This window comes from Pseudomonas sp. WS 5532 (genome assembly GCF_012985445.1).
GTDB classification, from domain to species: Bacteria; Pseudomonadota; Gammaproteobacteria; order Pseudomonadales; family Pseudomonadaceae; genus Aquipseudomonas; species Aquipseudomonas edaphica.
In genome coordinates, this window is sequence record NZ_JAAQWK010000031.1 from 1 (window position 1) to 57,671 (window position 57,671).

Genomic DNA, 57,671 nt, shown 5'->3' on the forward strand with positions numbered 1-57,671 from the left:
GACCATAGAGCATTGGAACCACCTGATCCCATCCCGAACTCAGTAGTGAAACGATGCATCGCCGATGGTAGTGTGGGGTTTCCCCATGTGAGAGTAGGTCATCGTCAAGATTAAATTCCGAAACCCCTGATTGCTAACGCAATCAGGGGTTTTGTTTTGGGCGGTCGAAAAGAGTCCCGCAAGCCATCCCGCGAAAAAGCCACCGTCAATGCGCACTAACGGGTGCACAGCACGCGTCAAAACGCCTCCAGGCGCTCGCCTCCTTGCCATTCCAGAAGACTGGCTCACTGGTTATCTCTACATGAATGCTGACACTCTGCTGTCTCCCAGGCTCATCAGATCGTGAAAGGTCGTTATATGGGTCGAGGGCGGTAGGATAATCGCAACGCTCCGACGGCCTCTGAAGGCGCTCACGAGGTTTTGAAAGGGCTTATGGTCATAGGGCTTGTTCTTTCATGATTTTGCCTTCTGGGCGCCATTGCGGCGGCCAGCGCTGGAATCTCACTTTTCTACAGACGAAAAAAAAGACCTTGAAATTCAAGGTCTTTCTTTAAGATGGTGCCCCGAGGGAGACTCGAACTCCCACTCCTTTCGAAAACGGATTTTGAATCCGCCGCGTCTACCAATTCCGCCATCAGGGCTCAATGGCGGCGAAGTATAGAGATGAGATTACCGTTGGTCAATCACGTTTCATGGTCTATTTTCACTATTTCCGCTAGACTCCCCGGCCCTGCTAGACGAACCCTATCATGCGCGTTGCTGACTTTACTTTTGAGCTCCCTGATTCGCTGATCGCTCGCCACCCTTTGGCCGAGCGTCGCGCCAGTCGACTGCTGACCCTGGACGGGGTGAGTGGTGCCCTCGCACACCGCCAATTCACTGATTTGCTTGAGCATTTGCGCCCAGGCGATTTGATGGTGTTTAACAATACCCGGGTGATTCCGGCACGGCTGTTTGGCCAGAAAGCGTCCGGCGGCAAGCTGGAAATTCTGGTGGAGCGGGTGCTGGACAGCCATCGCGTGCTGGCCCATGTGCGCTCCAGCAAGTCGCCGAAACCCGGCTCGAGCATCCTCATTGATGGCGGTGGCGAAGCCGAGATGGTTGCGCGGCATGACGCGTTGTTCGAACTCAAGTTCGCCGAAGAGGTGTTGCCGCTGCTGGAGCGCGTCGGCCATATGCCGCTGCCTCCTTATATCGACCGCCCCGACGAAGACTCGGACCGCGAGCGCTACCAGACGGTGTACTCGCAGCGCCTCGGTGCTGTCGCCGCACCTACAGCCGGGCTGCATTTTGACCAGCCGCTGCTGGATGCGATTGCTGCCAAAGGCGTCGAAAGCGCTTATGTGACCCTGCACGTGGGGGCCGGCACGTTTCAGCCGGTGCGTGTGGATAACATCGAAGACCACCATATGCACAGCGAATGGCTGGAAGTCAGCCAGGAAGTCGTGGATGCGGTGGCGGCATGCAAGGCGCGCGGTGGTCGCGTGGTTGCAGTGGGCACCACCAGCGTGCGCTCGCTGGAGAGTGCCGCGCGTGATGGTGTGCTCAAGCCGTTCAGTGGCGACACCGATATCTTTATTTTCCCGGGCCGGCCGTTCCATGTGGTCGATTGCCTGGTGACCAATTTCCATTTGCCGGAATCCACGCTGCTGATGCTGGTGTCGGCCTTCGCGGGTTATCCAGAAACAATGGCGGCGTATAAAGCTGCCATCGATAATGGATACCGTTTTTTCAGCTACGGTGATGCGATGTTTATCACCCGTAACCCTGCGCCGACTGCTCCTAAAGAAGCGGGCCTTGAGGAGCAACTATGAGTCGTATGTCGTTTGAATTGTTGGCCACGGATGGCAAGGCTCGTCGTGGTCGCCTCACGTTCCCGCGTGGCACCGTCGAAACCCCGGCGTTCATGCCAGTGGGCACTTACGGCACTGTAAAAGGCATGCTGCCGCGTGACATCGTCGCGACCGGCGCCGAGATCATCCTGGGCAACACCTTCCACCTGTGGCTGCGCCCGGGCACGGAAGTGATCAAGAAGCATGGCGACCTGCATGACTTCATGAAGTGGCAAGGCCCGATCCTCACCGACTCCGGTGGTTTCCAGGTATTCAGCCTGGGTGCCATGCGCAAGATCAAGGAAGAGGGCGTGACTTTCGCCTCGCCGGTGGACGGTTCCAAAGTGTTCATGGGCCCTGAAGAGTCGATGCAGGTGCAGCGCGACCTGGGCTCCGACATCGTGATGATTTTTGACGAGTGCACGCCTTATCCCGCGGATGAAGATGTCGCGCGTATCTCCATGGAACTGTCGTTGCGTTGGGCTCAGCGCTCGAAAAACGCCCACGGCGATAACACTGCTGCGCTGTTCGGTATCGTCCAGGGCGGCATGCACGAAAGCCTGCGCAAGCGCTCGCTCGAAGGCCTCGACAAAATCGGCTTTGACGGCCTGGCTATCGGCGGTCTGTCGGTAGGTGAGCCCAAGCACGAGATGATCAAGGTGCTGGATTACCTGCCGGGCCTGATGCCCGCTGACAAACCTCGTTACCTTATGGGCGTTGGCAAACCGGAAGATCTCGTAGAGGGTGTGCGCCGCGGTGTGGACATGTTCGATTGCGTGATGCCAACCCGTAATGCCCGCAATGGGCATCTGTTCATCGATACAGGCGTGCTGAAGATCCGTAACGCGTTCCATCGCCATGATGATTCGCCGCTGGATCCCACCTGTGACTGCTACACCTGCCAGAACTTCTCGCGTGCTTATCTGCACCATCTGGACAAGTGCGGGGAAATGCTGGGTAGCATGTTGAATACCATCCACAATTTGCGTCACTACCAAGTCCTGATGGCTGGTTTGCGTGAGGCTATTCAACAGGGTACATTGGCCGCCTTCGTCGATGCCTTCTATGCCAAGCGCGGGCTCCCTGTGCCGCCCTTGGACTGAGTTTTCCGACCCTAAGATTCACTATTTGCAACTGGAGTGCTAAATGAGCTTTTTTATCTCTAATGCCATGGCTGACGCCGCTGCGCCTGCCGCCGCCGGCCCTATGGGTGGTGGTTTCGAGTGGATTTTCCTGGTCGGCTTCCTGGTCATCTTCTACCTGATGATCTGGCGCCCACAGGCCAAGCGCGCCAAAGAGCAGAAAAACCTGCTGGGCAGCCTGCAGAAAGGCGACGAAGTTGTGACTACTGGCGGCATCGCCGGCAAGATCACCAAGGTTTCCGATGCTTTCGTGGTTCTGGAAGTCTCCGACACCGTAGAAATGAAGTTCCAGAAGGGCGCCATCGCCGCCACGCTGCCAAAAGGCACGCTCAAAGCGATCTGAGTAACAACCTTTACCAATCGACGGGGCGCGCAAGGCGCCCCGCGTTATAAGCGGGCGGCGTGATGCTGAACAAATACCCTCTGTGGAAATACGTACTGATCCTGGCGGTGCTGGCGATCGGTTTTATTTATTCCGCTCCCAATCTTTATCCTGATGACCCTGCGATCCAGATCACTGGCGCCAGCACTACGCTGCAGGTCAATCAGGCTGACCTGGACCGTGCGAGCAAAGCGCTCACCGACGCCGGTATCCAGGTAAAAGCGGCAACCTTGGCGTCTGATGCGAAAGGCGGTTTGTTGCGCCTGACCAAGGCCGAAGACCAGTTGCCGGCCAAAGACGTCGTGCGCAAGGCCATGGGTGATGACTACGTTGTCGCGCTCAACCTCGCACAGACCACGCCAAAATGGCTGCGCAGCATTGGCGCGCACCCGATGAAGCTGGGTCTGGACTTGTCCGGTGGTGTGCACTTCCTGCTGGAAGTCGACATGGACAAAGCCCTCGACGCGCGTCTGAAAGTTTACGAAGGCGACGTGAAGAGCCTGCTGCGCAAAGAGAAGGTGCGTTATCGCAGCCTGCCGCAGCTCAACGGTGCCATCCAGCTGGGCTTCTCTGATGAAGCGACCCGCGAACAGGCCCGTGCCCTGGTGCGCAAGAACTTCAATGATTTCGACATCGTACCGGCTGACCTGAATGGTCAGGCTGTGCTGCGTCTGGCGATGACCCCGGCCAAGATCGCGGAAATCCGCGAATACTCCATCAAGCAGAACTTGACCACGGTACGTAACCGCGTCAACGAGCTGGGTGTGGCTGAGCCGATCGTGCAGCGTCAAGGCGCCAACCGCATCGTGGTTGAACTGCCAGGCGTACAAGATACCGCTGAAGCCAAGCGTATCCTGGGTAAAACCGCCAACCTGGAATTCCGTCTGGCGGCTGAGCCGGGTGCGACTCGCGCGACTGCCGAAGAATTCGAGTTCCGTGAAGGCAACCGTCCTCCAGCGCTGATCGAGCGTGGCTTGATCATCACCGGTGATCAGGTGACTGACGCCAAGGCGGGTTTCGATTCGCAGCACGGTACTCCGGAAGTGAACATCCGTCTGGATGGCCATGGCGGTGACCTGATGAGCCGCGCCACGCGCAGTAACGTCGGTCGCAGCATGGCGGTGATCTTCATCGAGCAACGCCCGGTCACCACCTACACCAAACAAATGGTCGACGGTGTCGAGAAAGACGTGCCGGTGCAGACCTTCAAGGAAGAGAAGAAAATCATCAGCCTGGCGACCATCCAGTCGCCGCTGGGTGCTCAATTCCGCATTACCGGCCTGAATGGCCAGGGCGAATCTTCCGAGCTGGCACTGCTGCTGCGTGCGGGTGGCCTGGCGGCGCCGATGTACTTCGCTGAAGAGCGCACCATTGGCCCGAGCCTGGGTGCCGACAACATCACCAAGGGTATCGATGCGGCCTTGTGGGGCATGCTGTTTGTGTCCTTGTTCATCATCGCCATCTACCGCTTCTTCGGCGTCATCGCCACCGTGGCCCTGGCGGGCAACATGGTGATGCTGCTGGCACTGATGTCGCTGCTGGGCGCAACACTGACCCTGCCAGGTATCGCCGGTATCGTACTCACCATGGGTATGGCCGTAGATGCCAACGTACTGATCTTCTCGCGTATTCGTGAAGAGATCGCGGCGGGCATGACCGTACAACGTGCAATCAACGAAGGCTTCGGCCGGGCATTTACCGCGATTCTCGACTCCAACCTGACCACTCTGCTGGTCGGCGGGATTCTCTTTGCCATGGGCACCGGCCCGGTCAAAGGTTTTGCGGTGACCATGTCCCTCGGTATCTTTACCTCGATGTTCACGGCCATCATGGTGACCCGCGCAATGGTCAACCTGATCTTTGGCGGACGTGACTTCAAGAAGTTGTGGATTTAAGGGGCTGCCATGTTACGTACAATCAACTTCATGGGCGTTCGCAACATTGCGTTCGGCGCCACAGTGCTCCTTACCGTTCTGGCGTTGTTCAGCTGGTTCCATAAGGGCCTGAACTACGGTCTGGACTTTACCGGCGGTACGCTCATCGAGCTGACCTACGAGAAGCCGGCCGACGTCACCCTGGTGCGCAGCGAGCTGGTCAAGGCCGGCTATCACGAAGCCATCGTGCAGAGCTTTGGTGCTACCACCGACCTGCTGGTACGTATGCCGGGCGAAGATCCGCAGTTGGGTCATCAGGTAGCCGAAGCCTTGCAGAAGGTCGGCGGTGACAACCCGGCGTCGGTCAAGCGCGTCGAGTTCGTAGGCCCGCAAGTGGGTGAAGAGCTGCGCGACCAGGGCGGTCTCGGCATGCTGATGGCGCTGGCCGGCATCATGGTCTACCTGGCGTTCCGCTTTCAGTGGAAATTCGGCGTCGGCGCCATTGTGTCGCTGATCCACGACGTAATCGTCACCGTGGGTATCCTGGCGTACTTCCAGATCACCTTCGACCTGACGGTGCTGGCGGCGGTGTTGGCGATCATTGGTTACTCGCTCAACGACACCATCGTGGTATTCGACCGGGTTCGTGAGAACTTCCGTGTACTGCGCAAGGCTACTCTGGTCGAGAACATCAACATCTCCACCACCCAGACCTTGCTGCGGACCATGGCGACGTCGATCTCCACCTTGCTGGCGATTGCTGCACTGATGATCTTCGGTGGCGACAATCTGTGGGGCTTCTCCCTGGCACTGTTCATCGGCGTTCTGGCGGGTACCTACTCGTCGATCTACATCGCTAACGTGGTGCTGATTTGGCTGAACCTCAACAGCGAAGATTTGATCCCACCTGCCGCTACCGGCAAGGAGGTCGACGACCGTCCTTGATGGGCGTTCGTTGATACGCTGTTACAAAGAAGGCACGAGTATTGAACTCGTGCCTTTTTTTTTGCTCCAAGGCTGGGTATAGCGCGGACGTTTCGGTCCGCTTGTGATGGTCAGGAGGTTCACGTGAACAAGTCGTTACTGGTTGGTGCGGTATTGGGTGCTGTCGGTGTGACTGCCGGGGGTGCTGTTGCCACCTACAGCCTGGTAAAAAGCGGCCCTGAGTATGCGCAAGTGCTGGCAGTGCAGCCGGTGAAAACCCAGATCAAAACCCCTCGTGAGGTCTGCAAGGACGTCACCGTGACCCGGCAGAAGCCGGTGCAGGATCAACACCAAATCGTCGGCACCGTGGTTGGCGCGCTGGCCGGTGGCTTGTTGGGCAACCAGGTCGGTGGCGGTAATGGCAAGAAGCTGGCTACTGTAGCCGGTGCTGTCGGTGGCGGTTACGCCGGTAACAAGGTGCAGGAAGGTATGCAGAACCGCGATACCTACACCACCACGCAGCAGCGTTGCAGCACGGTCAACGATATCAGTGACAAGGTTGTTGGTTATGACGTGCGCTACAACCTGGACGGTAAGGAAGGTTCGGTACGTATGGACCGTGATCCGGGCGGCCAGATTCCAGTGGATAAGGAAGGTCGTCTGATCCTGGGCCAAAACCAGCAGTAAGGCTGACATCAATCCAAGTGTGGGAGCTGGCTTGCCTGCGATAGCGGTGGGTCAGTAACCCATTAGCTAGCTGGCAGACCGCTATCGCAGGCAAGCCAGCTCCTACATTGGATTGTGTTGGCTGCTGGGATAGCAAATCCCAGGCATAAAAAAAGCACCCCTTGGGGTGCTTTTTTGTGCTCGCTCGCTTAGCGCTTCAGCGAAGCCGGCAGGTGCGGCTGGATCGCCGTCAGTACTGCCTTGAAGCATTTGGTGTTGCCGGCGACCACATGGCCTTTCTCAAGGAAATCGTGACCACCGGTAAAGTCGCTCACCAGGCCACCAGCTTCCTGGATCAGCAGGGCGCCTGCAGCCATGTCCCATTCGGACAGGCCCGACTCCCAGAACGCATCAAAACGACCGGCGGCAACATACGCCAGGTCCAGGCTGGCAGCACCGGCGCGGCGGATGCCGGCGGTCTGGCCAACCAGGGCGCGGAACATGCCCAGGTAGTTTTCCAGGTTGTCCATCTGGTCGTCACGGAACGGGAAGCCAGTGCCCAGCAGGGCGCCGTCCAGGCTGGTACGGCCGCTGACACGCAGGCGACGACCGTTCAGTTGGGCGCCACGGCCACGGCTGGCGGTGAATTCTTCCTGGCGAACCGGGTCGAGTACGACGGCGTGTTCAAGGCGGCCACGGTATTTGCAGGCGATGCTGACTGCAAAGTGTGGGATGCCGCGCAGGAAGTTGGTGGTGCCGTCCAGTGGGTCGATGATCCACAGGTAGTCTTCGCCTTCGCCGCTGCCTTTGTGCAAGCCGGTTTCTTCACCGAGGATGCCGTGGGTAGGGTAGGCCTTGCGCAGCGCGTCGATGATTTTTTGCTCAGCGGCGCGATCCACCTCGGATACATAATCCTTGGCGTCTTTTTCGTCGACCTTGATGGTATCCAGGCGCTCGATGGAGCGGAAGATCAATTCACTGGCGCTGCGGGCGGCGCGCAGCGCGATATTCAGCATGGGCTGCATGGATGTGTCACCTAAGGTTGTTAAAGAAAGCCGGGCATTCTAGCAGAAACTTTCTTCAGGTGAAGGACGACGTTAGCTTTCATGGCATAACCTTAGGCTGTTCTGTAAGATTTGCTCCCCTTTCCTGTGTCCGAGAGCGCCTCCCTTGCTGCAAAACATCCGTGTCGTCCTCGTCAATACCAGTCATCCCGGCAACATCGGCGGGGTGGCGCGAGCCATGAAAAACATGGGGCTGACGCGCCTGGTGCTGGTCGAGCCGCGTGTGTTCCCGCACCACGAGGCCGATGCCCGTGCATCCGGCGCCAATGACATCCTTGAAAAAGCCCAGGTCGTCGCCACTTTGGAAGACGCTTTGGTCGGCTGCAACCTGGTGCTTGGCACCAGTGCTCGCGACCGTCGAATCCCCTGGCCACTGCTGGATCCGCGCGAATGCGGCACCAAGGTGGTGGAAGAGGCTGCAGGTGGCGCTGAAATCGCTTTGGTGTTTGGCCGTGAAGACTCCGGCCTGACCAATGAAGAACTGCAGCGATGTCATTACCACGTGCACATCCCATCAGACCCCGAGTTCAGTTCGCTGAACCTCGGGGCAGCGGTGCAGGTGTTGAGTTACGAAGTGCGCATGGCCTGGCTGGCTGCAGAAGGCCAGCCGAGCAAGGTCGAGAAGGATGAGGTCGCATCGACCAAGAGTGGCGAGTTGGCCACCATGGACGAGTTGGAGCGATTCTATGAGCACCTGGAGCAAACTCTGGTGGCCATCGAGTTTCTCGATCCGGAAAAACCACGGCACTTGATGGCACGCCTGCGTCGCTTGTACGGCCGTAGCTCGGTAAGCCGGGCAGAAATGAACATATTGCGTGGCATCCTCACGGAAACCCAGAAAGCGGCCCGTGGTGAGCTTCTTAAGCGGAAGGATTAAAAATGTTCGAGCGTTTGCGAGAAGATATCCAGAGTGTTTTCCACCGTGACCCGGCGGCGCGCAACGCCTTTGAAGTGCTGACCTGCTACCCAGGCATGCACGCGATCTGGATTCACCGCCTGTCCGCAGTCTTATGGGGCATGGGCTGGAAATGGCTGGCACGGCTGGTTTCGAACTTTGGGCGCTGGTTGACCGGAATCGAGATTCATCCAGGCGCCAAGGTGGGTCGTCGCTTCTTTATCGACCATGGCATGGGCATCGTGATTGGCGAAACCGCCGAAATCGGTGATGACGTGACGCTGTATCAGGGCGTGACCCTGGGTGGCACAACGTGGAATAAAGGCAAGCGCCACCCGACATTGGGCGATGGCGTAGTGGTGGGGGCGGGCGCCAAGGTGCTTGGCCCGTTCACTGTCGGCGCCGGTGCCAAGGTGGGCTCCAATGCGGTGGTGACCAAGGCGGTGCCGCCTGGCGCGACGGTGGTGGGCATTCCCGGCCGCATCATCGTCAAGCCGGAGCTCGGCGACGAGCAGGAAGCCAAGCGCAAAGCGATGGCTGAGAAGATCGGTTTCGATGCCTACGGTGTCAGCGAAGACATGCCCGACCCGGTGGCGCGTGCCATTGGCCAGTTGCTCGACCACCTGCAGGCCGTGGATGGCAAGCTGGACGGTATGTGCGGCGCATTGAAGGAGTTGGGCAGTAGCTACTGCGCAAAAGATCTGCCTGAGCTGCGCGAAGAAGACTTCGCCGAGATCAAGGTTGAAGCTGCCACCACCAAGGCTGGTTAAATCTTAAGCGCGATAAAACCTTCTGTGGGAGCTGGCTTGCCTGCGATAGCGGTCTGCCAGCTCATTTAGGGGGTGCTGACCCACCGCTATCGCAGGCAAGCCAGCTCCCACATTTGGCTTCCATTGGTCTTGAGATTGAGTCGTGGCCCGGTTCCCGCTGTTCGTCCCCACCCCACCCTGCTATTATTCGCGCGCCCTTTTTACGGGTAATCCTGACTAAAGTACTAGGTCTTATAGTTGACTTAAATACTCGGGAATCGCATACTTGCTCCCATTCTGAAACACCTTGGTACTTGTCCATGAGACTGACTACAAAAGGCCGATACGCGGTGACCGCCATGCTTGACCTGGCCTTGCACGCGCAAACTGGGCCGGTGTCCCTGGCCGATATCTCCGAGCGCCAAGGCATTTCCCTGTCCTACCTCGAGCAGCTGTTCGCCAAATTGCGCCGTAGCAACTTGGTTTCCAGCGTGCGTGGGCCGGGTGGCGGTTATCAATTGTCCCGCGATATGCAGGGCATTCAGGTAGCTCAGGTGATCGACGCGGTGAACGAATCCGTCGATGCCACCAAATGCCAGGGTTTGGGTGACTGCCATGCCGGCGACACCTGCCTGACCCACCACTTGTGGTGTGACTTGAGCCTGCAGATCCATGAGTTTTTGAGTGGTATCAGCTTGGCTGATCTTGTGACTCGCCGTGAGGTGCAAGAAGTAGCCCAGCGTCAGGACCAGCGCCGTTGCAACACCAAGGCGCCGCGTCTGGACAAGATTGAAGCGTCCGCCGTCGAGTGACAGCCGAAGAGCTAACGGCACGCCAGCCAGCCTGATTTAGGAGAAAGTCCATGAAATTGCCGATTTACCTTGATTACTCAGCGACCACCCCGGTTGATCCGCGTGTCGCGCAAAAGATGAGCGAATGCCTGCTGGTTGACGGAAACTTCGGTAACCCAGCCTCCCGTTCCCACGTATTCGGCTGGAAAGCCGAGGAAGCGGTCGAGAACGCTCGTCGCCAAGTCGCCGACCTGGTGGGCGCCGACCCACGGGAAATCGTCTGGACCTCCGGTGCTACCGAGTCCGACAACCTGGCAATCAAGGGCGCGGCGCATTTCTACGCGACCAAGGGCAAGCACCTGATCACCACCAAGATTGAGCACAAGGCTGTCCTCGACACCATGCGCCAACTGGAGCGTGAAGGTTTCGAGGTTACCTACCTTGAACCAACCACCGACGGTATCGTCACGCCGGCCATGATCGAAGCGGCCCTGCGTGAAGACACCATCCTGGTTTCCGTGATTCACGTGAACAACGAAATCGGCACCATCAACGACATCGCAGCCATTGGCGAGCTGACTCGCTCCAAAGGCATCCTGCTGCACGTCGACGCTGCTCAGTCCACCGGCAAGGTCGACATCGACCTGTCCAAGCTGAAAGTCGACCTGATGTCGTTCTCTGCCCACAAAACCTACGGCCCTAAAGGCATCGGCGCGCTGTACGTGAGCCGCAAGCCTCGCGTGCGCATCGAAGCGACCATGCACGGCGGCGGTCACGAGCGCGGCATGCGTTCCGGCACCCTGGCGACTCACCAGATCGTCGGCATGGGCGAAGCCTTCCGTGTAGCCAAAGAAGACATGGCTGCCGAAAACATCCGTATCAAGGCGCTGAGCGATCGCTTCTACAAGCAGGTCGAGAACCTTGAAGAGCTGTACATCAATGGCAGCATGACCGCCCGTGTACCGCACAACCTGAATTTGAGCTTCAACTACGTCGAAGGCGAGTCGCTGATCATGGCGCTCAAGGACCTGGCGGTTTCGTCCGGTTCGGCCTGCACCTCGGCTTCCCTTGAGCCTTCGTACGTTCTGCGCGCCCTGGGCCGCAACGACGAACTGGCACACAGCTCGATCCGCTTTACGTTCGGCCGTTTCACCACCGAAGAGCAAGTCGACTACGCCGCGCAGAAAGTCTGCGAAGCCGTCAACAAGCTGCGCGTTCTGTCGCCGCTGTGGGACATGTACAAAGACGGTGTCGATATCTCCAAGATCGAGTGGGCGGCACACTAACTATAGAAGCCGCCACCCAAGCTCTGTAAGAACGTGGCGGAAAACGCAGGCGTTTTTACAGGGTTCCAGAGCGGCCCTGATGAGTGAGGATTCAGTACCATGGCTTACAGCGAAAAGGTCATCGACCACTACGAAAACCCGCGCAACGTCGGCAAGATGAACGCGGAAGACCCTGATGTCGGCACCGGTATGGTCGGCGCTCCGGCGTGCGGCGATGTGATGCGCCTGCAGATCAAGGTCAACGACGCTGGCGTTATCGAAGACGCCAAGTTCAAGACTTACGGCTGCGGTTCCGCCATTGCCTCAAGCTCCCTCGCTACCGAGTGGATGAAAGGCAAGACCCTGGATGAGGCTGTCACCATCAGCAACACCCAGCTGGCCGAAGAGCTGGCCCTGCCGCCAGTGAAAATTCACTGCTCCGTACTCGCCGAAGACGCCATCAAGGCGGCCGTTCGCGACTACAAGCAGAAGAAAGGCTTGATCTAAGCATTTGGCGACGAGTAAGGAGTCAACGATGGCTATCAGCATGACAGAAGCGGCTGCGCAGCACATTCGCCGCTCCCTGAATGGGCGCGGTAAAGGTGAGGGGATTCGTCTGGGTGTTCGCACCACGGGCTGTTCCGGCCTTGCCTACGTGCTGGAGTTTGTCGACGAGGTGGTTGAAGAGGACCAGGTGTTCGAAAGTCACGGCGAGAAAGTGATCATCGACCCTAAAAGCCTGACCTACCTGGACGGCACCGAACTCGATTTCGTCAAGGAAGGGTTGAACGAAGGCTTCAAGTTCAACAACCCCAACGTGCGCGGTGAATGTGGCTGCGGCGAAAGCTTCAACATCTGAGGCTATTCGTGGGTACTCCTTGTCATTTCGCTTTATTCGAGCTGCAGCCGAGCTTTCGGCTGGACCTTGAGCAGCTTGCCACGCGCTACCGAGAGTTGGCGCGTGGGGTGCATCCGGACCGCTTTGCTGACGCTTCCGAGCGTGAGCAGCGCCTGGCGCTGGAGCAATCGGCCAGCCTCAACGAAGCCTATCAGACGCTGAAAAACCCGCCCAAACGCGCGCGCTACCTGCTCGCGTTGAACGGTGGTGAGTTGCCTATCGAAGTGACGGTGCACGACCCGGACTTCCTGATGCAGCAGATGCAGTGGCGCGAAGAACTCGAAGACTTGCAGGACGAGGCTGATATAGCCGGTGTCGCGGTCTTCAAGCGTCGTCTGAAAACGGCCCAGGATGAGCTCAATGAAAGCTTCGCAGCCTGTTGGGATGATGCAGCGCAACGTGAACAGGCCGAACGCCTGATGCGGCGCATGCAGTTCCTCGACAAGCTCACCTACGAAGTGCGCCAGCTAGAAGAGCGCCTCGACGATTAACCCAGTGCTGCCCGTGATGCACGCCTGATAGACAGATAAGACCTGATTACCATGGCCCTACTGCAAATCGCCGAACCCGGCCAAAGCCCTCAACCACACCAGCGTCGCCTGGCGGTCGGGATTGACCTGGGCACCACCAATTCCCTGGTTGCTGCCTTGCGCAGCGGCCTGTCCGAGCCATTGCCCGACGCTAATGGCCAGGTGATCCTGCCCTCCGCTGTGCGTTATCACGCTGATCGCACTGAAGTCGGTGAGTCGGCCAAGCTGGCAGCGTCCAGTGACCCGTTGAATACCGTGCTGTCGGTTAAACGCTTGATGGGTCGCGGTCTTTCCGACGTCAAGCAATTGGGCGACCAGCTGCCGTACCGCTTTGTTGGCGGCGAATCCCATATGCCGTTCATCGACACCGTCCAAGGCCCGAAAAGCCCGGTTGAAGTGTCGGCCGATATCCTCAAGGTGCTGCGTCAGCGCGCAGAAAATACCTTGGGCGGCGAACTGGTCGGCGCAGTGATCACCGTTCCTGCCTATTTCGATGACGCACAGCGTCAAGCCACCAAGGACGCCGCGAAGCTTGCGGGCCTGAACGTGTTGCGCTTGCTCAACGAGCCGACCGCAGCGGCGGTGGCCTATGGCCTGGATCAGCACGCTGAAGGCCTGGTGGCTATTTATGACCTGGGCGGTGGTACTTTTGATATTTCGATTCTGCGCCTGACCGGCGGTGTGTTTGAAGTACTGGCCACCGGGGGCGACAGCGCCTTGGGCGGCGATGACTTTGACCATGCCATTGCAGGCTGGATCATCACCAGCGCTGGCTTGTCGGCTGATCTGGACCCGGGCGCGCAGCGTAATCTGCTGCAAACTGCCTGTGCGGCCAAGGAAGCACTGACTGACGCTGATTCTGTTGAAGTTTCCTACGGTAACTGGTCGGCTCAACTGACTCGCGAAGCCTTTGATGCGCTGATCGAACCGATGGTCGCTCGCAGCCTCAAGGCGTGCCGTAGGGCTGTACGTGATTCCGGTATCGAGCTGGAAGACGTGGCCGCAGTGGTCATGGTCGGCGGTTCGACGCGCGTCCCACGCGTTCGCGAAGCGGTTGCCGAAGCTTTCGGTCGCCAGCCACTGACAGAAATCGACCCGGACCAAGTAGTCGCCATCGGCGCTGCTATCCAGGCCGACACGCTTGCCGGTAACAAGCGCGAGGGTGGCGAACTGCTGCTGCTCGACGTGATCCCGCTTTCTTTGGGGTTGGAAACCATGGGCGGCCTGATGGAGAAGGTGATTCCACGCAACACCACCATCCCCGTCGCACGCGCCCAGGATTTCACCACGTACAAAGATGGCCAGACGGCCATGATGATTCATGTGCTGCAAGGCGAGCGCGAACTGATCAGCGACTGCCGCTCCCTGGCGCGCTTTGAATTGCGCGGCATCCCGGCGATGGTCGCGGGTGCGGCGAAAATTCGCGTGACCTTTCAGGTCGACGCCGATGGCCTGCTCAGCGTAGCAGCGCGTGAATTGGCCTCGGGCGTTGAAGCCAGCATTCAGGTCAAGCCGTCCTACGGCCTCACCGACGGCGAAATCGCCAAGATGCTCAAGGATTCGTTCCAATATGCCGGTGACGACAAGGTCGCCCGCGTGCTGCGCGAGCAGCAAGTCGATGCCCAGCGCCTGCTCGAAGCTGTGCAGGGCGCCCTGGAAGCCGACGGCGAGCGTCTGCTGGATGCTGAAGAGCGCATGGTTATCGACCTGCAAATGCAGGAACTGGCCGAACTGATGAAAGGCAACGATGGTTACGCCATCGAGCAGCAGACCAAGCGCCTGTCGCAAGTGACTGATGCTTTTGCCGCCCGCCGCATGGATCAGACGGTGAAAGCCGCACTGGCCGGGCGCAACCTGAATGAAATCGAGGAATAATTAATGCCGCAGGTCATTTTTCTGCCACACGCCGAGCATTGCCCGGACGGTATGGTTGTGGAGGCTGAGACCGGCAAGTCCATCCTCGAGGTTGCCCATGACAACCACATCGAGATCGAAAGCGCCTGCGGCGGTGTCTGCGCCTGCACGACCTGCCACTGCGTGATTCGCGAAGGTTTCAACTCTCTCGAAGAAGCGGACGAGCTGGAAGAGGACTTTCTGGATCGCGCCTGGGGCCTTGAGGCGACTTCTCGCCTAAGCTGTCAGGCAAAGGTCGGCACGGAAGACATTACCGTCGAAATTCCGAAATATTCCCTCAACCATGCAGCCGAAGCGCCGCATTGATTCAAGGAAATGTCATGAGCCTGAAATGGGTTGATGTACAAGAAATCGCTATACAACTTGCTGAAGCTCATCCTGAGGTCAATCCTCTTACCGTGAACTTCGTCAAATTGCGCGACCTCGTAATGGCGCTGCCGGAATTCGACGACATTCCTGACCGGGGTGGCGAAAAGGTCCTGGAGGCGATTCAGGGTCTGTGGATCGAAGAAGCAGACGACTGAGCCGACTTTTTACGCAGTTAGGCAATACCTAATAACCCGCGTATAATTCGCGGGTTTAATTTTTCGTAAATTACCGTTTCTGGAGTTACACCATGGCTGTTCAACGTACTTTCTCCATCATCAAGCCTGACGCTGTTGCAAAAAACGTCATCGGCGAGATCACCACTCGTTTCGAAAAAGCCGGCCTGAAGGTTGTAGCTTCGAAACTCAAGCAACTGTCCAAAGCTGAAGCTGAAGGCTTCTACGCTGAGCACAGCGCTCGTGGCTTCTTCGGCGACCTGGTTGCCTTCATGATCTCCGGCCCTGTTGTTGTTCAGGTTCTGGAAGGCGAAAACGCTATCGCTCTGAACCGCGAGCTGATGGGCGCTACCAACCCTAAAGAAGCCGCTGCCGGCACTATCCGTGCTGACTTCGCTGAGTCCATCGACGCCAACGCTGTTCACGGTTCGGACTCCGAAGCCGCTGCTGCTCGCGAAATCTCGTACTTTTTCGCTGCTACTGAAGTAACCGCTCGCTAAGCATCGGCTTAAAGAGTGAGGGTGAATCCATGACTACATCGACTGTTAAAACCAACCTGCTGGGTCTGACTCAACAGGAAATGGAAAAATTCTTCGACTCAATCGGGGAGAAGCGTTTCCGTGCCGGTCAGGTAATGAAGTGGATTCACCACTTTGGTGTCGACGATTTCGACGCCATGACGAACGTCAGCAAGGCCCTGCGCGACAAGCTCAAGGCCATTGCTGAGGTCCGTGGTCCCGAGGTTGTCAGCGAGGACATCTCCACCGACGGCACCCGTAAGTGGGTGGTGCGCGTGGCGTCCGGCAGCTGCGTCGAGACCGTCTACATTCCCCAGGGCAAGCGCGGCACTTTGTGCGTTTCGTCCCAGGCAGGCTGTGCCCTGGACTGCAGTTTCTGCTCCACCGGCAAGCAAGGCTTCAATAGCAACCTCACCGCCGCCGAAGTCATCGGCCAGGTGTGGATTGCCAACAAATCCTTTGGCAGCGTCCCGGCAACCGTCGACCGTGCCATCACCAACGTGGTGATGATGGGCATGGGTGAGCCGCTGCTGAACTTCGACAACGTCGTTGCCGCCATGCATTTGATGATGGACGACCTCGGCTACGGCATCTCCAAGCGCCGTGTGACCCTGTCGACTTCCGGCGTGGTGCCGATGATCGATGAGCTGGCCAAGCACATCGACGTCTCCCTGGCGCTGTCGTTGCACGCACCGAATGACGCATTGCGTAACCAATTGGTGCCGATCAACAAGAAGTATCCGCTTAAGATGCTGCTCGAATCTTGCCAGCGTTACATGGCGACCCTGGGCGAAAAGCGTGTGTTGACCATTGAGTACACCATGCTCAAGGACATCAACGACAAAGTTGAGCACGCGGTCGAAATGATCGAACTGCTCAAGAACACCCCGTGCAAGATCAACCTGATTCCGTTTAACCCGTTTCCCCATTCTGGCTACGAGCGGCCGAGCAACAACGCCATCCGTCGTTTCCAGGATCAACTGCACCAGGCCGGATACAACGTTACTGTGCGCACCACCCGTGGTGAAGACATCGACGCCGCCTGTGGCCAACTGGTCGGGCAAGTGATGGATCGCACCCGCCGCAGTGAGCGTTATATCGCCGTGCGCGAACTTAACGCCGCCGAAGATTTGCCGCAAATTGCTGTGAATCGAATCTGAGAGAGGACCTCTATGCCCTTGCGCCTTGCGCTGCTGTTGCTTTTTACCGGTCTCGCGGCCGGTTGTGTTTCATCGGGCCATGACAGCCCCATGCAAACCGGCAAAGGCCGTGACGAGGCGCGAATTGCCTATGTGCAATTGGGCTTGGGTTATCTGCGCCAGGGCATGAGCGAACAGGCCAAGGTGCCGTTGAAAAAAGCCCTTGAGCTGGACGGCGACGACGCCGATGCCAATGCCGCACTGGCGCTGGTATTCCAGGCCCAGGCCGAGCCTGAACTGGCCGACGCGTATTTTCACAAGGCCCTGGCCGCACGTCCTGCCGACCCGCGGCTGCTGAACAACTACGGCAGTTTTCTGTTTGCGCAGCAACGTTACGACCAGGCGTCCCGCTATTTCCAGCAAGCCAGTACCGATACCCTTTATCCTGAGCGTTCGCGAGTATTCGAAAACCTTGGGGTGACCTCGATACGCCTTGGCCTGCGCGACAGCGGTCGTCAGCAACTGGAAAAAGCCCTGCACCTGAACAATCGCCAGCCACGGGCTTTACTCGAAATGGCTGAGTTGTCTTACGAAGACAGGCATTATGTGCCGGCACGTGACTTTTACGAGCGTTTTAGCCTGCTCAGCGGGCAAAATGCACGTAGTCTATTGCTCGGTGTGCGCCTGGCGACGGTTCATGAAGAACGCGACACGGCCGCACAGTTTGGCCAGCAACTCGAACGACTCTATCCCGGTACGCCGGAATATCAGCAATACCTGTCGGAGCAATGATGAAAGCGGCGCACCCGGAAGTTGTAGCAGCTAATCGCGTAAACCCAGGCGAGACCTTGCGTCAGGCCCGCGAAAGCAATGGTTGGTCGCTGGCAGAAGTGGCCCTCAAGCTCAATTTGACCGCCACATCCCTGGGCAACCTGGAAGCCGGCGCGTTCGACAAGCTGCCTGGGCATACTTTTGCCCGCGGCTATATCCGCGCCTATGCAAAGTTGCTGGGCATCGACCAGGCGGTACTGGTCCAGGAATTTGACCAGTTCACCGGCACCGATTCCCAGGGCAGCAATGTGCATGGCCTGGGCCGCATCGAGGAGCCGGTACGGGTTTCCCACACTATTTTGCGGATTGTCAGCCTGTTGCTGCTGATTGCCGTAGTGGGTGGCGGTTTCGTCTGGTGGCAAGACCAGGCCTCCCAACGCACCAAAGACCTTACCAGCAACGCCATGGAGCACGTCGAAGTCGAAAGCGCCGACGGCACCACCCAGATTCACCCGCTGGATGAGCCGGAAGACCAGGCGGTTGCCCAAGGGCAGGCCGCCTCGGAAGCGCCGGCTACCACCGAGCAACCGACTCCGGAAGCGGGCACTGCACCTGCAGCCACCGCTGCTGTGCCGGCTCCAACCGTACCGGCTGCCCCGGTTGCCCAGGCGCATACGCCAGCTGCTCCGGCTGCTCCGGCGCAGGCCCCAGCGACTAACGCACCAGTGGCCCCGGCCCCGGCCGCGATTTCGCCTCCCACCACCCCGGCATTGATCGCCGGCGACGGGCATATCCAGATTACCTTCATCGCTGACTGCTGGACGCAAGTCACCGATGGCAATGGCAAAGTGCTGTTTAGCGGTCTGAAGCGTAAGGGAGATACGCTTGACCAAGGCGGCAAGCCTCCTTTGACGCTGCGTCTGGGCTTTGCCCGTGGCGCGCAAGTGGCCTACAACGGCCAGCCTGTGGACGTGGCGCCGTTCACCAGTGGCGAGACTGCTCGCCTCAAGTTGGGACAATAGTCATGCACGGCGAATCTCCAATCAAACGTCGCGTATCGCGCAAGATCTGGGTCGGCTCCGTACCGGTAGGTGGCGATGCCCCTATCGCAGTGCAGAGCATGACCAACAGCGACACCAATGATGTTGCCGCCACAGTCGCCCAGATCAACCGTCTGGAAGCGGCCGGCGTGGACATCGTGCGCGTATCCGTACCGGACATGGACGCTGCCGAGGCCTTTGGCCGCATCAAGCAACTGGTCAAGGTTCCGCTGGTCGCCGACATTCACTTCGACTACAAAATCGCTCTGCGTGTGGCCGAGCTGGGTGTGGACTGCCTGCGCATCAACCCGGGCAACATCGGTCGCGAAGACCGTGTGCGCGCCGTGGTGGACGCGGCACGTGACCGTGGCATTCCCATCCGTATCGGCGTCAACGCCGGTTCGCTGGAAAAAGACCTGCAGAAAAAGTACGGCGAACCAACCCCAGCCGCGCTGGTTGAGTCGGCATTGCGCCACGTCGAGCACCTTGAACGCCTGAATTTCCAGGACTTCAAGGTCAGCGTAAAGGCCTCCGACGTGTTCATGGCGGTAGAAGCCTACCGCCTGTTGGCCAAGGAAATCGTGCAGCCGCTGCACCTGGGTATCACTGAAGCGGGCGGTTTGCGCTCAGGCACAGTGAAATCTGCGGTGGGTCTCGGTATGCTGCTCGCCGAAGGGATTGGCGATACTATCCGCATCTCCCTGGCGGCAGACCCCGTAGAGGAAGTGAAAGTCGGCTACGACATTCTCAAATCCCTGCGTTTGCGTTCCCGTGGCATCAACTTCATTGCCTGCCCGAGCTGCTCGCGGCAGAACTTCGACGTGGTGAAAACCATGAACGACCTGGAGCTTCGCCTCGAAGACCTGCTGGTGCCGCTGGATGTAGCGGTGATCGGGTGTGTGGTCAATGGGCCGGGTGAAGCCAAGGAAGCCCATGTGGGCCTGACTGGCGGTACACCGAACCTGATTTACATCGACGGCAAGCCGTCGCAGAAACTGACGAATGAGAATCTCGTGGATCATCTGGAAAAGCTGATCCGCGAGAAAGCAGCTGAAAAGGTTGCGGCTGACGCAGCGCTGATCGCGCGCGGCTAAGAACGAATTTAAGGATTAGATGTGAGCAAGTCTCTGCAAGCCATTCGTGGCATGAACGACATCCTGCCGGAGCAGACGCCACTGTGGCGCTACTTCGAGAGCACGGTCGCGCGCCTGTTGGATAACTACGGTTACAAACAGATCCGCATGCCGATCGTCGAGTTCACCGAGCTGTTCAAGCGCTCCATCGGTGAAGTGACCGACATCGTCGAAAAAGAGATGTACACCTTTGAAGATCGCAACGGTGACTCCTTGACCCTGCGTCCGGAAGGTACAGCCGCCTGCGTGCGTGCCGTGCTCGAGCATGGTCTCACCGGTGGTGGCCAGCCGCAGAAGTTGTGGTACATCGGCCCGATGTTCCGCCACGAGCGCCCGCAGAAAGGCCGTTATCGCCAGTTCCACCAGATCGGCCTCGAGGTGTTCAACCTCGATGGTCCTGACATCGACGCCGAGCTGATCGTGCTGACCTGGCGCCTGTGGGGCCTGCTCGGCATCCGCGACGCGGTCGAGCTTGAGCTCAACAGCCTGGGCACCAGCGAATCCCGGGGTCGCTATCGCGTTGCCCTGGTCGAGTATCTGTCTGCTCACTTGGACAAATTGGATGAAGACAGCCAGCGCCGTCTGAAAACCAACCCGTTACGCGTCCTCGATACCAAGAACGCCGACACCCAAGCCGTACTGGTCGACGCGCCGAAAATGGCCGACTACCTGGACGACGAATCCCGCGTGCACTTCGAGGGCCTCAAGGCTCGCCTGGATGCGGCCGGTATTCCCTACGTGATCAACCCTAAACTGGTGCGTGGCCTCGATTACTACAGCAAGACCGTGTTCGAGTGGGTCACCGACAAACTCGGCGCCCAGGGCACCGTGTGTGCCGGTGGTCGCTACGACGGCCTGGTTGAGCAAATGGGCGGCAAGCCGACCACCGGCGTAGGTTTCGCCATGGGCATCGAGCGGCTGATCCTGCTGCTGGAAACCCTGGAGCAGGTCCCGGAAGAAATCTCCCGTCAGGTGGACGTGTACCTATGCGCCTTTGGCGAGGCCGCCGAACTGGCAGCCCTGGCCCTGAGCGAAAAAGTGCGTGACCAACTGCCGAACCTGCGCCTGCAGATCAATGCCGGCGCCGGCAGCTTCAAGAGCCAGTTCAAGAAGGCCGACAAGAGCGGCGCGCTGTATGCGCTGATCCTCGGCGATGACGAACTGGCCCAGCAAGTGATAGGTTTCAAACCCCTGCGTGGCCAGGGCGAGCAACAGAACATTGCCTTTGATGCGCTCGCCGCGCACTTGGCCACCTGCGTCGTGCAGGGTTGAAGCTGTCGAACAGCCGAATTTAGCGATTAAGGAGTATTGGGGTGTCGAGTACTGATGATGAGCAACTGGCCGAGTTCAAGGACTGGTGGCAGCGTAACGGCAAGCCCCTGGTTACTGGCGGTCTGCTGGCTTTAGTGGTGGTGTTCGGCTGGCAAGCCTGGCACAAGTATCAGGCCAACCAGTCCCAAGGCGCCTCGATCCTCTATCAGCAATTGCTGGAAACCACGCTGACGCCGGACGGCAAGCCAGATCCAGCCCAAGTGGCGGACCTTGCCGGCAAGCTGAAAAACGAATTTGGCGGTAGCACCTACGCCCAGTACGGCAGCCTGTTCGTCGCGAAAGTTGCGGTCGACACCGGCAAGCTGGATGACGCAGCCACCGAGCTGAAGGCCATCGCCGACAAACCGACCAACCCGACCCTGGGTGAAATCGCACGTCAGCGCCTGGCGCAGGTATTGGCGGCACAGAACAAGGCTGACGAAGCACTCAAACTGCTCGACGGCGATGCTGACAAGGCATTTGTGGCCACTCGTGAAGAGCTCAAGGGCGACCTGTTGGTCCAATTGGGTCGTACCGACGAAGCCCATGCTGCGTACCAAAAAGCCAAGGCGGCGCTGTCTGATGAAGCAGCGGTCGGTGGCTTACAAATCAAGCTGGACGACTTGGCCAAAGGGGATGCGTGACGTGATCCGTTGGAAACATGCAGCATTGCTGGCTCTGGCCGTTCTGGCCGCGGGTTGCAGCAGCAACAGTAAAAAAGAACTGCCTCCTGCCGAGCTGACCAGCTTCAAGGAAGAAGTGGTCCTGCAAAAGCAGTGGAGCCGCTCCGTCGGTGACGGCCAGGGCGACCTGTACAACTTGTTGCAGCCGGCAATCGACGGCGACAACATCGTGGCCACTGACTCCACTGGCGTTGTCATGGCCATGGATCGTATGAATGGCGACGTGAAGTGGAAGAAAGACCTCGAGCTGCCGGTTTCCGGTGGTGTGGGCGTCGGCTACGGCATGGTGCTGATCGGTACGCTTAAAGGCGACGTGGTGGCTCTGGACTCGGCAACGGGTGAAGAGAAATGGCGCGCTCGGGTGACCAGTGAAGTGCTCGCAGCGCCGGCGACCAACGGCGACGTTGTCGTGGTGCAGACCCAGGATGACCGTGTGATCGGCCTGGATGCCGCCACCGGTAACCAGCGCTGGTTGTATGACAGCACCCCGGCGGTGTTGACCCTGCGCGGTACCAGTGGTCCGATTGTGACGAACAACCTGGCCGTTGCTGGCCTGTCGACCGGTAAAGTGGTCGCCCTGGATACTCAGAACGGCGTGCCGGCCTGGGAAACCCGTGTGGCCATCCCGCAAGGTCGCTCCGAGCTGGACCGCGTAGTGGACATCGACGGCGGCCTGCTGCTGTCGGGTGAAACCATTTACGTGGCCACTTACCAGGGCCGTGTTGCGGCGCTGGACCTGCAAAGCGGCCGCATCAACTGGCAGCGTGATGCTTCCAGCTACGCCGGTGTCGCCCAAGGGTTCGGCAGCGTCTACGTAAGCCTCGCTTCCGGCACCGTTGAAAGTGTCGACGAGCGTTCCACCACTGCGCTGTGGAGCAACGACTCCCTGGCTCGCCGTCAACTGTCGGCACCGGAAGTGTTCTCCAGCTACGTAGCGGTAGGTGACTTCGAAGGTTACCTGCACCTGCTGAGCCAGGTAGACGGTCGTTTTGTCGGCCGCGAGCGTATCGACAGCGACGGTCTGCGTGCGCGTCCGCTGGTTGTGGGTAACATGCTTTACGTGTTTGGCAACAGCGGCAAGCTGGAAGCCCTGACCATCAAGTAAGCAACTATGCTTGGGGTAAAACCCAGGCGGCCCCGCTTCGGCGGGGCATGCGGCATTTGACTATGCTGCCCCGAGCACCAGCCGCTGCCTTGCAGCGGCTTTTGTATTTTCTGAAATAACGAAGTGGAGAGCCGCATGGTTCCCGTAATCGCCCTGGTGGGCCGACCTAACGTCGGCAAGTCCACCTTGTTCAACCGCCTGACCAGGACTCGTGACGCCATCGTTGGCGACTTGTCCGGTCTGACCCGTGATCGCCAATACGGTGAGGCAAAGTGGCAAGGGCGCTCCTACATTATTGTCGACACCGGTGGTATCTCCGGTGACGAGCATGGCATGGACGAAAAGATGGCCGAGCAGTCGCTGCTCGCTATCGAAGAAGCCGATGTCGTGTTGTTCCTGGTGGACGCCCGTGCGGGCTACACCGCTGCCGACCAAATGATTGGCGAGCACCTGCGCAAGCGCAACAAGCGTTCCTATCTGGTCGCCAACAAGATCGATAACATCGATCCTGAAGCGGCCCGTGCCGAATTCAGCCCGATGGGCCTGGGCGATGCGATCCCGGTCGCCGGTGCCCACGGTCGCGGCATCACCCAGATGCTGGAAATCGCCCTGCGCGACTTCCCCAAGGATGACGCTGAGGAAGAAGAGGGCGAGGAAGAGATCGTTGCCGAAGGTGAGGAAGCCAAGCGCATTCCTGGCCCGAGCGAAAAAGACGGTATCAAGATCGCCATCATCGGCCGTCCGAACGTCGGCAAGTCGACCCTGGTTAACCGCATGCTCGGTGAAGACCGGGTCATCGTGTATGACCAGCCGGGTACTACCCGCGACAGTATCTACATCCCGTTCGAACGTAACGACGAGAAGTACACGCTGATCGACACCGCCGGTGTGCGCAAGCGCGGCAAGATCCACGAGGAAGTTGAAAAGTTCTCGGTGGTCAAAACCCTGCAGGCGATCAAAGACGCCAACGTGGTGATCTTCGTGATGGACGCCCGCGAAGGCGTGGTGGACCACGACCTCAACTTGCTGGGCTTTGCCCTGGAAGCCGGTCGTGCCCTCGTAATCGCGATCAACAAGTGGGACGGCATGACGCCGAGCGAGCGCGATTTCGTCAAGATCGAGCTGCAACGTCGGCTGTTCTTCGTCGAGTTCGCCGATATCCACTTTATCTCGGCACTGCACGGCACCGGCGTGGGCAACCTCTACGCGTCCGTGCAGAACTCGTTCAAGTCTGCGGTTACTCGCTGGCCGACCAACCGCCTGACCCAGATCCTGGAAGATGCGGTCGGTGAGCACGCGCCACCGATGGTCAACAACCGTCGGATCAAACTGCGTTACGCCCACTTGGGTGGTGCCAACCCGCCGATTATCGTGATCCACGGTAACCAGATCGAGAAGGTGCCCAAGTCCTACGTGCGTTACCTGGAAAACACCTACCGCCGTGTCTTGAAACTGGTCGGTACGCCGATCCGTATCGAGTTCAAGGGTGGCGAGAACCCATACGAAGGCAACAAGAACACACTGACTGACCGTCAGGTGAACAAGAAGCGTCGTCTGATGACTCACCACAAGAAAGCCGACAAGAAGCGCCGCGACAAGAAATAAGCGCCGCTTTGAGTTGTGAGCGACACGCTGCAAGAGAGGGCTCCTTTGGAGCCCTTTTTTGTGCGCGGTGGTTTGTGCCTTGACCCGATGCTTGGGGCAGCTTAAAACTTGGGCCTCACCTGCAGGGGCCTCCGATGATCACCAGCAAGCTGCCGAATGTCGGCACCACTATTTTCACCACCATGTCGCAACTCGCTGCCGAAACCGGCGCGCTCAACCTGTCCCAGGGCTTTCCCGATTTTAATGGCCCTCAAGGCTTGCTCGATGCCGTAGGCAAGCATATCGCCCTCGGCCATAACCAATACGCACCGATGACCGGCCTGCCCGTGTTGCGCCAACAAGTGGCGGCCAAGATCGCCCGCAGTTATGGCGCCACAGTGGATGTCGACAGCGAAGTGACCATCACCCCAGGCGCGACCGAGGCGATCTTTTGCGCGATCCAGGCGGTCATCCGCAACGGCGATGAAGTCATCGTGTTCGACCCCAGCTACGACAGTTACGAGCCGTCGGTCGAGCTGGCCGGTGGCCGTTGCGTGCATGTGCAATTGAGCCTGCAAGGCTTCGCGCTCGACTTTGACAGGGTCAAGGCCGCGCTCTCACCGCGCACGCGCATGATCATCCTCAACTCGCCGCACAACCCCACCGGCGCGTTGATCAGCCAGGCCGAGCTGGACCAATTGGCTGAACTGATCCGCGACCGTGATATCTACCTGGTCAGTGATGAGGTGTATGAGCATTTGGTGTTCGATGGCGTGCCCCATGTCAGCGTGCTGGCCCACGAAGAGTTGTATCAGCGGGCGTTTGTGGTCAGCTCCTTCGGCAAGACCTACCACGTCACTGGCTGGAAAACCGGCTACGTGGTCGCACCCCCGGCCCTGACCGCCGAGCTGCGCAAGGTGCATCAATATGTCAACTTTTGCGGCGTGACCCCTTTGCAGTACGCTTTGGCTGACTTCATGGCCGAACACCCGGAACACGTCGAGCAATTGCCGGCCTTTTATCAGGCCAAGCGCGACCTGTTCTGCGACCTGCTGGCGCCGTCGCGTTTCAGCTTTACCCGGGTGGCCGGCACTTACTTCCAACTGGTGGATTACTCGCAGATTCGCCCCGACCTGGATGACGTCGCCATGTCACTGTGGATGACCCGCGAACACGGCGTGGCGACCATCCCCGTCTCGGTGTTCTATCAGAGCCCGCCGCAAGGCCAGCGCCTGGTGCGCCTGTGCTTTGCCAAACGCGAGGAGACGCTGCAACACGCGGCGGAGAAACTATGCGTGATTTGACTGCATTACCCGACCTGAATATTGCCTTGGTCCAGACCAGCCTGGTATGGCATGACCGTCAGGCCAACCTCGAACATTTCGAGTTGTTGCTGGAGCAGGCCAAAGGCGCCGACCTGATTGTACTGCCGGAGATGTTCACCACCGGTTTCTCCATGGAGTCGCAAACCCTTGCCGAGCCGGAACATGGCCCGACTCATCATTGGCTGCAAGCCCAGGCGGCGAAGTACAACGCGGTGATCACCGGCAGCGTGATCATCCAGGCAGCCGACGGCAGCCACCGTAACCGTCTGCTATGGGCACGCCCGGACGGGGAAGTGTTGCACTATGACAAGCGTCACCTGTTCCGTATGGCTGGCGAGCACGACCATTACACGCCCGGCGAGCGCCAGGTACAGTTCGAGTTGAAGGGTTGGCGTATACGCCCGTTGATTTGCTACGACTTGCGCTTCCCGGTGTGGAGCCGTGATGCCCAGGACACTGACCTGCTGCTGTACACCGCGAACTGGCCAGGTGCGCGGCGTCAGCACTGGAACCGCTTGCTGCCGGCACGGGCTATCGAGAACCTGTGTTACGTGGCGGCAGTCAATCGGGTGGGTACCGATGGCAAGGGCTTTGCCTACACCGGGGACAGCCAGGTGCTGGACTTCCAGGGTGAGACCTTGCTGAGTGCGGGGGAGGCGGACGGGGTGTTTCAGGTGTGCCTGAATGCGGCAGAGTTGGCGATGTATCGCGAAAAATTTCCAGCGAATCTGGATGCCGATAGGTTTCAGTTTGTCTGACAGACCGCTATCGCGGGCAAGCCCGCTCCCACAGGTGAATGCATTCCAAATGTGGGAGCCGGGCTTGCCCGCGATGGGGCCCTACAGATCGTTCCCACGCTCCGCGTGGGAATGCAGCCCCGGACGCTCTGCGTCCGCTTTCAGAGTTGTGACGCAGAGCGTCACCGCAGGCATTCACACGCAGAGCGTGGGAACGATCAGGCCCCTGGATTCTCACCCAGGGGCCTTTTGCATTACCGCGACAGCGCTTACGCCGCCTTCGCTTCCAGCTGGCTCAACGAGCGGTTCAGCGCACTGAACACCGCCTTGAAGCTCGCCGTGGTGATATTTTCATCAATCCCCACACCATGCACCGGACGCTCGCCGTTCACGCGCAGCTCGATGTAAGCCGCCGCCTTGGCATGGGTACCGGCGCCGATCGCGTGTTCGTTGTAGTCCATGATCTCAACCTTGATCGGCAGCGCCGCAACCAGCGCTTCCAAAGTGCCGTAGCCCTTGCCGTTCCAGCGCAGGTTGGTTTCGCCCTGGCCCTTGCCCGAGACTTCCACTTCCACGGTGCTATTGCCGTTTTCTTCCTGCAGGCGATGGCTGACCAGCGCGTACGGGGTGTTGGCTTGCAGGTATTCACGCTGCAACAAGGCGTAGATCTGTGGTGCAGTCATCTCCAGGCCCACGCGGTCGGTCTCGGCCTGTACCACTTGGCTGAACTCGATTTGCATGCGGCGTGGCAAGCTGATGTCGTACTCCTGCTCCAGCAGGTAGGCGATGCCGCCTTTGCCCGACTGGCTGTTTACGCGGATCACCGCCTCGTAGCTGCGGCCGATATCCGCCGGGTCGATCGGCAAGTACGGCACTTCCCACAGCGCGTCGGCTTTCTGCTGGGTAAAGCCCTTGCGGATTGCGTCCTGGTGGGAGCCGGAGAAAGCGGTGTGCACCAGGTCGCCGACGTACGGGTGACGTGGGTGCACCTGAATCTGGTTGCACTCCTCGACGACTTTGCGCACGCCATCGATATCGGAAAAGTCCAGCTGCGGGTCGAGGCCTTGGGTGTACATGTTCAAGGCTACGGTCACGAGATCGACGTTACCGGTACGCTCGCCGTTGCCGAACAGGCAGCCTTCGACACGGTCAGCGCCGGCCATCAGGCCCAGCTCGGTAGCAGCCACGCCGGTGCCGCGGTCGTTGTGGGTGTGCAGGCTGATGATCACGCTGTCACGACGGTTGATATGGCGGCCGAACCACTCGATCTGGTCGGCATAGATGTTGGGTGTCGCGCATTCAACCGTGGCCGGCAGGTTGAGGATCATCTTGTGCTCTGGCGTCGGGTTCCATACCTCGATCACCGCATCACACACTTCCTTGGCGAACTCCAGCTCCGTGGCGCTGAAGGTCTCTGGGGAGTACTCGAAAGTCCACTGGGTTTCCGGCTGCTGGGCGGCGTATTTGACGAACAGCTTGGCCGCGTTGACCGCGATGGCCTTGATGCCATCTTTGTCCTGGTTGAACACGATGCGGCGGAACGACGGCGATGTGGCGTTGTACAAGTGCACGATGGCCTTTTTAGCGCCGCGCAGGGATTCGAAAGTACGTGCGATCAGGTCTTCACGGCCCTGGGTCAGCACCTGGATGGTGGTGTCCGCGGGGATGTGGTTGTCTTCGATCAAGGTGCGCACGAAGTCGAAGTCGGTTTGCGACGCGGCTGGGAACGAGGCCTCGATTTCCTTCACGCCTACAGACACCAGGGTCTTCCAGAAACGCAGCTTTTTCGCGGCGTCCATCGGCTCGATCAGCGACTGGTTGCCATCACGCAGGTCGGAGCTGCACCAGATCGGCGCTTCAGTGATGGTCTTCGACGGCCACGTGCGGTCCGGGATATCGATGGTCGGGAACGCGCGGTACTTCGAAGACGGGTCTTTGAGCATGCTCATCGGGAAATCCTTTGTAGTAGGGGCCGAGAAAAGGCGGCCTGCCGTAAAACTGTTATTGGGGGCGAAGCTTGGGACGAGGCAGATCGATTCAGCCTGGCAGTCGTGCGCTGACGAGGCACAGGCTGCGGTGCTGGCGGAGCTGAATGAGGGTGTGAGAGGTTTTCATAAGCTCAACCCTAACCGCAGGGGTGAAAGATGGCAAGCAGTCGGGAAAAATTGAGATAAGTTCTGATATTTGGCTGGGATTCGATATTTTGTGTCGGTTATTGAGTGTGGGGTTTCTTTTTATTGCGCGGTACTTATCGGGCGCGCAATTGGGCTGGCAGGCCTGGCGTCATCGCGGGCAAGCCCGGCTCCCACAGGGAATCGCGTTCACCTGTGGGAGCCAGGCTTGCCCGCGATGAGCATAGGTATCTACACAACCGGTTAACACGAAGTCTGTGGCAGGTGGGCTGTTGTGGCTAGCAGGCTTGTCCTGCGTTGGGCTGCGAAGCGGCCCCAGTAAAGGCACGGCAATTTTGCTGAAAGTACTCAGCGTCTGTTTTTGGGGCTGCTTCGCAGCCCAACGCAGGACAAGCCTGCTCGCCACAGGAGAAATAGGCTGCTTTTAAAAGTTGTGTAGATACCTATGCCACGATGAGGCCGGTAGGTTGAATATTTTTATCAGGGCTGGAACGCGCCAATAAAGATCGCCGGGTCAACCCGCGCATCGTTAAGGCTGATGTTCCAATGCATGTGCGGCCCGGTCGCCCTGCCCGTGGAACCGACCTTGCCTACCACCGCGCCGCGTGCCAGTTGGTCGCCAACTTTTACGTCGATCTTCGACATATGGCAGAACATGCTGATAAAGCCCTGGCCATGGTCGACGAACACGGTGTTGCCGTTGAAGAAGTAATTGCCGGTGAGGATCACCTTGCCCGCCGCCGGCGTCTTGATCGGCGTGCCCGCGCCCACGGCAAAGTCCAGGCCCGAATGCGGGTTGCGTTCCTCGCCATTAAAGAAGCGGCGCACGCCGAACTTGCTCGACAGTGGCCCGTTGACCGGTTTGTCCAGCAGCAGGTTGCTCGGTGTGTTCGGACTGAAGCTGCGGTAAGCCTTGAGCTGCACGGCCAGTTCGCCCTCGATGCGCTTGAGTTGCGCCGGGGCCGGGTTCACCTGGCTTTTGTTTTTCAAGGTGATGTGCTGTTCGGGGTATTTCTTGAAGCCCACCACAAACGGCAAGTTCTGCCCGCCGCTGGTGATGCGCTCGGTACCGGGTTTGACGGTCAGCGGGATCCCGACAATCGCCAGCCAGTTGTTCTGCTCCTTGACCACCAGCACCGGCCGGTTCTGGTAGGTGGCTTTAGGCGCGGCCGTTGAAGTGCCCAGGTCAATCACCGCGACGCCACCCGGCACCGGCTTGTTCAGCAACCGCGTGATGTAGCTGTCGGCGTGGGCGTTGAAGGTCAGGCACAAGAGCATCAGCAGGCTAAATAAACGTGGCATCAATCAATCCAGTAACGAAAGGGTGACGGGCGTCAGGTGGTTATCTTCCACCCGCACCTGCAATTGGCCTTCGCCGAGCCGCGCGGTCAGGCGTTGGCCGGTGTGGGTTTGCGCGGCGTTGCGGATCGCCTGGCCGCGCTCGTCCAGCAGGATGCTGTAGCCACGGCCCAGAGTCGCAAGCGGACTGACCACCTGCAACGTCTGCACCTGGCTTTGCAGTTGCAGGCGGCGTGCCTTAAGGCCTTCGCGCATGGCGCGGGGCAGGCGTTCTGCGAGGCTATCGAGGCGCTGGCGCAGCAACGCCAGTTGACGGCCGGGGTGTTGGCCTGCGAGGCGGGTTTCGAGGCGGATCAGGCGTTCGCGACGGGTATTGAGGCTGCGCTCGAAGGCGCGGCGCAGGCGCATGTCCAGGTCGTCCAAACGCTGGGCTTGCTGGCGCAGACGTTCGCCAGGGTGACGCAGGCGGCGGGCCATGCCTTCCAGGCGCAGGCGATCATGGCTCAGGCGGTTGCGCATCAGCATCACCAGGCGGCGGTGCAGGTTTTCGACTTGGCGCACCAGGTGGCTGGCATCTGGTGCGAGCAATTCGGCGGCGGCGGAGGGCGTGGGGGCGCGTACGTCCGCCACAAAGTCGCAGATCGACACGTCGGTTTCATGGCCGACGGCGCTGACGATGGGCGTCACGCAAGCATCCACCGCGCGGGCCACTGCCTCTTCATTGAAGCACCACAGGTCTTCGAGCGAACCGCCGCCTCGGGCCAGGATCAACGCGTCGAAACCGCGCGCATCCGCCAGTTTCAGCGCGCGCACAATCTGCGGGATGGCTTCGCGGCCCTGTACGGCGGTGGGGATCAGTGTCAGTTCAACGTTCGGCGCACGACGACGGAACACGCTGATGATGTCGCGAATCACCGCGCCCGTCGGCGAGCTGATAATCCCAATGCGCCGAGGGTGCGCCGGCAGCGGCACCTTGCGCTCCGCGCTGAACAGGCCTTCGGCGCTGAGCTTTTCCTTCAACGCGTCAAAGGCCAAACGCAGCGCGCCATCGCCGGCAGGTTCCACGGTGTCGAGGATCAGTTGGTAGTCGCCACGGCCCTCAAACAGCGAGACCTTGCCGCGCACTTTCACCGCCAAACCGTCTTTCAACGCCTGGCGTACTCGAGCGGCATTGTTGCGAAACAGCGCGCAACGCACTTGGGCGCCGCTGTCCTTGAGGGTGAAATACACATGGCCGGATGCCGGGCGGGCGAGGTTGGAGATCTCGCCTTCGACCCAGATATTGGTGAACACGTCTTCCAGCAACACCCGCGCGCGGCCGTTGAGCTGGCTGACAGTCAGGACTTCGCGGTCCAGGCCCAAGCGGGCAAAAGGATCTTTAATCATGGGCGGCAGTTTATAGGCATTCGCGCAAGGTTTGGCAGAATTGCTCCACCAGCGCGCTTGGCTTCTGCGCACAGGCCAAGGCCACGGTGCTGAGGCAGTCCGGGTCGGCCAGGGGCAAAAAGTGCAGGTTGGCGGGGGCAATGTCCTGCATGGATTTTGGTAACAAGGCAATACCGAATCCGGCCTGGATCAGTTGCAACTGCGTGGTTTTGCGCGACATCACTCGCGCCGCCTTGGGGAAAAATCCTGCACGCATGCACAGCTCGGCCGACAGATAACTCAGGCCGCCGCGTTTGGGATGGGGGATCGAGATAAACGCTTCGTCCTTGAGTTGCTCCAGTTCGATCGGGTTATTACTGCGGGCCAGCGAGTGATTGGGCGGCACAGCCAGCAACAGTTGTTCGCTATATAAAGGCACCACGCGCACGCCTTCGCGCTGTCGCAGCACCGGTAACCGTAAAAGGCCGACTTCCAGGCGCCCGTCGGCAATTTCTTCAAGTTGCGCCTCGGAAGACAGTTTGACGATATCCATCGATACGCCGGGGCAACGCTGCAGCCAGGTGCTGATGCCGTGCAGCAATGGCCCGCTCATCGGCACGGTGCTCGAATGGCTCAGGCGCAGGGTGCCAAGCTGACCCTTGCCAACCAGGGTGGCCATCTCGCTGGCCTTGAGCAGCTCGCTCAGCAGGTTGCGCGCCCTCGGGTAAAAGGCTTCGCCCGCCGCCGTCAGCCGGGGCTGGCGCGCGGTGCGTTCAAACAAAGGGGTTTGCAGCTGGGTTTCCAGCGCCTTGATCTGGCGGCTCAGGGCCGATTGCGCCACGAACAAACGCTCGGCGGCGGCGCTGAAGCTGCCGCTGTCGGCGATCTCTACGAAGTAGCGCAGTTGGCGGGTCGAGATCACTTGTCATGCCTTTTCAAGATAAGTGGATGGCTTTGAAGATATTAGTCGCAACACTCGGCGATGGCTAAAGTGTTGGTTATCTCTTTCAAGGAATACGACATGAGCCCGGTTGAGCTGATGAGCCAGTGGTCGTTCAGTGGTGTCGATTGGCTGGTCATCGGCCTGGGTGTGGTGCTGGCCTATATCGTCTTCGGTATTGCAGGCTTTGGCACGGCGCTGGTGGCGGGGCCGATCCTGATTGTGTTTATGCCGCTGTCGAAGATCATCCCGCTGCTGGTGCTGCTGGATTTTGTCGCGGCCTTTGGCAATCTGCTGCAATCGCGGCGAGACGTGAACAAGCCCGAGCTGCTGCGGTTGCTGCCATGCATGGCCATCGGTTGTACGCTGGGTGTGATCTTTCTGCTCAACCTGCATTCGGATCTGCTGTTGCTGCTGATGGGGGTGTTTATCAGCGCCTATGCGATCTACAGCTTGTCGGTGAAGGCGCGGCCCACTCAGCTTTCCAAAGGTTGGTCGATTCCAATGGGCACCGTCGGCGGCCTGTTTGGTGCGCTGTTCGGCAGCGGCGGCTTTTTATATGCGATCTACCTCAACAGCCGTTTGCCCAAGGATACGGCGCGGGCCACGCAAAGTGCGTTGATCAGTTGCAGCACGGTGGTGCGCTTGAGTCTGTTCCTGATTGCCGGGGTGTATGCGGACTTGCCGTTGCTGTTGTTGGCGCTGTGCCTGTTGCCGGCGATGGCCCTGGGGCTGTGGTGTGGGCGCAGGTTGACGATGCGGATGTCCCGCGAAGCCTTTGTGCGCTTGGTGACTTGGTTGGTGTTGGCCAGTGGGATTGCATTGATTGGGCGGTATTTGAGCACTTGACCTGTGTGGGGCAGGGATTAAGCTGCCAGGCTTCAAGGCCTCATCGCAGGCAAGCCAGCTCCCACAGGTGAATGCATTCCAAATGTGGGAGCCGCGCTTGCCCGCGATGTCGGCAGTCGCCACACCGCAGGGCTCCCAAGCACCATGAACTCCCAAAGCATCCTTGTCCCCAAAATCTCCACCTTGCCCGTCCACGAACCCCGCGCCCGGGCCATCGTGCGTTGGCTGGTGCGCAAGAACATCATCAAGGAAGAGCTGACCACCTGCGGGCGCACCGGCAACCGCATGGCCTACGCCCTGGCCGACGGCGCCCGCGCCGTGGTGCTGCACCCCGAAGCGCTGCCGTTCAACGAGCCGATCAATGGCCTGGAGATCATCTACAAGCGCTGCATCTACACGCCGGCCAAGGGCTTTCTCGAAGAGGCCGGCTGCCCGGAGTGCCTTAAAGAAGTCGGCGAGGCGCTGTTCGAAAGCCTGGAAGACTGGATGCCCGGCCACACCGATAACTTCACTTGCCCGTTGTGTGGGCATGAAGATGACATCAATGGGTTTCTGTTCCTGCAGGAATGCGGCTTCTCCAACCTGGGTTTCATCTTCAACAACTGGGCGGAAGCGGGATTCAAGCAGAGCTTTATCGACGAATTTGCCGACTGGCTGGACCAGAAGATGAGTTGGGTCAAAGTCGAGCTTTAACCTGATCGTTCCCACGCTCCTGCGTGGGAATGCATCCCGTGACGCTCCGCGTCACCATTGCGCAAGACCCCGGACGCGGAGCGTCCCTGGCGGCATTCCCACGCGGAGCGTGGGAACGATCTAGCGCTGCAGGTTTTATCCATCTATCAGTATTACCAAGTTTGTCAGAGTTTTACATTGAGCCCGACAGGGTGCATGTATATAATGGCGCGCTTCCATTTTCCCGCTCGGGAGCCCCCGCGATGCTGCGTATCAGCCAAGAAGCTCTGACATTCGACGACATTCTCCTAGTGCCCGGTTATTCCGAGGTGCTTCCTAACGAAGTCAGTCTCAAGACCCGCCTAACCCGTGGCATCGAGCTGAATATTCCTCTGGTTTCCGCTGCCATGGACACCGTCACTGAAGCCCGTTTGGCAATCGCCATGGCTCAGGAAGGCGGCATTGGCATCATCCACAAGAACATGACCATCGAGCAGCAAGCTGCCGAAGTGCGCAAGGTCAAGCGTTACGAAGCCGGTGTGGTGAAAGATCCAATCACCATCGAAGCCGACGCCACCGTGCGTGATCTGTTCGACCTGACCCGCCTGCACAACATCTCCGGCGTTCCGGTACTGCACGATGGCGACCTGGTCGGCATCGTCACTTCCCGTGACGTGCGTTTCGAGAACCGTCTTGAAGTCACCGTCCGTGAAGTGATGACGCCTAAAGAGCGCCTCGTTACTGTCAAGGAAGGCGCCGACAAGAACGATGTGCGCGAATTGCTGCACAAGCACCGCATCGAGCGCGTGTTGATCGTCGACGACAAATTCGCCCTCAAAGGCATGATGACCGTCAACGACATCGAAAAAGCCAAGGCTTACCCGCTGGCCAGCAAGGATGACCAAGGTCGTCTGCGCGTCGGCGCTGCGGTCGGCACCGGTAAAGACACCGGTGATCGCGTTTCGGCCCTCGTGGCAGCCGGTGTTGACGTGGTGGTGGTCGACACTGCCCACGGCCACTCCAAAGGCGTGATCGACCGCGTTCGCTGGGTCAAACAGAATTTCCCTGACGTACAGGTTATCGGCGGCAACATCGCCACCGGCGCAGCTGCCAAGGCCCTGGCCGAAGCCGGCGCCGATGCGGTCAAGGTCGGTATCGGCCCTGGCTCCATCTGCACCACGCGTATCGTCGCCGGTGTAGGCGTGCCGCAAATCAGCGCCATCGCCAACGTCGCCGCTGCCCTTGAAGGCACGGGCGTTCCGTTGATCGCCGACGGCGGCATCCGTTTCTCCGGTGACCTGTCCAAGGCCATCGTAGCCGGTGCTTCCTGCGTGATGATGGGCTCGATGTTCGCCGGTACCGAAGAAGCACCAGGCGAGATCGAACTGTTCCAGGGCCGTTCGTACAAGGCTTACCGCGGCATGGGTTCGCTGGGCGCCATGTCCCAGGCGCAGGGCTCTTCCGACCGTTACTTCCAGGACTCCTCGGCAGGCGCCGAGAAGCTCGTACCGGAAGGCATCGAAGGCCGTGTGCCGTACAAAGGCACCCTGAGCGCGATCATCCATCAATTGATGGGCGGCCTGCGTTCCTCGATGGGCTACACCGGCAGCGCCGACATCGAAGAAATGCGCACCAAGCCAGAGTTCGTACGGATCACCGGCGCCGGCATGGCTGAATCCCATGTCCACGACGTGCAGATCACCAAGGAAGCGCCGAACTACCGCGTAGGTTGAGGCTTCCAGCAAAACGTTAAGTAACCGGGGCTGTTCTTTCAGCCCCGAGTTGTTTCTGATTCATTAGACGAGACTGACTTCATGGCCCTCGACATTCACGCCCACCGCATCCTGATCCTCGACTTCGGTTCCCAGTACACCCAACTGATCGCCCGCCGCGTGCGTGAAATCGGCGTGTACTGCGAACTGCACCCGTTCGACATGGACGACGAAGCGATCCGCGAATTCGCACCGAAAGGCGTCATCCTTGCCGGTGGCCCCGAGTCCGTGCACGAAGCCAACAGCCCGCGTTGCCCGCAAGCCGTATTCGACCTGGGCGTGCCCGTCTTCGGTATCTGCTACGGCATGCAGACCATGGCCGAGCAACTGGGCGGCAAGGTTGAAGGTTCCGAACTGCGTGAATTCGGTTATGCCCGTGTCGACGTGGTCGGCAAGAGCCGCCTGCTGGACGGCATCGAAGACCACATCGACGCCGACGGCCTGTTCGGCCTCGACGTGTGGATGAGCCACGGTGACAAGGTCACCAAGATGCCGGAAGACTTCCACATCCTGGCCAGCACCCCGAGCTGCCCGATTGCCGGCATGTTCAACGACGAGCGCGGCTATTACGGCGTGCAGTTCCACCCGGAAGTGACCCACACCAAGCAAGGCGGCCGTATCCTGTCGCGCTTCATCCTCGACATCTGCCAATGCGAAGCCCTGTGGACCCCGTCGAAAATCGCTGAAGACGCCATCGCCAACGTGCGTGCCCAGGTGGGTACCGACAACGTATTGCTCGGCCTGTCCGGCGGCGTTGACTCCTCCGTGGTTGCCGCGCTGCTGCACAAAGCCATCGGCGACCAGCTGACTTGCGTGTTCGTCGACAATGGCCTGCTGCGCCTGCACGAAGGCGAGCAAGTGATGGCCATGTTCGCTGAGAACATGGGCGTCAAGGTGATCCGCGCCAACGCCGAGGACCAGTTCCTCAACAACCTGGCGGGCGAAAGCGACCCAGAGAAGAAGCGCAAGATCATCGGCCGCACCTTCATCGACGTGTTTGATGCCCAGTCCAACAAACTGGACAACATCAAGTACCTCGCCCAGGGCACCATCTACCCTGACGTGATCGAGTCGGCTGGCGCCAAGAGCGGCAAGGCTCACGTGATCAAGTCCCACCACAACGTGGGTGGCCTGCCGGAGGAGATGAACCTCAAGCTGGTAGAACCACTGCGCGAACTGTTCAAAGACGAAGTCCGCCGCCTGGGCCTGGAACTCGGCCTGCCGTACGACATGGTCTACCGCCACCCATTCCCAGGCCCGGGCCTGGGCGTGCGCATCCTGGGTGAAGTGAAAAAGGAATACGCCGACCTGCTGCGTCGCGCCGACCACATCTTCATCGAAGAACTGCGCAAGGCCGACTGGTACCACAAGGTCAGCCAGGCGTTCGTGGTGTTCCAACCGGTGAAATCGGTGGGTGTTGTGGGTGATGGCCGTCGTTACGCGTGGGTTGTTGCGCTGCGTGCCGTAGAGACCATCGACTTCATGACCGCGCGTTGGGCACACCTGCCGTACGAGCTGCTGGAGACTGTCAGCGGCCGTATCATCAATGAAATCGAAGGTATTTCGCGCGTGACGTATGACGTGTCGAGCAAGCCGCCGGCGACGATTGAGTGGGAGTGATCCTGCGCTAGCAGGTGAATGCTGAATAACAAAACCCCGGCCATGTGCCGGGGTTTTGTGTTTCTGGAATACGCCAGATCAAACAACACTGATCGAAGTGTGGGAGCGGGCTTGCCCGCGATGAGGGCCTATCAGGCAACACATCGATAACTGACAGGACGCCATCGCGGGCAAGCCCGCTCCCACATTTGATCTTCTTTCGGCTTTAGCGCCGCGCAATATCCGAAAAATAAAACTTATCCAACGTATGCCGCGACTCGGTGTACTCGAACTGCCTGCCATCCTGCAAAAACGTCTGGTTGCTCACCACAATCACATGGCTTTGCCCATCCAGATCCAGATGCGCCTGGTCGTCCTTGCTGCGCGGCAGGGCTTCGATGGTGCGCTGCGCATAACTGATCTGCAGCTCCAGCGTCTGTTCGATAAACGCATAGATCGACTGCTCGGCGATGTCGCGGTCCAGGCCGGGGATCAGGTCAGCCACAAAGTGGTTGATGTCCAGGATCACGCGTTTGCCGCCGATGCGCCGTACCCGTTTGATGCGGGTAATCAGAGCGCCGGGCGCGGCTTCGATGTGTTGCAGCAGCGAGCCTTCCAGCGGGAACTGGCTGAATTCGACCACCTCGGTGCGTACGTCGTCACCCAGGTCGGCGTGGGTTTCGTGGAAGCTGACGATGCCGCCCAGTTGGAACTCAATGGGGTTGGGCGACAACACAAACGTGCCCTTGCCGTGGATTTTTTGCGCAAAACCGCGCTCCTGCAACTGCTCGATGGCGCGGCGCACCGTGCCACGGCTGGCCTGGTAGGCGTCCATCAGTTCGGTTTCAGAGGGAAGGCGCGTACCGCGTTGCAGGCGTTCAGTGGTGATGCTGGCAAGCAGATCCGTATAGATCTGGTTGTATTTGCTCATGGGGATGGCTCTGTGCCCGGCTTGATGAAGGTGAACGGCGGGTTCAAGGCAGGAACCTTAGTGGCAGAGGTGGGCTTTGTCCATTGGACCGGCGTGGAATTAGGGAAATGTCTGACTTCAAATTCAGAAAAATAAACTTTATGTAACTCGTACAGACGAGTTATTGATTTAACTCGTACATACGAGTACTTTTGCCCACGGCGTGCTGCCAATGACTGCCCCCAAATAAAAAAACCAAAGTGGAAACCAAGCATGAGCCACGACTATTCCAATATTGCCCGCGAGATTCTCGAGAACCTCGGGGGCAGCGACAACCTTGAGCAAGCCGCCCACTGCGTGACCCGCCTGCGCCTGGCGCTCAAGGACCCGAGCCTGGTCAACAGCAGCGCGTTGAACCAGGTCGATCTGGTCAAGGGCTCGTTCTTCACCGGCGGCCTGTTCCAAGTGGTGATCGGCCCCGGCGAAGTGGAAAAGGTCTATGCCGCCCTGCGTGAGCAGACGGGTCTTGCGGCTTCGACCATCGCTGACGTCAAGCAGAAGGGCGCCGACAAGACCAACGCCATGCAGCGTCTGGTGCGTGTGTTCTCCGACGTGTTCATGCCGATCCTGCCCGCGCTGATCATCGCCGGCCTGCTGATGGGCGTGAATAACCTGATGGGCGCCAAGGGCATGTTCATCGAGGGCCAGACGCTGCTGGAGGCGTATCCGAACCTGGATGGCCTGTGGAGCCTGATCAACCTGATGGCCAACACCTCGTTTGTGTTCCTGCCGGCGCTGGTGGGCTGGTCGGCGGCCAAGCGCTTCGGCGGCAGCGAAATCCTCGGCATTGTGCTTGGCCTGATGCTGGTGCACCCGGACTTGCTCAACGCCTGGAACTACGGCAAGGCGGTGGCCGGGCTCGATGGTCAGAGCCTGCCGTACTTCGATATTTTCGGTTGGTTCAAGATTGAGAAGGTGGGTTATCAGGGGCAGATCCTGCCGATCCTGATGGCGGCCTATGTGATGAGCGTGATCGAGAAATGGCTGCGGGCACGCGTGCCAAACGCCATCCAACTGCTCGTGGTGCCGATCACCACCATCGTCGTCACCGGCGTGTTGGCGCTTGCCATCATCGGCCCGGTGACCCGTCACCTCGGCATCCTGATTACCGAAGGTGTGGTCACCCTGTTTGACCTGGCGCCGATGGTTGGCGGGGCGATTTTTGGCCTGTTGTACGCGCCGCTGGTGATCACCGGCATGCACCACATGTTCCTCGCCGTGGACCTGCAACTTATCTCCACCCAGGGCGGCACCTTTATCTGGCCGATGATCGTGATGTCCAACCTGGCCCAGGGCAGCGCCGCACTGGGCGTGTTCTACATGACCCGCAACGCGCGGGACAAAAGCATGGCCTCGACCTCGGCGATTTCCGCTTACTTCGGTATCACGGAACCGGCGATGTTCGGCGTGAACCTGCGCTTCAAATTTCCGTTCTATGCCGCACTGCTCGGCTCGGCGCTGGGCAGCATTTTCCTGTCGCTGAACAAGGTGACGGCCTCGGCCATCGGCGTGGGTGGCTTGCCTGGGTTTATTTCGATCATTCCGCAGTTCATCCCCAGTTTTGTGATCGGGATGGTCATCGCCATGGTCGTGCCGTTTGTTCTGACCTGTGCGTTGAGCATGAAGATTGTGCGGCCGGGGTATCGCGTCGCTTGATCGATCGCTATCGCAGGCAAGCCAGCTCCCACATTTGAATGTGTTCACACATCAAAGTGGGAGCCGGGCTTGCCCGCGATGAGGCCCTCAAAGCCAGCACACAACTCAATTGAAGGAACCCACCATGCAAGACTGGCAAGACTCGGTGATCTACCAGATCTACCCCAAAAGCTTCCACAGCCACGCGGGTAACGCCACCGGTGACCTGCTGGGCATCGTGGACAAACTCGATTACCTCAAGTGGCTGGGCGTGGATTGCCTGTGGATCACCCCGTTCCTGCGCTCGCCGCAACGCGACAACGGCTACGACATCAGCGACTACTACGCCATCGACCCCAGCTACGGGACCATGGCCGATTGCGACCTGCTGATCAGCGAAGCGGCCAAGCGCGGCATCAAGCTGATGCTCGATATCGTGGTCAACCACACCTCCATCGAGCATGAGTGGTTCCAGCAGGCGCGCAGCAGCCTCGACAACCCGTACCGCGACTTCTATATCTGGCGCGACCAGCCGAACAACTGGCAATCCAAGTTCGGCGGCTCGGCCTGGGAATACGAGGCGCAAACCGGCCAGTACTTCCTGCACCTGTTCGACCATACCCAGGCCGACCTCAATTGGGACAACCCCAACGTGCGCGCCGAGGTGTACCAGTTGATGCGCTTCTGGCGTGACAAAGGCGTGGGTGGCTTCCGCCTGGACGTGATCAACCTGATCTCCAAGCCTGCCGATTTCCCCGAAGACAACACCGATGGCCGCCGCTTCTACACCGACGGCCCGAACGTGCATGAGTACCTGCAGGAAATGCACCGTGAAGTCTTCGAAGGGCACGACCTGATCAACGTCGGCGAGATGTCGTCCACCAGCCTTGAGCACTGCATTCGTTATTCGAATCCGGCGTCCAAAGAGCTGTCGATGACCTTCAACTTTCATCACTTGAAAGTCGATTACCCGAACCTGCAAAAGTGGGTGAAGGCCGACTTCGACTTCCTGCAGCTCAAGCAGATTTTTTCCGACTGGCAACTGGGCATGCAGGCCGGTGGCGGCTGGAACGCGCTGTTCTGGTGTAACCACGATCAGCCGCGAGTGGTCTCGCGTTTTGGTAACGACGGCGAGTACCGCGTGGTCTCGGCCAAGATGCTCGCCACTGCACTGCATTTTCTCCAGGGCACGCCGTATGTGTACCAGGGCGAAGAGCTGGGCATGACCAACCCGGGTTTCGACAAGATTGAGCAGTACCGCGATGTCGAGACCCTGAACATCTTCCGCCTCAAGCGTGATGCCGGTGAGTCCGAGGCGTCGAGCATGGCGGCGATCATGCAGAAGTCGCGCGACAACAGCCGCACGCCAATGCAATGGAACACCCAGGCCAATGCCGGTTTCAGCAGCGGTGAACCGTGGATCGGCATCCCGGCCAACGCGGCGCAGATCAACGTCGAAAGCCAGCTGGATGACCCCGATTCGGTGCTGCATCACTACCGCGCGCTGATTGCGTTGCGTCGTCACGAGCCGCTGATCCAGGAGGGCGTTTATCGCCAACTGCTGCAAGACCACCTCCAGGTCTGGGCGTATCTGCGCGAAGGCGATGGCGAGCGCTTGTTGGTACTCAACAACTTCTACGGCACACCCTGCGAAATCCAACTGCCGGAAGGCGTCATCAGTGCGGCGAACGAGCAACGCCTGCTGATCAGCAATTACCCCGACTGCCCGTTGCGTTCGAGCACGGTGGTGTTGCGCCCGTATGAATCGTTTGTGCTGCACCTCAAGGACTGAGACCCGCTGCATCCCCCGTATGGGAGTGCGGGGGCGCTTCACCAAAAAACATAATAAAAATATCGGAGTGCTTCATGAAAACAACAATAAAGCTGGGCCTCATTGCTTCATGTCTTACCGCACCTTTTGCCGTTCAAGCCCTGGAGTTTGCCGGCTACTTGCGCAGCGGCGCGGGGACTTCAACAGGCAGTGGCAAGCAACAGTGTTTCCAACTGCCGGGGGCGCAATCCAAATACCGCCTGGGCAACGAATGCGAGCAGTACGCCGAACTCGAGTTGCGCCAGGACCTGTTGACCCTCGACGACGGCTCGGTGCTGAGCGTCGATGCCATGGCATCGCTGTACAACAAATACGACCGAGCCCTGAAGTTCCAGGGTGAGGACAACGGCTCGGCGCGCATGCCGCAGATGTACGCGCAGTGGTCCAACCTGCCCAGCCTCAATGGTGGCTCGGTGTGGGCGGGACGCCGTTACTACAAGCGTAATGACATCCATATCTCCGACTTCTACTACTGGAACCAGAGCGCCACGGGCGGCGGTGTCGAGGACGTCAAAATCGGCGACCTCAAATACAGCTACGCGCTGTCGCGCAAGGACAACCTCTACCAGAAAGAATACGCCACCCGTCACGACTTCAACGTGGCAGGCTTCAAGACCAACCCCGGCGGTGAGCTGGAGTTTGGCTTGAGCTATATAGAAAAAGCCGGCGGGCGTGAGGCCAACAGCGGTTGGGCGATCACCGCGCAGCATGTGCAAAAACCGTTTCTCGGCGGCAAAAACAAATTCGCCTTGCAGTACGGCGAAGGCCCCGGCACGGGTTTGGGCTATACCGGCGATACCGCCTTGGACAAGAGCAGCAAAAGCTACCGCGCCGTGGAGTTTTTCGACTGGCAGGTGACGCCGCGTTTCGGCGGGCAGGTCGAGGCGGTGTATCAGAAGGATATTCGCCCCGGCAGCCAGGACCAGACCTGGATGTCCATCGGTGTGCGCCCGGCCTACGCCATCAGCGAACAGTTCAAACTGGTCACCGAGCTTGGGCATGATCAAGTCGAGGCCGCCGGCGGTACGCGCAAGCTGAGCAAATTCACCTTCGCCCCGACCTGGTCGCCCAACGGCCCGGATTTCTGGGCACGGCCGGAAGTGCGGTTGTACTACACCTATGCAACCTGGAACGAAGCGGCCAAGCGCGCGGCGAACGAACTGGCGGCGGGCTCGGCGTTGTCCGACACCGGCGCCTACGGCACGGCGCGGCATGGCTCGAATGTGGGTGTGCAAGTCGAATATTGGTGGAAATAGCTCGGTTTTAAGTGAACGCTTTTTAGGTGGGAGCTGGCTTGCCTGCGATAGCAACCCCTCGGTATTACTGAGACACCGAGTCGCCGGCATCGCAGGCAAGCCAGCTCCCACAGTGGATCGTCGTTCGCCCTATGATTTTTACAGAACAAAACAGCAGGTGAAGTCATGACCACAACTCAACCCCTGGAACTGCTGGCGCCCTTGTCCGGGGTGCTGCTGGCGCTGGACCAGGTGCCTGACCCGGTGTTCGCCAGCCGCATGATCGGCGACGGCCTGTGCATCGATCCCACCTCGCAGACCCTGTGCGCGCCGTTGGCCGGGGTGATCAGCAATATCCAGGACACCGGGCATGCGGTCAGCGTCACCGGCGACAACGGCGTGCAGGTGCTGATGCATATTGGCCTGGACACGGTGCACCTGGCTGGCAAGGGCTTCACCCGTCTGGTCGAGGAAGGCCAGCGGGTCGAGGTCGGGCAGCCGTTGATCGAGTTTGATGCCGACTACGTGGCGCTCAATGCGCGCAGTTTGCTGACCTTGATGCTGGTGGTCAGCGGCGAGCCGTTTGTGTGGCTGGCATCGGGCAGTGGCGCGGTGGAGGTGGGCCAGCCGCTGTTGCACGTCTCACCCGGCCAGGCCGCTGAAACCGTGGGCGAGGAGGAAGGCGATGCACTGTTCTCCAAACCGCTGACGTTGCCCAATGCCAACGGTTTGCACGCACGCCCGGCCGCCGTGCTGGCCCAGACGGCCAAAGGTTTCAACGCCAGCATTTACCTGCACAAGCAAACCCAGAGCGCCAACGCCAAGTCATTGGTGGCGATCATGGCGCTGCAAACCGTGCAGGGCGATACCTTGCAAGTGAGTGCGGCGGGAGAGGATGCCGATGCGGCCATCAAGGCATTGGTAACCCTGCTGGCGCAAGGTTGCGGGGAGGCAGTCGAAGAGTCTGTTGCGCCTGTTGAAACGCAGTCACCCGAGTCATCGGCGACCTTGTTGCGCGGCGTGTGTGCTTCGCCCGGCTCCGCGTTTGGCCAGGTGTTTCAAGTGGCGGAACCCGAGTTGCACATCGAGGAACAGGGCGCGGGTGAATCCGTTGAACACGCTGCACTGAGCCGCGCCTTACTGGTAGCCACCGAAGCGCTGCAAGTGTTGCAAGACAAAGCGGTTGGCAGCGCCCAGGCGGAAATCTTCCGCGCCCATCAGGAACTGCTTGAAGACCCGACCCTGTTGGAGCAAGCCCATCGCCTGCTCACCGAAGGCAAGAGTGCTGCCTTTGCCTGGAACAGCGCCACGGCCGCAACCGCCAAGCTATTTCTCGGCCTGGGCAGTGCGTTGCTGGCTGAGCGCGCAGCGGATTTGGCCGATGTTGGCCAGCGTGTGCTGAAGTTGATCCTCGGTATTGAGGACAGCGCCTGGGCGTTGCCGGATCGTGCGATCGTGATTGCCGAGCAACTGACCCCCTCGCAAACCGCTGGCCTTGATACGCGCAAAGTGTTGGGGTTCGTCACCGTCGGCGGCGGCGCCACCAGCCATGTGGCGATCCTGGCGCGTGCCCTTGGTTTGCCGTCGTTGTGCGGCGTTCCGGCACAGGCACTGGCGCTGGCCAACGGCAAGCAGGTGCTGCTCGATGCCGACAAAGGCGAGCTGCACCTGGAGCCTGACCTGGCCGCTGTCGAGCAACTGGCCGCTACCCGCAAGCAACACATACTGCGACGTGAGCGTGAGGTGGCGCAGGCCGCCTTGCCCGGTATCACGCGCGATGGTCATCATGTCGAGATCACGGCCAATGTCGCCTCGTTGCAGGAGGTCGAGCAATCCCTGGCCTTGGGCGGTGAAGGCGTTGGCCTGTTGCGTTCGGAGTTTCTCTACCTGGACCGCAATCGCGCGCCCAGCCCCGAGGAGCAAGCCGGCACCTACAGCGCCATCGCCCGAGCTCTGGGCAGCGAACGCAATCTGGTGGTGCGCACTTTGGATGTGGGCGGCGATAAACCTTTGGCCTATGTGCCGATGGAGCGCGAGACCAACCCGTTCCTCGGCCTGCGTGGTATTCGCCTGTGCCTGGAGCGCCCTGAATTGCTGCGCGAGCAGTTCCGCGCGATCCTGGCGAGTGCCGGATTTGCGCGGCTGCATATCATGCTACCGATGGTCAGCCTGCTGTCGGAGCTGCATCTGGCGCGCAAGATCCTTGAAGAGGAAGCGCTGGCGCTGAGCCTGACCGAGCTGCCAAAGCTGGGCATCATGATCGAGGTGCCGTCTGCGGCCTTGATGGCAGATGTCTTCGCGCCGCATGTGGATTTCTTCTCCATCGGCACCAATGACCTCACCCAATACACCCTGGCCATGGACCGCGACCACCCGCGCCTGGCCAGCCAGGCCGACAGCTTCCATCCGTCGGTATTGCGCCTGATTGCCACCACGGTCAAGGCCGCCCACGCCCATGGCAAGTGGGTCGGCGTGTGCGGCGCGTTGGCGTCTGAAGCACTGGCGGTGCCGGTGTTGATCGGGCTGGGGGTGGATGAGCTGTCGGTCAGCGTACCGCTGATCCCGACCATCAAGGCCACCGTGCGCGAGCTGGACATGGCCGACTGCCAGATCATCGCCCGCCAGGTGCTTGGCCTGGAAGAAGCCGCCCAAGTACGCGAGGCCCTGCGCCTGTACCACGCGGCCACTGTTGAAACCTCACCTGTCGTGGAGCACTGAGCATGTTCGAGAAATTACAGCGCGCATTCTGGAAGGCCCTCACCCCGGACTTGATTGCCGAAACCGTGGTGGCGCCTGCGCAGGGTCTGTTGTCGGCCGAGGTACTGAGCGCATTGGGCGGTGTGGATAACCTCAAGTCGCAACAGCGCGTGGCACTGACGCGGGTGCGGGTGCAGTTGCAGGATGCAGGGCGGCTGGATGCGCAGGCGCTGAAGGCGGCGGGTGTTGCGGGTGTGATGGTGTTAACGGGCGGGGTCGTGCATCTGCTCACTGGCCTATAAAACGACGAGGATCAACTGTGGAAGCCGGGCTTGCCCGCGATAGCGGTGTGTCAGGAAACGAATATGTTGACTGGCTAGCCGCCATCGCGGGCAAGCCCGGCTCCCACAGGGTTATGGGTCGTTTGGGCGATTGGGTTTACAGCTGCGGGTTATCTTCCGGCGGCTTGGTCTTGTCGATACCCGGCACGTGCAAGTTGCCTTCCACCACTTGGTTGCCTTCCAACTGCGGCTGGGTCACCCAGGTGAGAATGTCGTAATACCGCCGGATGTTCGCGACAAAATGCACCGGCTCGCCACCGCGGGCATAACCGTAGCGGGTCTTGCTGTACCACTGCTTCTGCGACAGGCGCGGCAGCATCTTCTTCACGTCCAGCCACTTGTTCGGGTTCAGGCCGTCTTTCTTGGCCAGCGTGCGCGCATCTTCCAGGTGGCCGGTGCCGACGTTATAGGCGGCGAGGGCGAACCAGGTGCGGTCCGGCTCGGCAATGCTGTCGTCCAACTCATCCTTGATCTTGGCCAGGTACTTGGCACCGCCCATGATGCTTTGCTTGGCGTCCAGGCGGTTGGACACGCCCATGGCCTGGGCGGTGTTCTGGGTCAGCATCATCAGGCCGCGCACGCCGGTCTTGGAGGTGACGGCCGGTTGCCACAGCGATTCCTGATAGCCGATGGCCGCCAGTAGGCGCCAGTCGACCTTTTCTTCCTTGGCGTAGGCGCGAAAGTGTTTCTCGTACTTGGGCAGGCGTTGCTGCAAATGCTGGGCGAAGGTGTAGGCGCCGACATAGCCGAGTACATCGACATGCCCGTAGTAACGGTCTTTCAGTCGCTGCAGGGTGCCGTTTTTCTCAACCTTGTCCAGGTAGCTGTTGATCTCGTTGAGCAGGCTATTGTCTTCCCCCGGCGCCACGGCCCAGCTCTGGTTGCTGGCATTGCCGAGGTCGAAGGCCACGCGCACGTTGGGGAAGTACACCTGGTTCATCGCCACTTCGTTGGAGTCCACCAGGGTCAGGTCGATCTGGCCCTCGTCCACCATGCGCAGCAGGTCGACCACCTCCACGGCGTCGGACTCTTCGTATTCAATCGCTGGGTTCTGCTTTTTAAGTGCCGCCAATTGCTCGGCGTGGGTGCTGCCTTTGAGCACCATGATCTTCTTGCCCACCAGGTCTGCCGGGCCGGTGGGGCGCGACTGGCCATTGCGGTAGATGATCTGCGGCGTGACTTCCAGGTACGGATGGGAGAAACGCACCTGTTGCGCGCGCTGCTCGCTGCTGACCAGGCCGGCGGCCGCAAGAACCGGACCGTTGGGTTTGCCCAGCTGGCCGAACAGGTCATCGAGATTATCGGCGGTCTCGATTTCCAGCTTCACGCCCAGGTCATCGGCAAAGCGCTTGACCAGTTCGTACTCGAAACCGGTTTCACCGTTGCGGTCCTGGAAATACGTCGCCGGGCTGTTCCGGGTAATCACCCGCAATACGCCATCCTCCTTGATTCGCTCGAGCGTGCTGGGCTTATCAACACAGGCGCTGAGCATCAGGAAGAGTCCGGTTGCGATCAGCCATTTGGCGCATCGCGGGCGTAAAGCAGTAGGGGAGAACATCTGCGCAGTATACGCAAACGGCCCTCGGCGCCATATCTCGACAGCAGCGGACTTGTCTGCTAGCACCCGCAAAACCGGGCTGCAGCCCGCAGAAACGTGGGTTGGCGAGGGTTTGTGACGGTTAAAATAACTGCGCGCCAACCCCAGGATTTCGCCCCGAAAGCATGCAATCGCTGCCAACTGACGTTCGGCAGCGGCCAGCCGTGCCGTTTCGAGTGCCGTTGGCGCAGGTTTACGCTAGAATGCACGGCCTCAAAGCACACCCCCTTCCCGAGGCTGTCCCGAAGATGTTGATCCTGCGCGGCGCTCCTGCCCTTTCTGCCTTTCGCCACAGCAAACTCCTTGAGCAACTGAGCCAAAAGGTTCCAGCTGTTACAGGCTTGTATGCTGAATTTGCTCACTTCGCCGACGTAACCGGCGTCTTGACCGCCGACGAACAGCAAGTGCTCGCACGCCTTCTGAAGTACGGCCCCAGCGTTCCCGTTCAAGAGCCGACCGGCCGCTTGTTCCTGGTTCTGCCGCGGTTCGGCACCATCTCGCCCTGGTCGAGCAAGGCCAGTGATATCGCGCGTAATTGCGGCCTGGAAAAAATCCAGCGCCTGGAACGCGGTATCGCTTTCTACGTCGCCGGCCAGTTCAGCGATGCCGAAGCCGAGCTGATTGCCAGCAGCCTGCACGACCGCATGACCCAGATCATCGTCAGCCAGCTGGAACAGGCTGCCGGCCTGTTCAGCCACGCCGAGCCCAAGCCGCTCACTGCGATTGACGTGCTCGGCGGTGGCCGCGCCGCCCTCGAGAAGGCCAACACCGAACTGGGCCTGGCGCTCGCCGAAGATGAGATCGACTATCTGGTCGACGCCTTCAATGGCTTGAAGCGCAACCCGCACGACATCGAACTGATGATGTTCGCCCAGGCCAACTCCGAGCACTGCCGTCACAAGATCTTCAACGCCAGTTGGGATATCGACGGCGAAAGCCAGGAAAAAAGCCTGTTCGGCATGATCAAGAACACCTACGTGATGCACAGCGAAGGCGTTCTGTCGGCTTATAAGGACAACGCCTCGGTGATCGTCGGCTCCGTCGCCGGCCGTTTCTTCCCGGACCCTGAAACCCGCCAGTACGGCGCGGTGCAGGAGCCGGTGCACATCCTGATGAAGGTTGAGACTCACAACCACCCGACCGCGATTGCCCCGTTCCCGGGCGCAGCGACAGGTTCGGGCGGCGAAATCCGTGACGAAGGCGCCACCGGCCGTGGCGCCAAGCCCAAGGCTGGCCTCACCGGTTTCACGGTGTCCAACCTGCAGATCCCAGGTTTCGAACAACCGTGGGAAGTGCCGTACGGCAAGCCTGAGCGCATCGTTACCGCACTCGACATCATGATCGAAGGCCCGCTCGGCGGCGCCGCGTTCAACAACGAATTCGGGCGCCCGGCACTCACCGGTTACTTCCGTACGTTTGAACAATCCATCACCACCCCGCGTGGCGATGAAGTGCGCGGCTACCACAAGCCAATCATGTTGGCTGGCGGCATGGGCAACATCCGCGAAGAACACGTCAAGAAAGGCGAGATTCTGGTCGGCTCCAAGCTGATCGTACTCGGCGGCCCGGCGATGTTGATCGGCCTGGGCGGCGGCGCAGCTTCCTCCATGGCCACCGGCACCAGCTCGGCGGACCTGGATTTTGCTTCGGTACAGCGCGAAAACCCAGAGATGGAACGCCGCTGCCAGGAAGTCATCGACCGTTGCTGGCAGTTGGGTGACAAGAACCCGATCAGCTTCATCCACGACGTCGGCGCCGGCGGTTTGTCCAACGCCTTCCCCGAGCTGGTCAACGATGGCGACCGTGGTGGCCGTTTCGAACTGCGCAACATTCCAAACGACGAGCCGGGCATGGCCCCGCACGAAATCTGGAGTAACGAATCCCAGGAACGCTACGTACTGGCCGTTGGCCCTGAAGACTTCGCGCGCTTCCAGGCCATCTGTGAACGTGAGCGTTGCCCATTTGCCGTGGTCGGCGAAGCCACTGCCGAACCGCAGCTGACGGTCACCGACAGCCACTTCGGCAACAGCCCGGTCGACATGCCGCTGGAAGTGCTGCTGGGCAAAGCCCCGCGTATGCACCGCTCCGCCGTGCGCGAAACCGAGCTGGGCGATGACTTCGACCCAAGCACGCTGGAACTGGCCGACAGCATCGAGCGCGTGCTGCACCACCCAGCCGTGGCGAGCAAAAGCTTCCTGATCACCATCGGCGACCGCACCATCACCGGCCTGGTTGCCCGTGACCAAATGGTTGGCCCATGGCAGGTTCCGGTGGCTGACGTTGCCGTCACTGCCACCAGCTTCGATGTGTACACCGGTGAAGCCATGGCCATGGGCGAGCGTACGCCGCTGGCCCTGCTGGACGCCCCGGCGTCGGGTCGCATGGCCATTGGTGAAACCCTCACCAACATCGCCGCTTCGCGCATCGGCAAGCTGTCCGACATTAAACTGTCGGCCAACTGGATGTCCGCCGCCGGCCACCCGGGTGAAGATGCGCGCCTGTACGACACCGTCAAGGCTGTCGGCATGGAGCTGTGCCCGGAGCTGGGTATCACCATTCCGGTGGGCAAGGACTCCATGTCCATGGCCACCCGTTGGAACGAAGACGGCACCGACAAGAGCGTCACCTCGCCGCTGTCGCTGATCGTTACCGGTTTTGCCCCGGTCACCGACATCCGCCAGACCCTGACCCCGCAATTGCGCATGGACAAGGGCACCACCGATCTGATCCTGATCGACCTGGGCCGTGGCCAGAACCGCATGGGCGCCTCGATCCTCGCGCAAACCCACGGCAAGCTCGGCAAGCACGCGCCGGACGTGGATGACGCCGAAGACCTCAACGCCTTCTTCGCCGTGATCCAGGGCCTGAACGCCGACGGCCACCTGCTGGCTTACCACGACCGTTCCGACGGCGGTTTGCTGACCAGCGTTGTCGAGATGGCGTTTGCCGGTCACTGCGGCCTGAACATTGTGCTCGACAGCGTTGCCGAGGATGCTGCCGAAATCAACGGCATCCTGTTCAACGAAGAGTTGGGCGCGGTGATCCAGGTTCGCCAGGACGCCACCCCGGACGTGCTCGCCCAATTCAGCGCCGCTGGCCTGGACGACTGCGTGGCGGTAATCGGCCAGCCGATCAACAACGGTGAAATCAATATCTCCTTCAATGGCGATACCGTGTTTGCCGGCCAGCGCCGTCTGCTGCAACGCCAATGGGCCGAGACCAGCTACCAGATCCAACGCCTGCGTGATAACGCCGACTGCGCCGAGCAGGAATTCGACGTGATCCTGGAAGAAGACAACCCGGGCCTGAGCACCAAGCTCAGCTTCGACGTCAACCAGGACATCGCCGCGCCTTACATCAAGAAAGGCATTCGCCCACAAGTTGCCGTACTGCGTGAGCAGGGCGTCAACGGCCAGGTGGAAATGGCGGCCGCGTTCGACCGCGCCGGCTTTAATGCGATCGACGTGCACATGAGCGATATCCTCGCCGGTCGTGTTGACCTCAACGAGTTCAAAGGCCTGGTCGCTTGCGGCGGTTTCTCCTACGGTGACGTGTTGGGTGCCGGTGAAGGCTGGGCCAAATCGGCCCTGTTCAACAGCCGTGCCCGCGATGCGTTCCAGGGCTTCTTCGAGCGCAACGACAGCTTCACCCTGGGTGTGTGCAACGGTTGCCAGATGATGTCCAACCTCAGCGAACTGATCCCGGGCAGCGAGTTCTGGCCGCACTTTGTGCGCAACCGTTCCGAGCAGTTCGAAGCCCGTGTCGCCATGGTGCAGGTGCAGGAATCCAACTCGATCTTCCTGCAAGGCATGGCCGGTTCGCGCATGCCAATCGCCATCGCCCACGGTGAAGGCCATGCGGAATTCTCCAGCGAAGAAGCCCTGCTTGAAGCCGACCTGTCCGGTTGCGTGGCCATGCGTTTTGTCGACAACCACGGCAAGGTCACCGAAAGCTACCCGGCCAACCCGAACGGCTCCCCGCGCGGGATCACCGGCCTTACCAGCCGCGACGGCCGCGTGACCATCATGATGCCGCACCCGGAGCGTGTATTCCGCGCCGTGCAAAACTCGTGGCGCCCGGAAGAGTGGAACGAAGACGGCGCGTGGATGCGCATGTTCCGCAACGCTCGCGTGTGGGTGAACTAAGGCGGTGTACAAGCTCGCCTTCTTTGTGCCCGCCAGCCATGTGGAGACGGTGAAAACCGCCGTCTTCGCCGCCGGCGGCGGGCGCATCGGCGACTACGACAGCTGTGCCTGGCAAGTGCTGGGCCAGGGCCAATTCCGCGCGATGGACGGCAGCCAGCCGTTTATCGGGCAAGTGGGCCAGGTTGAAGTGGTTGAGGAGTGGAAGGTTGAGCTGGTGGTGGCGGATGAGTTGATCGTGGCGGTTGTAGCCGCGTTGAAACTCAGCCATCCCTATGAGACACCGGCGTATGAGGTGTGGCAGTTGGCGGATTTTTGATTCGCAGATTGCAGAAACAAGAAACCCGCTGGGCCAGTTTGGTCAGCGGGTTTTTTGTTGGTTGTAAGGGCCAATCGCAGGCAAGCCAGCTCCCACAGTTTGATCTGTGAATACGTTCAAAATGTGGGAGCTGGCTTGCCTGCGATGGCGCCGGGACAGGCGCCCCAGATCTTTCCCACAGGCTTTTCAGGTTGTCCCTAGGAACTCGCCTTATTAACCTTTGCCAGTCGCTGCCAATTCAGCGATCGGGACTGCAAGCCCGCCGAAACCTCACCAGTTACTCCTAAGCGCCTTTATAATTGCGGCGCTTTTTCATGGTCGTCATTTATGGCGGCTGTGTGCGGGAGACCTTCGGGTCTACCGAGGTGCTGGTGGGACTCGGTCTTGCAGGCCCGCGCACAGCTGCCACCCATCATCTGCAAGTGATGCTGGTAGTTCCTAAATTCTCACTAGGAAACACACCATGATCAAAGACAGTCCAAATCCCCCATCTGATTCTCAGCCCACCGATCAAATCTTCACCGTACTTCCTAACCTGAACAGCGAAACCCTGCTCGCCAATGCCTCCCAAGACCTGGCATCAGTACAAGCACTTGCAGGCAATCTGGCTTTTGATATCGACGGCCCACAGCGTGATGCAGTGCTGGGGATTCATCGGATGCTGGAAGGTATTCAGTTGATGGTGGACCGGGTGTTGGATCTATTTGAGGTGCCTGATCAGAAGTAATCAGGCGCCTGTAAGGGCCAATCGCAGGCAAGCCAGCTCCCACATTGATCGTTCCCACGCTCCGCGTGGGAATGCATCCTGTGACGCTCCGCGTCACCCTTGTGCAGGGCGACGGCTTGGACGCGGAGCGTCCGGGGCGGCATTCCCACGCAGAGCGTGGGAACGATCGGTCAGGCGTTGATTGGGCGGGTAACCAGCCGCTCCAGCGCTTCGCCCAATCCAGTGGCCTTGTCACCAATCAACAAATGCCAAACCCCGCTGTCCAGCTGGCTCACACCCTGGCAACCCAGCGCAGTCAGGTCCGCTTCAGACAGCACCGAATCATCCCCCAGTTCCACCCGCAATCGGGTCATCGCCACCGCTTCCAGCTGGCGCACATTCGTGCGGCCGCCTAAAGCATTCAGCCACTTCTCGGCCTCTTGCACATTCACCGCGACCGGTTTATCCACAGGCTGGGCGGCCACCGGCGCACTGGCAACAAACGACGGCATCGCCAGGCGGATCTCATCCGCAATGCTGTCGGCCATCGGCCCTACGACCACCTGCAAACTCCCGCCGTTACCCGGCCGAACCACAGCCATGGCGCCCAGTGCTTTCAACTGCGCATCCACCGCCTTGTTACGATCCACCATGTCCAGGCGCAGACGAGTCGTGCACGCGCCGACACTCAGCAAATTCTCTGCACCGCCGAGTGCACTGATGTAGGCACTGGCCCGCTGGTTATCGGTCATCACCTCAGCCTGCACCACCTGGATGTCTTCACGCCCCGGTGTCTTCAGGTTGAACCGACGAATGCAATAGTTGAACACGCTGTAGTAGATCACCGCGTAAGCCAACCCGACCGGGAATACCAGCCAGCCGTTGGTGGACTTGCCCCAACCGAGCACCATGTCGATAAAGCCACCGGAGAAGGTAAAACCGAGGTGGATGTTGAGCATATTGGTCACGGCCATCGACAGGCCGGTGAGCACCGCGTGGATCAGGTACAAAAATGGCGCAAGGAACATGAATGCGAACTCGATCGGCTCGGTCACGCCGGTGAGGAACGAGGTCAGCGCCATCGACAGGAAAATCCCGCCCATGACCTTGCGGCGTTCCGGCAGTGCATTGCGGTACATCGCCAAACACGCGGCGGGCAGGCCGAACAGCATCACCGGGAACATGCCGGTCATGAACTGGCCGCCTTTCGGGTCGCCGGCAAAATACCGGGTCAGGTCGCCGGTGACGATGGCGCCGGTGGTTGGGTCGGTAAAGCTGCCAAACACAAACCACGCCATGTTGTTGAGGATATGGTGCAAGCCGGTGACGATCAGCAGGCGGTTGAACACGCCAAACACAAATGCGCCAAAGCTGCCGCTTTCCATCAGCAGCACGCCAAAACTGTTGATGCCGTGCTGGATCGGTGGCCAGATCAGGCCAAAGATCACGCCCAGGGCGACCGCCGAAAACCCGGTGACAATCGGCACAAACCGTCGCCCACCAAAGAAGGCCAGGTACTCCGGCAGCTTGATGTCCTTGAAGCGGTTATACAGCCCACCGGCCATCAAGCCGCTGGCAATACCGGCGAGCATGCCCATGTTGATGGTGGTGTCCATCACCTTGAGCGTGGAAATCATCACCAGGTAACCAATCGCCCCGGCTAAACCCGCCGTGCCGTTATTGTCGCGGGCAAAACCCACGGCAATACCGATGGCGAAGATCAGCGCCAGGTTGGCGAAGATTGCTTGCCCGGCATCGTGCATCACCGCGATGTTCAAAAGGTCGGTGTCGCCCAGACGCAGCAAGAGACCGGCGATCGGCAGAATCGCGATCGGCAGCATCAGTGCGCGGCCGAGGCGTTGCAGGCCTTCGATGAAATGTTGGTACATGGCGTGTCTCCCTATTCTTGTTGTTTTCAGCTCAGCGGCCAGTGGTGTTGACAGGCTTGGCGAACGGCCTTGGCGCTGCTCAGGTCGAGCAGGCCTTGGCTCAATTGCCGGCATTGCGCCGCGTCCAGGTGGCGGACGCGGTCCTTGATTTCTCCGATTTGCGGCGGGCTTACCGACAGTTCACTCACACCCAGGCCAACCAGTACCGGCGTGGCCAGCGGGTCGGACGCCAGGGCGCCGCACACACCCACCCAACGCCCATGCTTGGCGGCGCCGGCGCAGGTTTGCGCGATCAAGCGCAGCAGCGCCGGGTGCAAGGCATCCACCCGTGCGGCGAGGCCCGCGTGGTCGCGGTCCATGGCCAGGGTGTACTGGGACAGGTCATTGGTGCCGATGGATAAAAAGTCCGCGTGTTTGGCGAGTTGCTCAGCCATCAGCGCGGCGGCGGGCACTTCGATCATCACGCCCAGTTCCGGACGCTGGGTCAGCTCCAGCTCCGCGCAGAGTTCATCCAGGCGCTGGCGGATCTGCAGCAGTTCATCCACCTCGCTGACCATCGGCAGCAGGATGCGGCAACGCGCCAGCGGAGACACTTGCAGCAGGGCGCGCAGTTGTTGGTCGAGCACGTCCGGGCGTACTTGCGCCAGGCGAATGCCGCGCAGGCCCAGCACCGGGTTGGCCTCAACCGGCAACGGCAGGTAGTCGAGCTGTTTGTCGCCGCCCACGTCGATGGTGCGGATGATCACCGACTTGTCGCCCATGGCATCCAGCACGGCTTGGTAGGCCTGGCGTTGCTCTTGCTCATCCGGCGCGGTGCGGCGGTCGACAAACAGGAATTCGGTGCGCAGCAAGCCCACACCATCGGCGCCGTTTTCAAACGCCACTTGGGCCTCGGCACTGGAGGCGACATTGGCCGCCACTTCAATGCTCACGCCATCGCGGGTTTGCGCCGCTTGCCGGGCTTGGGCCTGTTGTTGCTGACGGCGCAGTTTCTGCGCATCGCGAATCTGGTGCACTTCGGCGTGGCGCGCGTCGCTGGGCGCCAGTTCCAGGCGACCGTTGGCTGCGTCCAGCACCACGCGTTGGCCTTGGGGCACGTCGAGCACTTCGGCGCCCAGCGCGACCACGCACGGCAAGCCTTTGCCTCGGGCCAAAATCGCGACGTGAGACGTAGCGCCGCCTTCGGCCATGCAAATACCCACGGCGTTTTGTGCGCTCAGTTGCAGCAGGTCGGAGGGGGTCAGTTCATGGGCGCTGACAATCGCGCCGGCCGGCAATTCGAAGTGCCAGGCTTCCCCCAACAGCGCACGCAGTACTCGCTGTTGCAGATCGCGCAGGTCGTTGGCGCGCTCGGCAAACAGCGGTTTACCCAGGGCCAGCAACACCGCGCATTGCGCCTGGATCGCATCGCGCCAGGCGTGGGTAGCGGCGCTGCCTTGCTCGATGGCACGGGTGGCGGCATCCAGCAGCGTGGGGTCTTCCAACAGCGCAAGGTGGGCGGCGAAGATGTCTTCTTCTTCGACGTTCTTGCGTTGGCGTGCCTGTGCCAGGGTGCTGCGGATTTCTCCGCGCACGTGCTCCAGCGCGGTGTCCAGGCGTTGCAGTTGTTCGTCGGCGATATGCTTGCCCGTGTCTTGCGGCAGTTCGATACCGGTGAGGCGAAACAGCGGCCCGCAGACCAGGCCGGGCGCGGCGCACACGCCTTGCAACACACCGGCTTCGGTGTTCGCCCGACGCGGTGTCACGGCTACCGGCGCGTGGTGTTCTTCATTCACGGCAACCGACAGTGCGGCCACCAACGCTTGCAACGCCGCCTCGCAATCCTTGCCGCGACAGGTGATGCGCACTTCATCACCTTCACCAATGCCCAACCCCATCAAGCCAATCAGGCTGTCGCACGGCGCCGACTTACCGGCGAAGTGCAACTCTGCATGGCTGCTGAAACCTTGCGCGGTCTTACGCACCAGCGCGGCGGGGCGTGCATGCAAACCGCCACGGTGGGTAATGCGTACGCTGGCGCGCACTTCGGTGACAGAGTTATCCACAGCCGCCTGCAACGGCGCTACCGAACGCGCGGCAATGTGCAGCAACGGCTCACCCACCTTGACGGTTTTTCCTGCAACCGGCCGTAGCTCAAAACCCTCGCCATTAGTCAGGATAATCAGGCTGACCAGGCTTTTGCACTGGCGCGCAATGCGGTCCAGATCAAACTGCACCAGCGCCTGGCCCTGGTTCACCCGTGCGCCTTCCTTCACCAGCAGGGCAAAGCCTTCGCCGTTCAATTCCACGGTGTCGATGCCCACATGCATCAACACTTCGGCGCCGTTGTCGGCACGAATCGTCAGTGCATGCCCGGTGCGGGCGACGTGGATGATCACGCCATCACAGGGGGCGTGCAGGCAATCGTTCAGTGGGTCGATGGCAATACCGTCGCCCATGGCGCCACTGGCGAACACTTCATCGGGAACGTTGCCCAGGGTCAGCACCGGGCCACTGAGTGGGGCGCTTAGGGTCAATTCATTATTGTTGTAGGACATGGGCACGGTACTCATCAGGAAAACGCGACTCAGTGAGTGCGGGTAACTTTGCTCAGGTGGCGCGGTTGGTCCGGGTCCATGCCGCGGGCCTCCGCCAGGCCTGCGGCCATCACGTAGAAGCTTTGGATCGCCAGGATCGGGTCCAGGCTAGGGTGTTCGGCGCGGCTCAGGGTCAGGTCGCGTTCAACGATATCGTCCGGCGCGGCCAACAAGACGCGGGCGCCGCGTTGACGCATATCGGCGGCCAGGCTCAACAGCCCGGCTTGCTCGGCGCCGCGTGGGGCGAACACCAGCAGTGGGTAGTTTTCATCGATCAAGGCCATCGGCCCG

The 57,671-nt window shown here is 60.1% G+C and carries 49 protein-coding genes, 1 tRNA gene and 1 rRNA gene (1 of these 51 running past the window's edge); 40 read left to right on the plus strand and 11 right to left on the minus strand.

Annotated elements, in window-relative coordinates; translation table 11 throughout:
- Positions 1-110: ribosomal RNA gene (rrf, locus tag HBO23_RS31115) — 5S ribosomal RNA — on the plus strand; the annotation flags it as partial.
- 446 nt (positions 111-556) lie between these two features.
- Here the strand turns inward: rrf and HBO23_RS31120 are convergent.
- Positions 557-641, minus strand: a tRNA-Leu gene (locus HBO23_RS31120).
- A 108-nt stretch (positions 642-749) separates the two neighbouring features.
- Between HBO23_RS31120 and queA the strand changes: the two genes are divergently transcribed.
- The 6 genes from queA to HBO23_RS31150 all read left to right on the plus strand — a co-directional run bounded on the left by queA (position 750) and on the right by HBO23_RS31150 (position 6,841).
- Positions 750-1,814 (plus strand): tRNA preQ1(34) S-adenosylmethionine ribosyltransferase-isomerase QueA, encoded by a 1,065-nt coding sequence (gene queA, locus HBO23_RS31125; RefSeq protein WP_138453875.1) that lies wholly within the window; start codon positions 750-752, stop codon positions 1,812-1,814.
- A 5-nt stretch (positions 1,815-1,819) separates the two neighbouring features.
- Positions 1,820-2,935: a tRNA guanosine(34) transglycosylase Tgt gene (gene tgt, locus HBO23_RS31130; protein ID WP_003175976.1), complete on the plus strand. Its 1,116-nt coding sequence runs from the start codon at positions 1,820-1,822 to the stop codon at positions 2,933-2,935.
- Positions 2,936-2,978: 43 nt separating this feature from the next.
- On the plus strand, positions 2,979-3,317 hold the full coding sequence (yajC, locus tag HBO23_RS31135; protein ID WP_003175975.1) for a preprotein translocase subunit YajC: 339 nt from the start codon (positions 2,979-2,981) through the stop codon (positions 3,315-3,317).
- A gap of 62 nt (positions 3,318-3,379) precedes the next feature.
- Entirely contained in the window at positions 3,380-5,251 is a 1,872-nt protein-coding gene (secD, locus tag HBO23_RS31140; RefSeq protein ID WP_017135939.1) for a protein translocase subunit SecD, read from the plus strand.
- A 9-nt stretch (positions 5,252-5,260) separates the two neighbouring features.
- Entirely contained in the window at positions 5,261-6,175 is a 915-nt protein-coding gene (gene secF, locus HBO23_RS31145; RefSeq protein WP_017135940.1) for a protein translocase subunit SecF, read from the plus strand.
- Positions 6,176-6,298: 123 nt separating this feature from the next.
- On the plus strand, positions 6,299-6,841 hold the full coding sequence (locus HBO23_RS31150) for a glycine zipper 2TM domain-containing protein (protein WP_017135941.1): 543 nt from the start codon (positions 6,299-6,301) through the stop codon (positions 6,839-6,841).
- Between the two features lie 188 nt (positions 6,842-7,029).
- Here HBO23_RS31150 and suhB read toward each other — a convergent pair whose 3' ends face one another.
- A complete protein-coding gene (gene suhB, locus HBO23_RS31155; protein WP_003175971.1) occupies positions 7,030-7,845 on the minus strand; it encodes an inositol-phosphate phosphatase in 816 nt (271 codons plus the stop codon).
- 145 nt (positions 7,846-7,990) lie between these two features.
- Between suhB and trmJ the strand changes: the two genes are divergently transcribed.
- The 21 genes from trmJ (at position 7,991) to HBO23_RS31260 (ending at position 26,835) form a co-directional block, all read left to right on the plus strand.
- Entirely contained in the window at positions 7,991-8,761 is a 771-nt protein-coding gene (gene trmJ / locus HBO23_RS31160) for a tRNA (cytosine(32)/uridine(32)-2'-O)-methyltransferase TrmJ (RefSeq protein WP_003210307.1), read from the plus strand.
- 2 nt (positions 8,762-8,763) lie between these two features.
- Positions 8,764-9,549, plus strand: coding sequence for a serine O-acetyltransferase (gene cysE / locus HBO23_RS31165; protein WP_017135943.1), 786 nt, complete (start codon positions 8,764-8,766; stop codon positions 9,547-9,549).
- A gap of 299 nt (positions 9,550-9,848) precedes the next feature.
- Complete coding sequence (gene iscR / locus HBO23_RS31170) at positions 9,849-10,340, plus strand: Fe-S cluster assembly transcriptional regulator IscR (protein WP_003194020.1); 492 nt, start codon at positions 9,849-9,851, stop codon at positions 10,338-10,340.
- 50 nt (positions 10,341-10,390) lie between these two features.
- The gene (locus HBO23_RS31175) at positions 10,391-11,605 is read left to right on the plus strand and encodes an IscS subfamily cysteine desulfurase (RefSeq protein WP_017135944.1); all 1,215 of its coding nucleotides are present in this window, start codon (positions 10,391-10,393) and stop codon (positions 11,603-11,605) included.
- A 99-nt stretch (positions 11,606-11,704) separates the two neighbouring features.
- Positions 11,705-12,091 (plus strand): Fe-S cluster assembly scaffold IscU, encoded by a 387-nt coding sequence (iscU, locus tag HBO23_RS31180; RefSeq protein WP_003175965.1) that lies wholly within the window; start codon positions 11,705-11,707, stop codon positions 12,089-12,091.
- A 28-nt stretch (positions 12,092-12,119) separates the two neighbouring features.
- Positions 12,120-12,443: an iron-sulfur cluster assembly protein IscA gene (iscA, locus tag HBO23_RS31185; RefSeq protein WP_003209680.1), complete on the plus strand. Its 324-nt coding sequence runs from the start codon at positions 12,120-12,122 to the stop codon at positions 12,441-12,443.
- Between the two features lie 8 nt (positions 12,444-12,451).
- Positions 12,452-12,973 carry a co-chaperone HscB gene (hscB, locus tag HBO23_RS31190; RefSeq protein ID WP_017135945.1) on the plus strand — a complete coding sequence of 174 codons (522 nt, stop codon included), beginning with the start codon at positions 12,452-12,454 and terminating at the stop codon, positions 12,971-12,973.
- Positions 12,974-13,024: 51 nt separating this feature from the next.
- The gene (hscA, locus tag HBO23_RS31195) at positions 13,025-14,887 is read left to right on the plus strand and encodes a Fe-S protein assembly chaperone HscA (protein WP_099550106.1); all 1,863 of its coding nucleotides are present in this window, start codon (positions 13,025-13,027) and stop codon (positions 14,885-14,887) included.
- A 3-nt stretch (positions 14,888-14,890) separates the two neighbouring features.
- A complete protein-coding gene (fdx, locus tag HBO23_RS31200) occupies positions 14,891-15,232 on the plus strand; it encodes an ISC system 2Fe-2S type ferredoxin (RefSeq protein WP_015885743.1) in 342 nt (113 codons plus the stop codon).
- Positions 15,233-15,246: 14 nt separating this feature from the next.
- A complete protein-coding gene (iscX, locus tag HBO23_RS31205) occupies positions 15,247-15,450 on the plus strand; it encodes a Fe-S cluster assembly protein IscX (protein ID WP_017135947.1) in 204 nt (67 codons plus the stop codon).
- A gap of 92 nt (positions 15,451-15,542) precedes the next feature.
- Positions 15,543-15,968: a nucleoside-diphosphate kinase gene (gene ndk / locus HBO23_RS31210; protein WP_003175956.1), complete on the plus strand. Its 426-nt coding sequence runs from the start codon at positions 15,543-15,545 to the stop codon at positions 15,966-15,968.
- A 29-nt stretch (positions 15,969-15,997) separates the two neighbouring features.
- Positions 15,998-17,146 carry a 23S rRNA (adenine(2503)-C(2))-methyltransferase RlmN gene (rlmN, locus tag HBO23_RS31215; protein WP_017135948.1) on the plus strand — a complete coding sequence of 383 codons (1,149 nt, stop codon included), beginning with the start codon at positions 15,998-16,000 and terminating at the stop codon, positions 17,144-17,146.
- Positions 17,147-17,158: 12 nt separating this feature from the next.
- On the plus strand, positions 17,159-17,917 hold the full coding sequence (pilW, locus tag HBO23_RS31220) for a type IV pilus biogenesis/stability protein PilW (RefSeq protein WP_017135949.1): 759 nt from the start codon (positions 17,159-17,161) through the stop codon (positions 17,915-17,917).
- Complete coding sequence (locus tag HBO23_RS31225) at positions 17,917-18,918, plus strand: RodZ family helix-turn-helix domain-containing protein (RefSeq protein WP_099550105.1); 1,002 nt, start codon at positions 17,917-17,919, stop codon at positions 18,916-18,918. The genes pilW and HBO23_RS31225 overlap by 1 nt, the downstream gene beginning before the upstream one ends.
- Before the next feature lie 2 nt (positions 18,919-18,920).
- The gene (gene ispG / locus HBO23_RS31230; protein WP_056858733.1) at positions 18,921-20,030 is read left to right on the plus strand and encodes a flavodoxin-dependent (E)-4-hydroxy-3-methylbut-2-enyl-diphosphate synthase; all 1,110 of its coding nucleotides are present in this window, start codon (positions 18,921-18,923) and stop codon (positions 20,028-20,030) included.
- A gap of 21 nt (positions 20,031-20,051) precedes the next feature.
- A complete protein-coding gene (gene hisS / locus HBO23_RS31235; RefSeq protein WP_170040761.1) occupies positions 20,052-21,341 on the plus strand; it encodes a histidine--tRNA ligase in 1,290 nt (429 codons plus the stop codon).
- Between the two features lie 41 nt (positions 21,342-21,382).
- A complete protein-coding gene (locus tag HBO23_RS31240) occupies positions 21,383-22,024 on the plus strand; it encodes a tetratricopeptide repeat protein (RefSeq protein ID WP_017135953.1) in 642 nt (213 codons plus the stop codon).
- Positions 22,017-23,168: an outer membrane protein assembly factor BamB gene (gene bamB / locus HBO23_RS31245; RefSeq protein WP_017135954.1), complete on the plus strand. Its 1,152-nt coding sequence runs from the start codon at positions 22,017-22,019 to the stop codon at positions 23,166-23,168. The genes HBO23_RS31240 and bamB overlap by 8 nt, the downstream gene beginning before the upstream one ends.
- A gap of 135 nt (positions 23,169-23,303) precedes the next feature.
- Positions 23,304-24,773 carry a ribosome biogenesis GTPase Der gene (gene der / locus HBO23_RS31250; RefSeq protein WP_053135513.1) on the plus strand — a complete coding sequence of 490 codons (1,470 nt, stop codon included), beginning with the start codon at positions 23,304-23,306 and terminating at the stop codon, positions 24,771-24,773.
- Positions 24,774-24,907: 134 nt separating this feature from the next.
- Positions 24,908-26,056 carry a pyridoxal phosphate-dependent aminotransferase gene (locus HBO23_RS31255; protein ID WP_170040762.1) on the plus strand — a complete coding sequence of 383 codons (1,149 nt, stop codon included), beginning with the start codon at positions 24,908-24,910 and terminating at the stop codon, positions 26,054-26,056.
- On the plus strand, positions 26,044-26,835 hold the full coding sequence (locus tag HBO23_RS31260; protein ID WP_017135957.1) for an amidohydrolase: 792 nt from the start codon (positions 26,044-26,046) through the stop codon (positions 26,833-26,835). Before HBO23_RS31255 ends, HBO23_RS31260 begins: the two co-directional genes overlap by 13 nt.
- A gap of 248 nt (positions 26,836-27,083) precedes the next feature.
- Here the strand turns inward: HBO23_RS31260 and leuA are convergent, their stop codons facing one another.
- The 4 genes from leuA to HBO23_RS31280 form a co-directional block, all read right to left on the minus strand.
- On the minus strand, positions 27,084-28,763 hold the full coding sequence (leuA, locus tag HBO23_RS31265; RefSeq protein WP_017138560.1) for a 2-isopropylmalate synthase: 1,680 nt from the start codon (positions 28,761-28,763) through the stop codon (positions 27,084-27,086).
- Between the two features lie 663 nt (positions 28,764-29,426).
- Positions 29,427-30,248 (minus strand): peptidoglycan DD-metalloendopeptidase family protein, encoded by an 822-nt coding sequence (locus tag HBO23_RS31270; protein ID WP_170040763.1) that lies wholly within the window; start codon positions 30,246-30,248, stop codon positions 29,427-29,429.
- A gap of 3 nt (positions 30,249-30,251) precedes the next feature.
- On the minus strand, positions 30,252-31,631 hold the full coding sequence (xseA, locus tag HBO23_RS31275; protein ID WP_058422672.1) for an exodeoxyribonuclease VII large subunit: 1,380 nt from the start codon (positions 31,629-31,631) through the stop codon (positions 30,252-30,254).
- A gap of 10 nt (positions 31,632-31,641) precedes the next feature.
- Positions 31,642-32,532 carry a LysR family transcriptional regulator gene (locus HBO23_RS31280; RefSeq protein ID WP_170040764.1) on the minus strand — a complete coding sequence of 297 codons (891 nt, stop codon included), beginning with the start codon at positions 32,530-32,532 and terminating at the stop codon, positions 31,642-31,644.
- A 99-nt stretch (positions 32,533-32,631) separates the two neighbouring features.
- On the opposite strand from HBO23_RS31280, the gene HBO23_RS31285 reads away from it, so the two are divergent.
- From HBO23_RS31285 to guaA, 4 genes are all read left to right on the plus strand, one after another.
- On the plus strand, positions 32,632-33,399 hold the full coding sequence (locus HBO23_RS31285; protein ID WP_170040765.1) for a sulfite exporter TauE/SafE family protein: 768 nt from the start codon (positions 32,632-32,634) through the stop codon (positions 33,397-33,399).
- A 144-nt stretch (positions 33,400-33,543) separates the two neighbouring features.
- Complete coding sequence (locus HBO23_RS31290) at positions 33,544-34,092, plus strand: hypothetical protein (protein ID WP_015885727.1); 549 nt, start codon at positions 33,544-33,546, stop codon at positions 34,090-34,092.
- Positions 34,093-34,334: 242 nt separating this feature from the next.
- Positions 34,335-35,804, plus strand: a complete 1,470-nt coding sequence (gene guaB / locus HBO23_RS31295) for an IMP dehydrogenase (protein WP_016977684.1) — start codon at positions 34,335-34,337, stop codon at positions 35,802-35,804.
- Between the two features lie 81 nt (positions 35,805-35,885).
- A complete protein-coding gene (gene guaA, locus HBO23_RS31300) occupies positions 35,886-37,463 on the plus strand; it encodes a glutamine-hydrolyzing GMP synthase (protein ID WP_017134673.1) in 1,578 nt (525 codons plus the stop codon).
- A 205-nt stretch (positions 37,464-37,668) separates the two neighbouring features.
- Here guaA and treR read toward each other — a convergent pair whose 3' ends face one another.
- Entirely contained in the window at positions 37,669-38,373 is a 705-nt protein-coding gene (treR, locus tag HBO23_RS31305) for a trehalose operon repressor (RefSeq protein WP_017139697.1), read from the minus strand.
- A gap of 252 nt (positions 38,374-38,625) precedes the next feature.
- Between treR and treP the strand changes: the two genes are divergently transcribed.
- The 5 genes from treP (at position 38,626) to HBO23_RS31330 (ending at position 46,112) form a co-directional block, all read left to right on the plus strand.
- Positions 38,626-40,068, plus strand: a complete 1,443-nt coding sequence (gene treP / locus HBO23_RS31310) for a PTS system trehalose-specific EIIBC component (protein ID WP_017139698.1) — start codon at positions 38,626-38,628, stop codon at positions 40,066-40,068.
- Positions 40,069-40,192: 124 nt separating this feature from the next.
- The gene (gene treC / locus HBO23_RS31315; RefSeq protein WP_138450317.1) at positions 40,193-41,839 is read left to right on the plus strand and encodes an alpha,alpha-phosphotrehalase; all 1,647 of its coding nucleotides are present in this window, start codon (positions 40,193-40,195) and stop codon (positions 41,837-41,839) included.
- A gap of 74 nt (positions 41,840-41,913) precedes the next feature.
- Entirely contained in the window at positions 41,914-43,134 is a 1,221-nt protein-coding gene (locus tag HBO23_RS31320) for a carbohydrate porin (protein WP_169985223.1), read from the plus strand.
- A gap of 165 nt (positions 43,135-43,299) precedes the next feature.
- Positions 43,300-45,831 carry a phosphoenolpyruvate--protein phosphotransferase gene (gene ptsP / locus HBO23_RS31325; protein WP_170040766.1) on the plus strand — a complete coding sequence of 844 codons (2,532 nt, stop codon included), beginning with the start codon at positions 43,300-43,302 and terminating at the stop codon, positions 45,829-45,831.
- Positions 45,832-45,833: 2 nt separating this feature from the next.
- On the plus strand, positions 45,834-46,112 hold the full coding sequence (locus tag HBO23_RS31330) for a PTS transporter subunit EIIB (RefSeq protein WP_170040767.1): 279 nt from the start codon (positions 45,834-45,836) through the stop codon (positions 46,110-46,112).
- 136 nt (positions 46,113-46,248) lie between these two features.
- Here HBO23_RS31330 and mltF read toward each other — a convergent pair whose 3' ends face one another.
- On the minus strand, positions 46,249-47,709 hold the full coding sequence (gene mltF / locus HBO23_RS31335; RefSeq protein WP_017139703.1) for a membrane-bound lytic murein transglycosylase MltF: 1,461 nt from the start codon (positions 47,707-47,709) through the stop codon (positions 46,249-46,251).
- Positions 47,710-47,996: 287 nt separating this feature from the next.
- Between mltF and purL the strand changes: the two genes are divergently transcribed.
- The 3 genes from purL to HBO23_RS31350 all read left to right on the plus strand — a co-directional run bounded on the left by purL (position 47,997) and on the right by HBO23_RS31350 (position 52,936).
- Positions 47,997-51,893: a phosphoribosylformylglycinamidine synthase gene (gene purL / locus HBO23_RS31340; protein ID WP_170040768.1), complete on the plus strand. Its 3,897-nt coding sequence runs from the start codon at positions 47,997-47,999 to the stop codon at positions 51,891-51,893.
- 4 nt (positions 51,894-51,897) lie between these two features.
- Positions 51,898-52,209, plus strand: a complete 312-nt coding sequence (locus HBO23_RS31345; RefSeq protein WP_170040769.1) for an NGG1p interacting factor NIF3 — start codon at positions 51,898-51,900, stop codon at positions 52,207-52,209.
- A 463-nt stretch (positions 52,210-52,672) separates the two neighbouring features.
- Entirely contained in the window at positions 52,673-52,936 is a 264-nt protein-coding gene (locus HBO23_RS31350; protein WP_170040770.1) for a DUF6124 family protein, read from the plus strand.
- 170 nt (positions 52,937-53,106) lie between these two features.
- On the opposite strand, the gene nagE is transcribed toward HBO23_RS31350, so the two are convergent.
- The 3 genes in view from nagE to HBO23_RS31370 are tightly spaced (at most 29 nt apart) and all read right to left on the minus strand, a layout consistent with a single transcriptional unit that may run on beyond the window.
- Entirely contained in the window at positions 53,107-54,804 is a 1,698-nt protein-coding gene (gene nagE / locus HBO23_RS31360) for an N-acetylglucosamine-specific PTS transporter subunit IIBC (protein ID WP_017139709.1), read from the minus strand.
- 26 nt (positions 54,805-54,830) lie between these two features.
- Positions 54,831-57,341: a phosphoenolpyruvate--protein phosphotransferase gene (gene ptsP / locus HBO23_RS31365; protein ID WP_170040771.1), complete on the minus strand. Its 2,511-nt coding sequence runs from the start codon at positions 57,339-57,341 to the stop codon at positions 54,831-54,833.
- 29 nt (positions 57,342-57,370) lie between these two features.
- Positions 57,371-57,671: the end of an SIS domain-containing protein gene (locus HBO23_RS31370; RefSeq protein WP_026013893.1), read on the minus strand. 722 nt of this gene lie beyond the right edge of the window; 301 of the gene's 1,023 nt are visible here — the last part of the coding sequence; the start codon falls outside the window, past its right edge — the gene reads right to left on this strand; it ends in the stop codon at positions 57,371-57,373.

Bases quoted from the DNA above. Each gene is read 5' to 3' on its own strand.
- queA (WP_138453875.1), top strand. From the start codon at position 750: ATGCGCGTTGCTGACTTTACTTTTGAGCTCCCTGATTCGCTGATCGCT.
- tgt (WP_003175976.1), top strand. From the start codon at position 1,820: ATGTCGTTTGAATTGTTGGCCACGGATGGCAAGGCTCGTCGTGGTCGC.
- yajC (WP_003175975.1), top strand. From the start codon at position 2,979: ATGAGCTTTTTTATCTCTAATGCCATGGCTGACGCCGCTGCGCCTGCC.
- secD (WP_017135939.1), top strand. From the start codon at position 3,380: ATGCTGAACAAATACCCTCTGTGGAAATACGTACTGATCCTGGCGGTG.
- secF (WP_017135940.1), top strand. From the start codon at position 5,261: ATGTTACGTACAATCAACTTCATGGGCGTTCGCAACATTGCGTTCGGC.
- suhB (WP_003175971.1), bottom strand. From the start codon at position 7,845: ATGCAGCCCATGCTGAATATCGCGCTGCGCGCCGCCCGCAGCGCCAGT.
- cysE (WP_017135943.1), top strand. From the start codon at position 8,764: ATGTTCGAGCGTTTGCGAGAAGATATCCAGAGTGTTTTCCACCGTGAC.
- iscR (WP_003194020.1), top strand. From the start codon at position 9,849: ATGAGACTGACTACAAAAGGCCGATACGCGGTGACCGCCATGCTTGAC.
- HBO23_RS31175 (WP_017135944.1), top strand. From the start codon at position 10,391: ATGAAATTGCCGATTTACCTTGATTACTCAGCGACCACCCCGGTTGAT.
- iscU (WP_003175965.1), top strand. From the start codon at position 11,705: ATGGCTTACAGCGAAAAGGTCATCGACCACTACGAAAACCCGCGCAAC.
- iscA (WP_003209680.1), top strand. From the start codon at position 12,120: ATGGCTATCAGCATGACAGAAGCGGCTGCGCAGCACATTCGCCGCTCC.
- hscA (WP_099550106.1), top strand. From the start codon at position 13,025: ATGGCCCTACTGCAAATCGCCGAACCCGGCCAAAGCCCTCAACCACAC.
- fdx (WP_015885743.1), top strand. From the start codon at position 14,891: ATGCCGCAGGTCATTTTTCTGCCACACGCCGAGCATTGCCCGGACGGT.
- iscX (WP_017135947.1), top strand. From the start codon at position 15,247: ATGAGCCTGAAATGGGTTGATGTACAAGAAATCGCTATACAACTTGCT.
- ndk (WP_003175956.1), top strand. From the start codon at position 15,543: ATGGCTGTTCAACGTACTTTCTCCATCATCAAGCCTGACGCTGTTGCA.
- rlmN (WP_017135948.1), top strand. From the start codon at position 15,998: ATGACTACATCGACTGTTAAAACCAACCTGCTGGGTCTGACTCAACAG.
- pilW (WP_017135949.1), top strand. From the start codon at position 17,159: ATGCCCTTGCGCCTTGCGCTGCTGTTGCTTTTTACCGGTCTCGCGGCC.
- HBO23_RS31225 (WP_099550105.1), top strand. From the start codon at position 17,917: ATGAAAGCGGCGCACCCGGAAGTTGTAGCAGCTAATCGCGTAAACCCA.
- ispG (WP_056858733.1), top strand. From the start codon at position 18,921: ATGCACGGCGAATCTCCAATCAAACGTCGCGTATCGCGCAAGATCTGG.
- bamB (WP_017135954.1), top strand. From the start codon at position 22,017: ATGCGTGACGTGATCCGTTGGAAACATGCAGCATTGCTGGCTCTGGCC.
- der (WP_053135513.1), top strand. From the start codon at position 23,304: ATGGTTCCCGTAATCGCCCTGGTGGGCCGACCTAACGTCGGCAAGTCC.
- HBO23_RS31255 (WP_170040762.1), top strand. From the start codon at position 24,908: ATGATCACCAGCAAGCTGCCGAATGTCGGCACCACTATTTTCACCACC.
- HBO23_RS31260 (WP_017135957.1), top strand. From the start codon at position 26,044: ATGCGTGATTTGACTGCATTACCCGACCTGAATATTGCCTTGGTCCAG.
- leuA (WP_017138560.1), bottom strand. From the start codon at position 28,763: ATGAGCATGCTCAAAGACCCGTCTTCGAAGTACCGCGCGTTCCCGACC.
- HBO23_RS31270 (WP_170040763.1), bottom strand. From the start codon at position 30,248: ATGCCACGTTTATTTAGCCTGCTGATGCTCTTGTGCCTGACCTTCAAC.
- xseA (WP_058422672.1), bottom strand. From the start codon at position 31,631: ATGATTAAAGATCCTTTTGCCCGCTTGGGCCTGGACCGCGAAGTCCTG.
- HBO23_RS31285 (WP_170040765.1), top strand. From the start codon at position 32,632: ATGAGCCCGGTTGAGCTGATGAGCCAGTGGTCGTTCAGTGGTGTCGAT.
- HBO23_RS31290 (WP_015885727.1), top strand. From the start codon at position 33,544: ATGAACTCCCAAAGCATCCTTGTCCCCAAAATCTCCACCTTGCCCGTC.
- guaB (WP_016977684.1), top strand. From the start codon at position 34,335: ATGCTGCGTATCAGCCAAGAAGCTCTGACATTCGACGACATTCTCCTA.
- guaA (WP_017134673.1), top strand. From the start codon at position 35,886: ATGGCCCTCGACATTCACGCCCACCGCATCCTGATCCTCGACTTCGGT.
- treR (WP_017139697.1), bottom strand. From the start codon at position 38,373: ATGAGCAAATACAACCAGATCTATACGGATCTGCTTGCCAGCATCACC.
- treP (WP_017139698.1), top strand. From the start codon at position 38,626: ATGAGCCACGACTATTCCAATATTGCCCGCGAGATTCTCGAGAACCTC.
- treC (WP_138450317.1), top strand. From the start codon at position 40,193: ATGCAAGACTGGCAAGACTCGGTGATCTACCAGATCTACCCCAAAAGC.
- HBO23_RS31320 (WP_169985223.1), top strand. From the start codon at position 41,914: ATGAAAACAACAATAAAGCTGGGCCTCATTGCTTCATGTCTTACCGCA.
- ptsP (WP_170040766.1), top strand. From the start codon at position 43,300: ATGACCACAACTCAACCCCTGGAACTGCTGGCGCCCTTGTCCGGGGTG.
- HBO23_RS31330 (WP_170040767.1), top strand. From the start codon at position 45,834: ATGTTCGAGAAATTACAGCGCGCATTCTGGAAGGCCCTCACCCCGGAC.
- mltF (WP_017139703.1), bottom strand. From the start codon at position 47,709: ATGTTCTCCCCTACTGCTTTACGCCCGCGATGCGCCAAATGGCTGATC.
- purL (WP_170040768.1), top strand. From the start codon at position 47,997: ATGTTGATCCTGCGCGGCGCTCCTGCCCTTTCTGCCTTTCGCCACAGC.
- HBO23_RS31350 (WP_170040770.1), top strand. From the start codon at position 52,673: ATGATCAAAGACAGTCCAAATCCCCCATCTGATTCTCAGCCCACCGAT.
- nagE (WP_017139709.1), bottom strand. From the start codon at position 54,804: ATGTACCAACATTTCATCGAAGGCCTGCAACGCCTCGGCCGCGCACTG.
- ptsP (WP_170040771.1), bottom strand. From the start codon at position 57,341: ATGTCCTACAACAATAATGAATTGACCCTAAGCGCCCCACTCAGTGGC.